General features: G+C 65.4%; 53 protein-coding genes (1 of these 53 only partly in view). 35 read left to right on the top strand and 18 right to left on the bottom strand.

Annotation, left to right across the window (positions count from 1 at the left end):
- The 4 genes from ATO3_RS18315 to bglB form a co-directional block, all read right to left on the bottom strand.
- Positions 1-871, bottom strand: an 871-nt coding sequence (locus ATO3_RS18315; protein WP_233152214.1) for a carbohydrate ABC transporter permease, incomplete at its 3' end; no start/stop codon positions are given.
- Positions 864-1,757, bottom strand: a complete 894-nt coding sequence (locus ATO3_RS18320) for a carbohydrate ABC transporter permease (RefSeq protein WP_088651350.1) — start codon at positions 1,755-1,757, stop codon at positions 864-866. The genes ATO3_RS18315 and ATO3_RS18320, both read right to left, overlap by 8 nt.
- A gap of 65 nt (positions 1,758-1,822) precedes the next feature.
- Positions 1,823-3,106 (bottom strand): ABC transporter substrate-binding protein, encoded by a 1,284-nt coding sequence (locus tag ATO3_RS18325; protein ID WP_088651351.1) that lies wholly within the window; start codon positions 3,104-3,106, stop codon positions 1,823-1,825.
- Between the two features lie 108 nt (positions 3,107-3,214).
- Positions 3,215-4,333: a beta-galactosidase BglB gene (gene bglB / locus ATO3_RS18330; protein WP_088651352.1), complete on the bottom strand. Its 1,119-nt coding sequence runs from the start codon at positions 4,331-4,333 to the stop codon at positions 3,215-3,217.
- Between the two features lie 222 nt (positions 4,334-4,555).
- Here bglB and kdgR point away from each other — a divergent pair, with 222 nt between their 5' ends.
- Both kdgR and ATO3_RS18340 read left to right on the top strand, forming a co-directional pair.
- Positions 4,556-5,374, top strand: coding sequence for a DNA-binding transcriptional regulator KdgR (gene kdgR, locus ATO3_RS18335; RefSeq protein ID WP_088651353.1), 819 nt, complete (start codon positions 4,556-4,558; stop codon positions 5,372-5,374).
- Between the two features lies 1 nt (position 5,375).
- Positions 5,376-6,032: an SGNH/GDSL hydrolase family protein gene (locus ATO3_RS18340; protein ID WP_233152215.1), complete on the top strand. Its 657-nt coding sequence runs from the start codon at positions 5,376-5,378 to the stop codon at positions 6,030-6,032.
- A 235-nt stretch (positions 6,033-6,267) separates the two neighbouring features.
- On the opposite strand, the gene ATO3_RS18345 is transcribed toward ATO3_RS18340, so the two are convergent.
- On the bottom strand, positions 6,268-6,945 hold the full coding sequence (locus ATO3_RS18345; RefSeq protein ID WP_088651354.1) for a winged helix-turn-helix transcriptional regulator: 678 nt from the start codon (positions 6,943-6,945) through the stop codon (positions 6,268-6,270).
- A gap of 67 nt (positions 6,946-7,012) precedes the next feature.
- Between ATO3_RS18345 and ATO3_RS18350 the strand changes: the two genes are divergently transcribed.
- Genes ATO3_RS18350 through ATO3_RS18365 form a run of 4 tightly spaced genes read left to right on the top strand, consistent with a single transcriptional unit; the run spans position 7,013 to position 9,176 of the window.
- Positions 7,013-7,447 carry a VOC family protein gene (locus ATO3_RS18350; RefSeq protein WP_088651355.1) on the top strand — a complete coding sequence of 145 codons (435 nt, stop codon included), beginning with the start codon at positions 7,013-7,015 and terminating at the stop codon, positions 7,445-7,447.
- The gene (locus tag ATO3_RS18355) at positions 7,437-8,156 is read left to right on the top strand and encodes a glutathione S-transferase family protein (RefSeq protein ID WP_088651356.1); all 720 of its coding nucleotides are present in this window, start codon (positions 7,437-7,439) and stop codon (positions 8,154-8,156) included. Before ATO3_RS18350 ends, ATO3_RS18355 begins: the two co-directional genes overlap by 11 nt.
- Positions 8,153-8,506, top strand: a complete 354-nt coding sequence (locus ATO3_RS18360; RefSeq protein WP_088651357.1) for a DUF1428 domain-containing protein — start codon at positions 8,153-8,155, stop codon at positions 8,504-8,506. Before ATO3_RS18355 ends, ATO3_RS18360 begins: the two co-directional genes overlap by 4 nt.
- 4 nt (positions 8,507-8,510) lie before the next feature.
- Entirely contained in the window at positions 8,511-9,176 is a 666-nt protein-coding gene (locus ATO3_RS18365; RefSeq protein WP_088651358.1) for a glutathione S-transferase family protein, read from the top strand.
- A gap of 291 nt (positions 9,177-9,467) precedes the next feature.
- On the opposite strand, the gene ATO3_RS18370 is transcribed toward ATO3_RS18365, so the two are convergent.
- Positions 9,468-10,145: an acetyltransferase gene (locus ATO3_RS18370; protein ID WP_088651359.1), complete on the bottom strand. Its 678-nt coding sequence runs from the start codon at positions 10,143-10,145 to the stop codon at positions 9,468-9,470.
- A gap of 395 nt (positions 10,146-10,540) precedes the next feature.
- Between ATO3_RS18370 and ATO3_RS18375 the strand changes: the two genes are divergently transcribed.
- Positions 10,541-11,890 (top strand): glycosyltransferase family 61 protein, encoded by a 1,350-nt coding sequence (locus tag ATO3_RS18375; protein WP_158217997.1) that lies wholly within the window; start codon positions 10,541-10,543, stop codon positions 11,888-11,890.
- A gap of 51 nt (positions 11,891-11,941) precedes the next feature.
- Here the strand turns inward: ATO3_RS18375 and ATO3_RS18380 are convergent, their stop codons facing one another.
- The 5 genes from ATO3_RS18380 to ATO3_RS18400 form a co-directional block, all read right to left on the bottom strand.
- Positions 11,942-12,271: a PIN domain-containing protein gene (locus tag ATO3_RS18380; RefSeq protein WP_332888708.1), complete on the bottom strand. Its 330-nt coding sequence runs from the start codon at positions 12,269-12,271 to the stop codon at positions 11,942-11,944.
- A 75-nt stretch (positions 12,272-12,346) separates the two neighbouring features.
- Complete coding sequence (locus ATO3_RS18385; RefSeq protein ID WP_088651361.1) at positions 12,347-12,589, bottom strand: type II toxin-antitoxin system Phd/YefM family antitoxin; 243 nt, start codon at positions 12,587-12,589, stop codon at positions 12,347-12,349.
- Between the two features lie 89 nt (positions 12,590-12,678).
- Complete coding sequence (locus ATO3_RS18390; protein WP_158217998.1) at positions 12,679-16,332, bottom strand: Ig-like domain-containing protein; 3,654 nt, start codon at positions 16,330-16,332, stop codon at positions 12,679-12,681.
- Between the two features lie 574 nt (positions 16,333-16,906).
- Positions 16,907-17,626, bottom strand: a complete 720-nt coding sequence (locus tag ATO3_RS18395) for a fumarylacetoacetate hydrolase family protein (RefSeq protein ID WP_088651363.1) — start codon at positions 17,624-17,626, stop codon at positions 16,907-16,909.
- 136 nt (positions 17,627-17,762) lie between these two features.
- Positions 17,763-18,683, bottom strand: coding sequence for a LysR family transcriptional regulator (locus ATO3_RS18400; RefSeq protein ID WP_158217999.1), 921 nt, complete (start codon positions 18,681-18,683; stop codon positions 17,763-17,765).
- Positions 18,684-18,820: 137 nt separating this feature from the next.
- Here ATO3_RS18400 and ATO3_RS18405 point away from each other — a divergent pair, with 137 nt between their 5' ends.
- From ATO3_RS18405 to ATO3_RS18420, 4 genes are read left to right on the top strand one after another with little or no spacing between them, the layout of a single operon-like run.
- Positions 18,821-20,404, top strand: a complete 1,584-nt coding sequence (locus ATO3_RS18405) for a sulfatase (RefSeq protein WP_088651365.1) — start codon at positions 18,821-18,823, stop codon at positions 20,402-20,404.
- A 40-nt stretch (positions 20,405-20,444) separates the two neighbouring features.
- Complete coding sequence (locus ATO3_RS18410; protein ID WP_088651366.1) at positions 20,445-21,440, top strand: Bug family tripartite tricarboxylate transporter substrate binding protein; 996 nt, start codon at positions 20,445-20,447, stop codon at positions 21,438-21,440.
- Between the two features lie 23 nt (positions 21,441-21,463).
- A complete protein-coding gene (locus ATO3_RS18415) occupies positions 21,464-22,006 on the top strand; it encodes a tripartite tricarboxylate transporter TctB family protein (protein ID WP_233152222.1) in 543 nt (180 codons plus the stop codon).
- Positions 22,007-22,016: 10 nt separating this feature from the next.
- Positions 22,017-23,528, top strand: a complete 1,512-nt coding sequence (locus ATO3_RS18420) for a tripartite tricarboxylate transporter permease (RefSeq protein ID WP_088651368.1) — start codon at positions 22,017-22,019, stop codon at positions 23,526-23,528.
- Positions 23,529-23,889: 361 nt separating this feature from the next.
- Here ATO3_RS18420 and ATO3_RS18425 read toward each other — a convergent pair whose 3' ends face one another.
- Positions 23,890-25,158 (bottom strand): MFS transporter, encoded by a 1,269-nt coding sequence (locus ATO3_RS18425; protein WP_143747304.1) that lies wholly within the window; start codon positions 25,156-25,158, stop codon positions 23,890-23,892.
- A 206-nt stretch (positions 25,159-25,364) separates the two neighbouring features.
- Here ATO3_RS18425 and cyoA point away from each other — a divergent pair, with 206 nt between their 5' ends.
- From cyoA to ATO3_RS18480, 11 genes are all read left to right on the top strand, one after another.
- A complete protein-coding gene (gene cyoA, locus ATO3_RS18430; protein WP_088651370.1) occupies positions 25,365-26,483 on the top strand; it encodes a ubiquinol oxidase subunit II in 1,119 nt (372 codons plus the stop codon).
- 4 nt (positions 26,484-26,487) lie between these two features.
- Positions 26,488-28,518 carry a cytochrome o ubiquinol oxidase subunit I gene (cyoB, locus tag ATO3_RS18435; RefSeq protein ID WP_088651371.1) on the top strand — a complete coding sequence of 677 codons (2,031 nt, stop codon included), beginning with the start codon at positions 26,488-26,490 and terminating at the stop codon, positions 28,516-28,518.
- Positions 28,515-29,156: a cytochrome o ubiquinol oxidase subunit III gene (gene cyoC, locus ATO3_RS18440; RefSeq protein WP_088651372.1), complete on the top strand. Its 642-nt coding sequence runs from the start codon at positions 28,515-28,517 to the stop codon at positions 29,154-29,156. Before cyoB ends, cyoC begins: the two co-directional genes overlap by 4 nt.
- Positions 29,153-29,518: a cytochrome o ubiquinol oxidase subunit IV gene (gene cyoD, locus ATO3_RS18445; RefSeq protein ID WP_088651373.1), complete on the top strand. Its 366-nt coding sequence runs from the start codon at positions 29,153-29,155 to the stop codon at positions 29,516-29,518. Before cyoC ends, cyoD begins: the two co-directional genes overlap by 4 nt.
- Positions 29,515-30,225, top strand: coding sequence for an SURF1 family protein (locus ATO3_RS18450; RefSeq protein ID WP_088651374.1), 711 nt, complete (start codon positions 29,515-29,517; stop codon positions 30,223-30,225). Before cyoD ends, ATO3_RS18450 begins: the two co-directional genes overlap by 4 nt.
- Before the next feature lie 256 nt (positions 30,226-30,481).
- Entirely contained in the window at positions 30,482-31,654 is a 1,173-nt protein-coding gene (locus ATO3_RS18455) for a substrate-binding domain-containing protein (RefSeq protein ID WP_088651375.1), read from the top strand.
- A 65-nt stretch (positions 31,655-31,719) separates the two neighbouring features.
- Positions 31,720-32,484, top strand: a complete 765-nt coding sequence (locus ATO3_RS18460; RefSeq protein ID WP_088651376.1) for an ABC transporter ATP-binding protein — start codon at positions 31,720-31,722, stop codon at positions 32,482-32,484.
- Positions 32,477-33,199 (top strand): ABC transporter ATP-binding protein, encoded by a 723-nt coding sequence (locus ATO3_RS18465; RefSeq protein ID WP_088651377.1) that lies wholly within the window; start codon positions 32,477-32,479, stop codon positions 33,197-33,199. The genes ATO3_RS18460 and ATO3_RS18465 overlap by 8 nt, the downstream gene beginning before the upstream one ends.
- Positions 33,199-34,230 (top strand): branched-chain amino acid ABC transporter permease, encoded by a 1,032-nt coding sequence (locus ATO3_RS18470; protein ID WP_088651378.1) that lies wholly within the window; start codon positions 33,199-33,201, stop codon positions 34,228-34,230. The genes ATO3_RS18465 and ATO3_RS18470 overlap by 1 nt, the downstream gene beginning before the upstream one ends.
- Position 34,231: 1 nt before the next feature.
- Positions 34,232-35,290 carry a branched-chain amino acid ABC transporter permease gene (locus ATO3_RS18475; RefSeq protein ID WP_088651379.1) on the top strand — a complete coding sequence of 353 codons (1,059 nt, stop codon included), beginning with the start codon at positions 34,232-34,234 and terminating at the stop codon, positions 35,288-35,290.
- A complete protein-coding gene (locus ATO3_RS18480) occupies positions 35,287-36,024 on the top strand; it encodes an alpha/beta fold hydrolase (RefSeq protein ID WP_143747305.1) in 738 nt (245 codons plus the stop codon). The genes ATO3_RS18475 and ATO3_RS18480 overlap by 4 nt, the downstream gene beginning before the upstream one ends.
- On the opposite strand, the gene ATO3_RS18485 is transcribed toward ATO3_RS18480, so the two are convergent.
- The 3 genes from ATO3_RS18485 to ATO3_RS18495 are packed head-to-tail and all read right to left on the bottom strand — an operon-like array spanning position 36,008 to position 38,266.
- The gene (locus ATO3_RS18485) at positions 36,008-36,427 is read right to left on the bottom strand and encodes a hotdog family protein (RefSeq protein WP_088651381.1); all 420 of its coding nucleotides are present in this window, start codon (positions 36,425-36,427) and stop codon (positions 36,008-36,010) included. The two genes, ATO3_RS18480 and ATO3_RS18485, sit on opposite strands and share 17 nt — an antisense overlap.
- Positions 36,427-36,780, bottom strand: a complete 354-nt coding sequence (locus ATO3_RS18490) for a MaoC family dehydratase (RefSeq protein WP_088651382.1) — start codon at positions 36,778-36,780, stop codon at positions 36,427-36,429. Before ATO3_RS18490 ends, ATO3_RS18485 begins: the two co-directional genes overlap by 1 nt.
- Complete coding sequence (locus tag ATO3_RS18495) at positions 36,773-38,266, bottom strand: class I adenylate-forming enzyme family protein (RefSeq protein WP_088651383.1); 1,494 nt, start codon at positions 38,264-38,266, stop codon at positions 36,773-36,775. The genes ATO3_RS18490 and ATO3_RS18495 overlap by 8 nt, the downstream gene beginning before the upstream one ends.
- Positions 38,267-38,416: 150 nt before the next feature.
- Between ATO3_RS18495 and ATO3_RS18500 the strand changes: the two genes are divergently transcribed.
- Entirely contained in the window at positions 38,417-39,019 is a 603-nt protein-coding gene (locus ATO3_RS18500; protein WP_088651384.1) for a TetR/AcrR family transcriptional regulator, read from the top strand.
- 151 nt (positions 39,020-39,170) lie between these two features.
- On the opposite strand, the gene ATO3_RS18505 is transcribed toward ATO3_RS18500, so the two are convergent.
- A complete protein-coding gene (locus tag ATO3_RS18505) occupies positions 39,171-40,160 on the bottom strand; it encodes a ParB/RepB/Spo0J family partition protein (RefSeq protein ID WP_088651385.1) in 990 nt (329 codons plus the stop codon).
- A complete protein-coding gene (locus ATO3_RS18510) occupies positions 40,157-41,359 on the bottom strand; it encodes an AAA family ATPase (RefSeq protein ID WP_088651386.1) in 1,203 nt (400 codons plus the stop codon). The genes ATO3_RS18505 and ATO3_RS18510 overlap by 4 nt, the downstream gene beginning before the upstream one ends.
- 619 nt (positions 41,360-41,978) lie before the next feature.
- Here ATO3_RS18510 and ATO3_RS18515 point away from each other — a divergent pair.
- The 5 genes from ATO3_RS18515 to ATO3_RS18535 all read left to right on the top strand — a co-directional run bounded on the left by ATO3_RS18515 (position 41,979) and on the right by ATO3_RS18535 (position 48,126).
- Entirely contained in the window at positions 41,979-43,025 is a 1,047-nt protein-coding gene (locus ATO3_RS18515) for a replication initiation protein (protein ID WP_088651387.1), read from the top strand.
- 275 nt (positions 43,026-43,300) lie between these two features.
- Positions 43,301-44,731, top strand: coding sequence for a xylulokinase (locus ATO3_RS18520; RefSeq protein ID WP_088651388.1), 1,431 nt, complete (start codon positions 43,301-43,303; stop codon positions 44,729-44,731).
- The gene (locus ATO3_RS18525) at positions 44,728-45,660 is read left to right on the top strand and encodes a substrate-binding domain-containing protein (RefSeq protein ID WP_233152216.1); all 933 of its coding nucleotides are present in this window, start codon (positions 44,728-44,730) and stop codon (positions 45,658-45,660) included. The genes ATO3_RS18520 and ATO3_RS18525 overlap by 4 nt, the downstream gene beginning before the upstream one ends.
- A gap of 25 nt (positions 45,661-45,685) precedes the next feature.
- Positions 45,686-47,170, top strand: a complete 1,485-nt coding sequence (locus tag ATO3_RS18530) for a sugar ABC transporter ATP-binding protein (RefSeq protein ID WP_158218000.1) — start codon at positions 45,686-45,688, stop codon at positions 47,168-47,170.
- Positions 47,167-48,126, top strand: coding sequence for an ABC transporter permease (locus ATO3_RS18535; protein WP_088651391.1), 960 nt, complete (start codon positions 47,167-47,169; stop codon positions 48,124-48,126). Before ATO3_RS18530 ends, ATO3_RS18535 begins: the two co-directional genes overlap by 4 nt.
- A 115-nt stretch (positions 48,127-48,241) precedes the next feature.
- Here ATO3_RS18535 and ATO3_RS18540 read toward each other — a convergent pair whose 3' ends face one another.
- On the bottom strand, positions 48,242-48,922 hold the full coding sequence (locus tag ATO3_RS18540) for a GntR family transcriptional regulator (RefSeq protein ID WP_088651392.1): 681 nt from the start codon (positions 48,920-48,922) through the stop codon (positions 48,242-48,244).
- A 183-nt stretch (positions 48,923-49,105) separates the two neighbouring features.
- Here ATO3_RS18540 and ATO3_RS18545 point away from each other — a divergent pair, with 183 nt between their 5' ends.
- The 7 genes from ATO3_RS18545 to ATO3_RS18575 form a co-directional block, all read left to right on the top strand.
- Positions 49,106-50,395 carry a M20 family metallopeptidase gene (locus ATO3_RS18545; protein ID WP_158218001.1) on the top strand — a complete coding sequence of 430 codons (1,290 nt, stop codon included), beginning with the start codon at positions 49,106-49,108 and terminating at the stop codon, positions 50,393-50,395.
- A 69-nt stretch (positions 50,396-50,464) separates the two neighbouring features.
- Positions 50,465-51,313 carry an ABC transporter substrate-binding protein gene (locus ATO3_RS18550; RefSeq protein ID WP_088651394.1) on the top strand — a complete coding sequence of 283 codons (849 nt, stop codon included), beginning with the start codon at positions 50,465-50,467 and terminating at the stop codon, positions 51,311-51,313.
- Positions 51,314-51,383: 70 nt separating this feature from the next.
- Positions 51,384-52,115, top strand: a complete 732-nt coding sequence (locus ATO3_RS18555; protein ID WP_088651395.1) for an amino acid ABC transporter permease — start codon at positions 51,384-51,386, stop codon at positions 52,113-52,115.
- A gap of 25 nt (positions 52,116-52,140) precedes the next feature.
- Positions 52,141-52,953, top strand: a complete 813-nt coding sequence (locus ATO3_RS18560; protein ID WP_269845420.1) for an amino acid ABC transporter ATP-binding protein — start codon at positions 52,141-52,143, stop codon at positions 52,951-52,953.
- A 12-nt stretch (positions 52,954-52,965) separates the two neighbouring features.
- The gene (locus ATO3_RS18565) at positions 52,966-53,988 is read left to right on the top strand and encodes a phosphotriesterase family protein (protein WP_088651396.1); all 1,023 of its coding nucleotides are present in this window, start codon (positions 52,966-52,968) and stop codon (positions 53,986-53,988) included.
- Positions 53,985-54,878, top strand: a complete 894-nt coding sequence (locus ATO3_RS18570; RefSeq protein WP_088651397.1) for a dihydrodipicolinate synthase family protein — start codon at positions 53,985-53,987, stop codon at positions 54,876-54,878. Before ATO3_RS18565 ends, ATO3_RS18570 begins: the two co-directional genes overlap by 4 nt.
- 4 nt (positions 54,879-54,882) lie before the next feature.
- On the top strand, positions 54,883-57,099 hold the 5' portion of the coding sequence (locus ATO3_RS18575; RefSeq protein WP_088651398.1) for an FAD-dependent oxidoreductase. 606 nt of this gene lie beyond the right edge of the window; the window shows 2,217 of its 2,823 coding nt (coding positions 1-2,217); it begins with the start codon at positions 54,883-54,885; its stop codon lies beyond the right edge, outside the window.

The raw sequence follows: 57,099 nt of genomic DNA on the forward strand, positions 1-57,099 counted from the left end.
TCTGGAACGCCATGAAGGCGATCAGCACGGGCACCAGGGACAGGACGGACATCGCGAACATCTGGCCGAAGGCCGATGTGCCCTCGCGGTCGACGAAAAGGCGCAGCGCGAGCGGCACGGTGTAGCTCTGGATGTCGTTTAGATAGATCAGCGGGGCGAGGAAATCCTCCCAGACCCAGATCATCGAGAAGATGGCCGCCGTGGCCATGGCCGGCAGCGACAGGGGCAGGATGACGGCCCAGTAGATCTTGAACGGGCCGCAGCCGTCGATCATCGCCGCCTCGTCCAGCTCGCGCGGGATGCCGCGGAAGAACTGGATCATCAGGAAGATGAAGAACCCGTCGGCAGCCAGGAAGCGCGGCACGATCAGCGGCAGGTAGGTATCGACCCAGCCGAGCTTCAGAAACAGCACGTATTGCGGGATCAGGACGACGTGATACGGCAGCATCATCGTCATCATCATCAGCCCGAAAAAGAAGGTGCGCCCGTTGAACTCCAGCCGGGCAAAGGCATAGGCCGCGAAGGAACAGCTGAGCAGGTTGCCGATGACCGACAGGATCGTGACGATGGCCGAATTCTTGTAGAACACGGTGAAGCTGACCGGTAGCGCGTTCCAGCCCTCGGTGTAATTCGACCACTGGAAGCTTGACGGCCAGAGCCCCAGCGAGCCGAAGATCTCGTTCTCCGGCTTCAGCGAGGAGGCCGTCAGCCAGAACAGCGGGTAGAGCATCACGAAGCTGAGCAGGATCAGAAACGCGTGTTTCAGCAGCTTTGCGCGCTTTTCCCGCTGTTTCTGGCGCAGGCGCATTTCATGGGCGATCCGGGCGTCGTGGTCGCCTGCCGCGCTCATGGCGGCCGCGCCGTCAATCACGTTCGTTTTCATAATGCACCCAGTATTTGGACGTCGCGAAGGCCAGCGCAGTGAAGGCGGCGATGATGATCAGCAGCACCCAGGCCAGCGCCGAGGCATAGCCCATCCGGAAGAACTTGAACGCCTCGTTGAACAGGTAAACGGTGTAGAACAGCAGGCTGTCGGCCGGCGCGCCGGTACCGTTCGAGATGATGAAGGCCGATGTGAAGGTCTTGAAGGCCTCGATGGTCTGCAGCACCAGGTTGAAGAAGATCACCGGCGCCAGCATCGGCAGGGTGATCCGGGTGAACCGCCGCCAGGGGGGCGTGCCGTCGATCTCGGCGGCCTCGTAGAGATCGCGCGGGATGCCGCGCAGCCCGGCAAGAAAGATCAGCATCGGCGAGCCGAACTGCCACATGGCAAGGATGACGATCGTGTAGATCGAGGTGTCGGGGCTGGTGATCCAGCCGATGCCCTCGATCCCGAACAGCGCCAGCACGCCGTTGACCACGCCGTTCAGCCCGAACATCTCGCGCCAGAGCAGCGCGATTGCGATCGACGCGCCCAGAAGCGAGGGCAGGTAGAAGATGGCGCGGTACAGGCCGATGGTCCGCAGCCCCTTGTCCAGCAGCATCGCCACGCCAAGCGCCATCGCCAGCCGCAGCGGCACCGATAGCGCCACGAACAGGAACGTCACCTGCAACGCCTTGTAGAACCGCCGGTCGTACTGGAACATGTACTGGTAATTGCCCAGCCCGTCCCAGACCGGTGCCGTCACCATGTCGTAGCGCGTGAAGCTGAGATAGAGCGAGGCCAGGATCGGCCCCAGCGCCAGAAAGAAGAACCCGATCAGCCAGGGCGACAGGAACAGGTATCCGGCGGCATTTCGGCGAAGGAAACGGTGCATCTGTGATCATCCGGTAAGGCGGCCCCCGCCATGGGAGGGTACGGGGGCCGTAGTGGAGCCAGCCGTCAGCGGTTGGCCCGGAACAGGATCGCCTCGGCGTCGCCTGTGAATTGCGCGGCGGCATCCTCGGGTGACATGTTGCCCAGCACCACTTCGGTACCGATCCGCATGAAGGCGTCGCGCACCTCGCCCGCGCCTTTCGGCTTGGCCGTGGGCCGCGGGCCGATCTTGGGCTGGATCGCGCCAAAATACTCGACAACGGCGGTTTCGGTCTCGTTCAGGCTGGGGGCCAGCGCCTCGCGGCCGGTCTGGCTGGGCGGGATACCCCGGTCGAGGCCAAGCGCCACGATGCTTTCCGGGTCGTTGATCCAGTCGTTGATGTAAAGCGCCGCGGCATCCAGATCGCCGACGTCGCGGGTGATCGACAGGAACATCGACGGCAGCACGAAATGTCCGTAGCCCATGCCGGGCCGCTGCGGCACCATGGCCACGCCGACGGGGTCGACCATCAGGGCCTGCACCGCGCCGACCTGGTTGGCATAGCGGAACGTGGCCGCCGTGTTGCCCTTGACGATGCCCAGCTCGGCCATGCCCTTGTCGAGGATCACGGTCTGATCCTTGCCCTCGATCACGCCGGCATCGCGCAGCTCTTTCCAGAAGGCCCAGTAGCTTGCCACGTCCTCGGGCGTGCAGCCGATCTTGCCGTCCTCGGTGTACATCTCGTTGCCGGCGGCCCGCACCCAGACCTCGAAGTTCTCGATGTAAAGCGACAGGTCCTCGGATCCGGTCACCTCTCCGCCGGTCGACTCGGTGATCTTGGCGCAGGCGTCGGCGAATTCGTCCGTTGTCCAGCTCAGCGGGTCGAATTCGACGCCGGCGGCCTCGAAGACCTTCTTGTTGTAGGGGATCGCCTGGCTGGTGGCGCCGATCGAGATGCCGTAAAGCGACCCGTCGATCGTGCCCACGGCATTGGCGCCCTCGTCGTAATGCGACACGTCGATCTTGTCGCCGACCAGGTCATCCATCGACCGCAGCGCCCCGCGCGAGACGTATTCGTTGATGAAACCGTGATCCATCTGCACGACGTCGGCCATGTTGCCACCGGCGGTCTGGGTCGCCATCTTGGTCCAGTAGTCGCCCCAGCCGATGGTCTCGCCGGAGACCGTGATCTCGGGATGGTTGCCCTGGAAAATCTCGATCACGGCAAAGGTGTTCTTGTCCCGGGTGGGGTTGCCCCACCAGAAATGCCGGATGCTGCGCTCTTGCGCCAGGGCGGGCAGCCCGGGCAGGGCCGTTGCTGCGGTTGCGGCACCGATGGTGCCAAGCAGTCGTCTGCGGGTCAGCGTCATCTGGGGGGTCCTCCTCTCATGTCGCCTTTTCAGGTCATTCTCTGTCCGGCCCCGGGCGCGCATTCCTCCTTTGCGCCCGTGGACCGGGGTCATGTCATCTGCCAGCCATCACACGTAGCTCAGCAGGAATTCGGACAGGCAAAGCATCGCCATGGCCTGGCCATAGGGCATCGAGGTCAGCTTGATCTGCCGGTAGAAATCCAGATCGCTGCCCATCGCGGTGCCGAAGGAAACGTTCAGCAATTCGCCCTCGGGCGAGATATTGTCGATCACGCCCTTCACCGCGCGGGTGGCGACGGGGCGATACTCTTCGGGCAGATAGCGTTTGCGCACGCCCTTCAGCAGCCCATAGGCGAAGCCGGCGGTGGCCGACGCCTCGAGATAGCTGTCCGGATCATCGATCAGCGTGTGCCAGAGGCCGCTTTCATCCTGCGTCTCCTTCAGTGCCCTCGCCTGCCGGTTCAGCAGCGACAGCAGGTGCCGGCGCAACGGATCCGACGGCGGCAGATCGAGCAGGTCGATGAATTCGGGGATCGCGATGGTGATCCAGGAATTGCCGCGTGCCCAAAGCGCGCGGGCGAAATTGTGGTCGCCGTCAAATGTCCAGCCGTGGAACCACAGGCCCGAGGACGTATCAGCAAGATACTGGGAATGCACGAGGAACTGGTACTTGGCCTCCTCGACATACTCCGGCCGATCCAGCACCAGCCCGATCTTCGCCAGCGGCATGACCGACATCATCAGCGTGTCGTCCCACATCTGCTGGTCGTTGACCGAGTTGTAGACGATATGCTGCAGCCCGCCCTCGCGGGTGCGCGGCATTTCATGCATCACCCACTCTGCCCAGCGGTCCAGATAGGTACGCCACACGGGATTGGGATCACGTTCGTAAAGGCAGGCCAGCGTCAGAAAGGGCGCGACGGTGTTGATGTTCTTCGTCGGCGTCCCCTCGGCCAGCCGCGCTTCGAACCAGTCGGTGATGACCTGCATCGCCGCCGGATTGCCGGTGGTCTGCCAGTACTTGAACAGCCCATACAGCCCGATCCCATGAGTCCATTCCCAGCCGGCCCAGCCCTTGGTGTCGATCACGCGGCCATCTTCCAGCCGCAGCAGGAACTCGCCGGTCGTGTCCTCGATATTGATCAGATTGTCCGTCAGCCGGTCGATCAGGGCACAGACGTCGTCCCGTGGCAACAGGCGCTCGGGCTGGCTGAGAAGGGGATGCATCACCGGGTTTGGCCTTCGTAGAACGTTGTGTTGACTTTTTCGGAACCAAGTTCCATTTTTAAGGAAACCATAATCCACCTATCATTGCAACAGCGATTTCGGATCAGGAGGGGAGCATGAAAATGTCGCAAAAACAGCCTCTTGAGGGACCACGCTCCGCTCGCTTGACAGGGTGCGCCGAAAAAAACAGAATGCAATTCCAGAATTTGCGAAACGATCGAGATGTCTGATTCCTCCCCAAAGACCGAAAATGCGGCTGCCGTTCTCAAGGTCTTCGCGGTGTTCGAAACACTGGCCGAGGAAAAGCGCGCGAGCCTGTCCGAGATCGCGCAGCGGGCGATGACCTCAAAGACCACGGCGCACCGGCTGCTGCATACGCTGGTTGACCTGGGCTATGCCGAACAGGATCCGGACACCGAGAAATACGCGCTGACGCTCAAGCTGTTCAGCCTTGCGGCCCGGTCGCTCACGGGGCGGTCGGATCTGCTGCGGATCGCCGATCAGGTGATGGGGAAACTGTCGCGGGCGACGGGCGAATCCATCAACCTGGGCGTGATGGACGAGCGCGAGCAGAAGGTAACCTACATCCACAAGTACGACAGCTTCTACAATCTTTCGATGCAATCCACGCTGGGGCTGCGCAACCCGCTGTATTCCACGTCCCTGGGCAAGGCGCTGCTGGCGTGGCGCGATACCGAAGAGATCGAGGACCGCATCGCCGCGATGGAGATGGAGCCGCTGGCCCCCAACACGATCACCGACCCCGACGCCCTGCGCCAACAGCTGCGCGAAACCCGCGCGCGCGGCTATTCGGAGGAGATCGAGGAAAGCGAGGCCGGCGTGCGCTGCCTGGCCACGCCGGTCCTCGATCACATGGGCAAGCCCGTCGCCGCGATCAGCATCTCGTTTCCGCTGTTCCGTTTCGACGAGGCGCGCAAGCCGGAATACGTGGCACTTCTGCGCGCGGCGGGCGAGGATGCCTCGGCCGCGCTTGGCTACGAGGGCACGCTGATCGACGCCCCTTACGGATCGGCCGTCTGAGATGGATCAGATCCGGACCGTCCTGTGTTTCGGGGATTCCAATACCTACGGGTCCTCCCCCATGACCGCGCGCGGCGACTCCTTTCGCTACAGGCCCGAAATCCGCTGGCCGATGCGGATGGCCGCCGCCCTCGGTCCCGGCTGGCATGTGATCGAAGAGGGCCTGCCCGGCCGGACGACCTGTCACGACAACCCGTTTGAAGGGCCGCACAAGAACGGGCTGCGGATGCTGCCCGCGATTCTCGAGAGCCACGCGCCGATCGACGTCATCGTGATGATGCTGGGGACAAACGACCTGAAGGGCTACCTTGGCCTGACGGCGTTCGACATCGCCAAGGGGTTGCGAACCTTGTTGCTAAGGATCCGCCAGAGCGCGGCGGGCCCGGGCGGAGGCGCCCCGGCCGTTGTCCTGGTGTCCCCCGTCCCGATCGAGGAATGCGGCCCCACCGCCGAAGGCCTGGCCGGCGGGGCAGAGAAATCCCGTCGCCTGACCGGGTTCTGCAAGGACCTGGCCGACGAGTTCGACGCCGCGTTCCTGGATGCGGGGTCCGTTGCAACGGTCTCTGAGCAGGACGGGGTGCATCTGGACCCTCAGGCCCATGTCGCGCTTGGCGCCGCGGTGGCGGAGAAGGTGGCCTGCCTCTTCGCGCGGGCGTAGACCTAGCGCGCCCCTGCCCCGGGCCCGGCAAGACACCGCAGCCTTGATCCTACGCCCATGGCCCATCCCGCCGATGGCGCCCGGTGACCCTGCTCCTCACCGGACCGGCCGGCTCAGTCAAAAGCCGGATCGCCCGCGCAAGGAAGCCTTCCAAGACAACGAGACCTCCGTCACCGCGCCCCCCCCGGAGTGTTCGAGAGGCCCGGACGTGCAGGCGGCGGCACATCAAGCCTGCCTAGCTGTTCGGAAGATTGAAAAGCGCAAGGTAAGCCTCGCTCAGTGAAGAAGACCCCGTCACGTTCACGCCGACGGCCTCGGGCGCCACATCCCCGTAAAAGACAGCCGCGAGGGGCGGTGCGCCCTCGGCCTCAAAGCGCAGGTCGGGCATGTCGGCCGCGCCCCGTTCCACCGGCATCTCGCCGTCGGACAGCCGCGCAGTGAATTGCGCTGTCCCGATCGCAAAAACCGCGACCAGGGACATGCCGCGCGCGGCCTCCCTGTCCAGCATCGTGCGCAGCGACAGCATGAAGGAGACCGGGGACAGCGGCAGTGTCGGGTCGTGCAGCGGAGAGGCGGCGGCCCAGCGACCGATCGCCTGGAGGATCGGCTCGGCGGAATAGCCCCATTCTGTCAGCCCATAAAGCTGCGCCGGCGCCGGCTCCGGCGCCTCGGACCGGACGACGACACCATTTACCTCAAGCCCCGCGAGTCGCTCGGTGAGGACCTTGGCGCTGATACCCGGCAGGTTTGCGCGAATGTCGCTGAACCGGCGTGGCCCGAACATAAGCTCGCGGACGATCAGCATCGCCCAGCGTTCCCCCAGAAGCTCCAGCCCGAAGGCGGTGCCGCAGGCATCGCCATACCAGCGCCCATGGGGGGAATCCGCCGACTTAGTTACTTTTTGTTTCTTCATGGTTGCTTTTTGTAACCCCATGCGCCTAACCTGTCCATGATTACGAGGCGACAAGGGAGGAAAGGCAATGCCCCAGATGATTTTCGTGAATCTACCGGTGGCGGATCTTCAGCGTTCAACCGCCTTCTACGCGGCCCTGGGTTTCACCAGGGACGCGAGATGCAGCAATGAGCAGGCGGCCTGCATGGTCCTGTCCGACACCATTAGCGTGATGCTGCTGACGCATGATTTCTGGGCGACCTTCACGGATCGTCGCCGCGTCGATCCGGCGCGCGAGGCGCAGGTGCTTCTTTGCGTCAGCCGCCCGGACAGGGCGGCCGTGGATGCCATCACCGAGGCCGCGGTTGCCGCCGGCGGCACGGCCGATCCCTGCCCGGCGCAGGATCACGGCTTCATGTACGGGCGCAGCTTTGCCGATCCCGATGGTCATATCTGGGAACCCGTCTGGATGAGCGCCGAAGCCATCGAGAAAGGACCGGCGGAGATGTCCCATGCCGGTTGATCCTGACGCCGACATCACCATCACCGCGTTCGACTGGGTGCCCGACTTCGCCCGGGGGCAGGTCCGTGACCTGCGGGTCCGTTGGGCGCTGGAGGAAACGGGGCAGGCCTATGCCGTCCGCTATCTCTCGCAAGGTCAGCAAAAGGAGGCCGCGCACCGCGCGCTGCAGCCGTTCGGCCAGGTCCCGACCTACGAGGAGGGCGACCTGACGCTCTTCGAAAGCGGCACGATCGTCTGGCATATCGCCGAACGGTTTCCCGGATTGGTGCCGGAGGGATCCAGGGGCCGGGCAGAAGCGCTGGAATGGCTGTTTGCCGCGCTCAACACCATGGAGCCGCCGATTATGGACCGGGCGCAGATGACGATCTTCGAAGCGATGGAGCCCTGGGCCGGGCCGCGCCTTCCGGGCATCGACGAGCGCATTGCCGAACGCCTGCAGGAGGCCTCCGATCGCCTCGGCACGGCGACGTGGTTCGGTGGCAGCTTCTCTGCCGGCGACCTGATGATGGTCAGCGTGCTGCGGATCATCGAAGGCGCGGGCCTGATCGAAGCCTTCCCCAACCTTGCCGATTACATCGCACGGGCCACTGAGCGGCCCGCCTTTCGGCAGGCGATCACCGATCACCTGGCCGGTTTCACCGGCCATCCGCCGCCGGGGTTCGACGAATGGATGGCGGAACTTCGCACCAAGCAAGGAGAGTTTACATGACCTACATCGCAGGCTTCCTCACCCCCGTCCCGAACGGGAACAAACAGGCCTACATCGAAAGCGCGCGCAAGGCCTGGCCGCTGTTCAAGGAATACGGCGCCCTTGAGACCGTGGAAGCCTGGGGCGACCAGATCCCCGAAGGCAAGCACACCGATTTCAAGCGCGCCGTGGCGCTGGAAGAGGGAGAGACCGTCTGTTTCTCCTGGATAATCTGGCCGGACAAGGAAAGCCACGACCGCTGTGGCGCCAGCATGCAGACCGATCCGCGCTGGCAGGAGATGGACATGCCCTTCGACGGCAAGCGCATGATGTGGGGCAGCTTCACCCCGATCTTCGAAGAAAAGGCCTGAGGACATGTCCGCGCAGGCATCGGATGATCTGACGATCTGGACCTTCGACTGGGTGCCGGAGGGGCCACGCGGCTACGTGCGTGACCTGCGCCTCCGCTGGGCCTGTGAAGAGGCGGGGCTGAGCTACCGGACAGGCTCCGTCCCCTTCGATGATCGCGGGGCGGAGCATCATGCCCATCAACCCTTCGGGCAGGTGCCCTACCTGACCGAAGGTGATCTCGGCCTGTTCGAAAGCGGCGCCTGCCTGCTTTACCTTGCCGAGAAGAGCGAGGCGCTGATGCCGCGGGACCCCCGGCGTCGCGCGGACACCACATCCTGGATCATCTCGGCCCTGAACTCGGTCGAGATGGTCAGCGTGCCCTGGTGGTTCGTGGGGCTGTCCAGCCCGCCCGAGAACCCCTTGGACGGCTGGCTGAAGGCACGTCTGGATGTTCTGGAAGGCGTGCTGAACACGCGTGACTGGCTGGTGGGGGATCGCTTCACTGCGGCTGATCTGATCATGGCCGATGTCCTGCGCCTGCCCTGGATCCGCAAGATCGGCCGATACCCCGCGACCGATGCCTACGTCAGGCGCATCTGCGCGCGCCCGGCCTTTGCCAAGGCGCATGCCGACCAGATCGCACACTTCGCAGCGGCGGACGAGCAGCGTGACGCGCGAGGAGACTCTTAGGCCCTGCCCTGGTGGCGGGCCTGTTCGGCTTGGCCGGCCATGTCACGCCGTCGTGTTCGCGATACCGGGCCGCTGCGTCGCGGACCGAAGAGAGGAAGGCGTCGACAACCGCCTATGCCGCCGCCAGGGCCGCCCCTTCGACCTACAGCATAGCCTGTCCAAGGGCGTCCGCGCGGCCACCGGCTGGATCGAAACCGAAGCCTCTGCCCGAAACGTCGGCCAGATCCCGGCGTCGGCGATCACGACGTCGCCAAGGCCCCCTGCCCCGCGTCCGGCCCAGGCGGCGACAGGTCAGAGCATGTGCATGATCCGAGATGAATCGTATGACTTCGGCGTGATGCTCGGCCCGACCATCACGCTGCCGTCGGGCAGATCGTCCTTGACCACCGCCGCGTTCATGATCGCGCAGCGCGCTCCGACGCGGCGCTTGTGCGCGATGCCGACCTGGCCGGCCAGGTAACATTCCTCACCGATCTCGGTCGACCCCGCGATCCCCACCTGGGACGACAGGAAACTGTGGTCGCCGATCACGCAGTGATGCGCGACGACGCTCGCGCTCCAGATCACGACGTTGTTGCCGACACGGGTGAAGGGCTGGATCGTGCAGGTGTCCAGGATGATGACGTGATCGCCGATGTCTTCGGTCATCACCACACTGTTGGGATGGATGAAAGAGGCAAAGCCATAGCCCATCGCCTTGCCCTGCAGGTACCGGTCCCGGCGGAAGGTGTTCAGCCGCGCGAAGGTGGGCGGCCCGATCAGCCGGACCTGATCGGCAGGATACTCCGCCTCGATGTCCTCCCACGGCACCACAGGCCGGCCCAGAACATCTCCTTCGGGCATGTAGGCGCGGTCAACCGCGAAACCCACGACATTAAGATCGCTGAATCGTTCGAGATAGGCGACGATCACCTCGGCGGCGACCCCGGTGCTGATCATCACGACATCGCGCGTGTCCGAGACCGTCATGACATGACTCCGACCACCGGCCAGCCGACAGGTCTCCCGCAATCAGGCGTCCGGTTGCGGGCGACGGACCGGGAAACGCGGTCTTGGACTGGCATCATGTGTTCGAATTCCTCTGTGTCGTCTGCACGGCACACCGCGACGTCCCCATGTGGAACGCCCGGAAAACCGCCGTTCCGTACATTACGCAGAATTTCGGAAACGAGAAGACATGATGCGGTTTTTGAACAGCTTTCATGGGAAAACCGGCTCCCCTCCCGGACCAAGCCAGGCGCATTAACGCATTGGCCCCGGTCGCAACCTGCTGTAGGCTGGCCGTTCCCCATGACCGTGCAGACGACCGGTGCCGTTGAGTGCGGCGGTGGACGCCACGCCACGGACGACCGGAGCCAATGAAAATGACTCAACTCGACGACGCATTGACGCCAGCCGAGAAAAAGATGCTGAGCAATGCACGATCGGGGCAAGGCTACAATTGCCGCCCGATGTTCAGCCTGCGCCGGTCGCTTGTGACCCGGCTTGGCCCCGAAGAGGGCTTTGGCACGTTTCGCAGGCTGGTTCCGCCCGAACATCTGCCGCCCGGCGACAGCCTGCGCCTGCTGGCCCTGACCGAAATGGCGCAGGCCGCCCGCGATACCGGAGCGGTTCGGGTCATCGCCCCCGCCGGGCGCCCGATCGAGGCCGCCCCGCCAAGGGTCATCGGCGAGGGCAACCACCGGACGCTGCGCAAGACCGGGCGCGAGATCTTCGCCGGAACGCTTGAAGACGTACAGCTGCAGGGCGCATCCGGCGCGATGATCGCGGGCGACCGGCTGATCTGGGATTACGAGGGCACGGAAATCGCCGATACCCTGGATGCCATAGACTTCGATCCGGCCATCGTGGCCTTCGACCCTGCCACGGGCCGCGTCCAGACCCCCGCGATCGACCCCGGCGCGATGCCCGAGGTTGAAACCGCCTTCAACATGCTGGGCTGGAGCAGCGGGCATTTCGGCCACTGGATGATGGAATTCCTGCCGAAGTTCATGCTGGCGCTGCTGCATGACGGGCTTGCCGAAGGCTCGGTCGTTCTTGTCGACGAGGCCATGCCATCCAGCCATTTCGAGGCGATCTCGCTGCTGCTGCCCGAAGGCGCCAGCCTGCAGCGGGTGCCGCGCTTCACCCCGGTCCGGGCCCGGCGCCTGCAGGTCGTTTCGTCCCTGAACTACCCGGTCCTGGCGCCCCAGAGCGACGCGATCGCATTGGACCAGGCGGCCGTCGATCCCGATCTCTTCAGCACCGCAGCCCGCGCCATGGGCGAGCGGCTCGAGACCGCCGTGCCCTCCGGCGATGGGCCCGACAAGGTCTTCCTGTCGCGCCGTGGCATCGCCCGGCGGTCTCTTGTCAACACGGACGAGATCGAAGAGATCGCCCGCGCCGCCGGTTTCGCCATCGTCCAGCCCGAGACGATGGGCTTTGCCGACCAGTTCCGCCTGCTGCGCGATGCGAAGGTGGTCGCGGGACCCGAAGGGTCGGCCATGATGCTGGGTATGTTCTGCCGCCCCGGCACCCGCGGCCTGGTGCTGAACCATCAGCACACCGAGTATCTGGCGACCCTTTCGGCTGCGCTGGAACGGGGCGGGGTGGATATCACGGTCCTGACCGGCCCGCGCGAGGAAGCCCACGGCAAGTTCGCCCACAACGCCAGTTACCGGATTGATCCCGCTCGGGCGCGCAGATTGCTGAACGAGGCGTCGATTTCGGCCTGATCGCTGCGTCTGGGCGCGGGCGGCGTGCCCCCGCCCCTGGCCCGTGCGGGCTCAGGCCGTCGGATCCAGCAGCCGCACGCCTGCGGGGCTGAAATCCGACCCGTTCGCCGTGACCACCACCGCGTCCCGCGTCAGCGCCTGCGCGGCGATCATCAGGTCGGCGCCCGAATGCCCGATCCGTGCCGAGAGCTCGCCCCAGCGCACCGCATCCTCGGCCGTGAACTCGATCAGACGGTCCGAGAACACGCGCAGGGTCCGTTCCAGCCAGATCCGCAGATCGCGCGCGAAATCGGGATTCTTCGGTTCCTGCAGCATGATCCCGCGCTCGATCTCGCCCAGGGTGATGACGCTGAGATACAGGTCTGCCTCGGTCCTGCACATCAAGCCAGGCGGCGATCTTCGGGGCCCGGTTCGGGCGGCGGGCGCCCGAGATCACGTTGGTGTCGAGGATGTGGATCAAAACTCCACATCCCGTGGCCGCGCGTCGGCCCGGGGGATGTCATCGGCCGGGAAGTCCATCAGGTGATCCTGGAACCGCCCGCGCTGTGCCTGCGCGGCCTGCACGAGCCGTTCGTATTCCTCGGCCGCCAGAACCACCACGGCCGGCTTGCCGCGCCGCGACACCTGTTGCGGATGCCCGGCCAGCGCCGCCTCGACCACGGCGCTGAAGCGGTTCTTGGCCTCTTGCAGGGATAACATCATGACGCTCCTGTCCAGCTAGTTGGACAGATAAGGCCATGCGGGGCGTCGATCAAGCTCCACTTGACGGGGGCACAGTCCAGGCCGCGTCAGAACAGCTCCTGCACACCGGACAGCGCCGAAAGATAGAGGGTCCCGTCCTCGGTCCCGTCGCTGGCGTCATAGTCCGACAGGCCCGGCCCGCCGAAGATAACATAGGCCTTGCCGGCATTCTCGGCGCCGTCCACCTCCAGGCGGTAGTCGCCGATCACCAGATCGTCGAACCCGTCGCCGTTGATGTCTCCGGCGCCCTCGGCTCTCCCTCCGGACAGAAAATCACTGTCCTGCCATTCGCCAATGATCCGGTACCCGTCACTGCCGTCCAGTTCTTTCAGTTCGATGTCTGCATTGAACCCCTCATCCGTACCGAAAAGAAGAAAGGACACCCTGTTGAAATGATAAGTTTTGTGGAGATCATCGACTGTAGCTGTATACCCATCTGCGTAGACGCCACTGACGATGAGGTCTTCAATACCGTCTCCGTTGACATCACCGGCATTGGAAGCCGACAGCGTTCCTGTTTCGTCGTGCCAATAGTTCCTGAGCGTGAAGCCATCACTGCCATCAAGATCAAGCAGGTCCAGGGTCGTGCCAAATCCGGAGTCTCGTCCGTAGACAACATAGACGTCCGACGGGAAGTCATACACGTACCCAAGGACGTCGAGATACAGCGAGTTGTCCCGGGCAACGATATCGTTGAGCCCATCCCCGTTGATGTCGATGCGCGTTTTCGAGACTTCGAAGGACTCCGGCCCCGTCAGCAGAACGCTGTCGCCGTCCGTCCAGTCCCTGAAGCCCGATGTGGCGTCCCACCACCCCTGTGCGTCGCCAAAGACCAGGTAGGTTCCGCCCTCGGCTTCGCTTTCGATGACCAGGTCGTCGAATCCGTCACCGTTCACGTCGCCCATGTTGAAGAAGGTCTCGGCCGCGAAAACGGTGCCTTCGTCCGGGGCCAGAGCCGCGACATCGACACTTGCTCCGAACCCGGTGGAGCGGCCGAAGACGACCGAATAGGTCCCGTTGTCCGGACCTTGTATCAGGATGTCGTTCAGCCCGTCACCGTCCAGATCCTCGGCGAGGATCTCGCCGACCTGGCCGTCGATCCGGTGTCGCAACGCAAAGCCATCGCTTCCGTCAAGCGCGGACAGATCGGTCTGCAGATCGAAGGGTTGTCCATCTCGTCCGAACAGGACGAACAAGGTATCCTTGGCCCGGCTTCCGATTAGGATGTCGTCGATCCCGTCTCCGTTCACGTCACCAAGCGGCGCGACGGCGGAGCCCAGGAAATCCTGATCCTGTCCCGGGTAAAGGTCCGTCGCACCAGTGCTGGAAACCGCGCTCACCCGGCTCGGAAAGAACTCTCCAGCTGACTGATCCCGCCCGAAGAGGACAAAGGCATCCGGAGACGTGGTGGACGGCTGCCCGGACCCCTGGGAGGGCACATAGTTTCCCTGCGCGACATAGAGATCATCGATGCCGTCGTTGTCGAGATCGCCGACATTCTGGAGGGTGTAGGCCAGTCGGCTGTTCTCGACTCCCCCCACAATCTGGAATCCGAACCCCGACGGGCGCCCAACCGGGTCGGGCTGACCCACGACCTGGATCTCGATCGTCTTCCACCCGGTGGAAAACTCCTGATCTTCTGCCCGCACGCTGAAGTAACGGCTGCGCGTTTGGCCCGGCTCAAGATCCTGATAGAGCCGGCCGGGATCGAAGGTCAGGAAACCACCGCTGTTGTAGTCAGTGTCCACCTCGGGACGGTTGTTGCCGTTGACACCGTAGACAAGCGTTTCACCTTCGGGATCCATGAACACGTCGCGGTAATCGATGATGGCAAGATCATCCGCGGACACGGTGAAAACCCTGTTCTCCGGCAGGAACACCGGCGCGTCATTCTCGCCCTCGACCCGGAAGCCAACGAAACCTTCCGTACTGCCGCCATTGGCATCGGTGATCCGGATTTTCGCGTCGAACCGGCCCACCTGCCCCTCTTTCAGGAAATCGGACTCGTCCATCGCGTCGTAATACAGGGTGTTTCCCTCGACCCAGGCCCGCCCAACATTCGGCTGCTCGATGATCTCGTAGACGAAGGGCTTGCTGCGGTCGCTTTTGTCGATGTCGTCGGTGTAACGTCGAAGGTTGACCTCGCCGGTCTTGGTCTCCGGATCGGTGTCAAATCTGTAACTACGGAAGGTCGGGTTGTCGTTGCGACCCCTGACCTCGACCGTGACATTGAAGGTCGTCGGGCTGCCGCCGTTTTCAAAGGCGGTGACGGGCACGAACACCTTGCGCACCTCGCCCATGGCCATCGTCTGGAAACCGTCACCCGGATCGTAGATCAGGGTCGAACCGTTGATCCGCGCCGTCCCGGCCTTGATATCCCCGGCGATGACATAGCTGATCGGGCCCGAGCTGTCCGGATCGTCGTAGATCCGGTTCAGGTTCAACTGCACCGGATCGCCGTCTTCGCGCGCCCTCAGCACCGCGGGCCGCAGAACCGGCCCGTCATCGGCGCCTGTGACCGAGGCGGTGATCACCTGCACGCTGCGTTCGCCGGTGGAATCGGTGGCCGTCACCTCGATCTGGACGTTGCGGCGCTGACCTTCGTCCAGGAACTGGAAATCCTGCCCCGGGTTGAACCGCAGCGTCGAGCCCCTCAGCGTGGCCTTGCCCAGCTCCGGCGCGCCGGTGATCTCATAGGTCACGGCGTCGCCTTCGGGATCGGTGGTGATCGTGTCCAGGTCCAGCCGCGCCACCGGGCCGTCCTCGGTCGTTTGCAGGCGCACGGCCTCGATCTCGGGCGCGTCGGTGCGGCCCAGCACGCGCACGGTCACCACCTCCCGGCTGGACACGCCCTGCGGGTCCGTGGCCAGCACCGCGACCTCGACATCGCGATGCTCTCCGGGGGCGAGATCCTGGAAGTCGTCCCCTGCCCGGAACCGCAGCGTCGACCCCCGGATCGAGGCGATCCCCTCGTCCGGCTGCCCCACGATCGCGTAGCTCAGCGCCCCGCCCTCGGGATCGGAGGCGATCGTGTCCAGGTCCAGCCGCCGCACCGGCCCGTCCTCGGCCGCGACCATCCACCCCGCCACCATGTCGGGCGCGTCATTGGTGCCGATCACCCGGACGGTGACCTCCTCCGTGGTGCTTTGCCCATACGGATCGGTCGCCGTCACCTCGATCTTGACGGCGCGGGTCTGGCCTTCTTTCAGGTCCTGGAAGTCATTCAGCGGATTGAACCGCAGCATCGACCCGTTCAGCGAGGCCTTGCCCAGCCCCGGCGCGCCGGTGATCTCATAGCTGAGCCGGTCGCCGTCGGGATCCGTGGCGATCGCGCCGAGGTTCAGCCGCACCACCGGCCCGTCCTCGCTTGTGGTGATGACCGAGGCCTCGATCTCGGGCGCGTCGTTGGCGCCGCGGACCGAAAGCGTGACCCGGCTGGACAGCTCTTCGCCGTCGGGCCCGGTCGCGGTGATCTCCATCTGCAGGCGGCGTATCTCGCCCTCGGACAGGTCCTGGAAATCCGGTCCGGGATTGAACCGCAATACGTGGCCCCGGACCGACGCGATGCCCTCGAGCGGCGGCCGGGTGATCGTGTAGGTGAACGCGGTCCCGTCGCCGCCGCCGATCAGCGCGGCCAGGTCGAGCCGTTTGACCGGCCCGTCTTCGCGCGCCGCGATCCTGCCATTGTCCATACTGGTCATGCGTGGTCGCTCCATATCATGCTGCGGTGCAGGGCCGCCGTCCGGCCGATCTTGCACGCCATCCAGGCCGCGCAATGCATCCGACGTTGGATCTGCATGGGCCGGTCATTTGAAAGGGATTGCGGATATGAGAAATATTTCAACATAAGGAAATCCGAAAAAAGGGTTAACAAAATCCGACAGTTAACGTTTCAAAAACCATCTCTCAGTCAATGTTGCGCGATACATCCGACCGATCAACCCCTTTTCCAAAGCGCCCGGCCGCCGCCGCCCCAAACCCCTTGTTTCCTTGCCCCAAGTCCTGTTTCGCCCCGCCGCAGGGGATGCGCGACAATAGCACCACGCCCGCCGGCACGCTTTATCGCACCGGTCGTAAAGCTTTTCGTTTCAGCCAAATTAACTTTCGGATTCTTCCGGTAAGGCGCAGTCCACCGCTTTCCCCTGGGGCGGGGTTTCCGAATCCCGCCCACAGAATCGCAGTCGCATTCGGGCGCCTGAAACCGGCACGCCCGAGAGGCATGGTGTCCCGAAGATCGGCCCGCCGGACCCGCCCCAGGTTTCGCCTCAGATGGCCTCAGACAACCCGGACCGTCAGCTCGCCTACCCCGTCGACATGGGCCAGCATCGTGTCGCCCCGCGAAATCGCGCCCACGCCCGAGGGCGTTCCCGAAAAGATCAGATCGCCCGGGGCCAGTTCGAAGAAGTCCGACAGGTACGAGATCATCTCGGGCGTCTTCCAGATCATCTGGTTCAGGTCTCCGGACTGCCGCAGCTCGCCGTTCACCTTGACCCAGACCTCGCCCTCGGTCGGATGGCCGATCTCGGTCGCGGGGACGATGGCGCTGCAGGGGGCCGAGGCCTCGAACGCCTTGGCGATTTCCCAGGGGCGGCGCATTTCCTTGGCCACCGACTGCAGATCGCGGCGCGTCATGTCGAGCCCGACGCCGTAGCCATAGATGTGATCGGTCGCGTCCTCGACCCGGATGCCACGGCCGCCCTTCGACAGGGCCACCACCATCTCGACCTCGAAATGCACATCGGAGGTCTGGGGCGGATAGGGAAAATCCTCGTCCGGGCCGATCAGGTTGTCGGGGTTCTTCTGGAAGAAAAACGGCGGCTCGCGATCCGGGTCATGACCCATCTCGATGGCATGCGCGGCATAGTTGCGACCGATGCAGTAGATGCGGCGCACCGGAAAGCGGCCGCCCCCCTTCACCGGCACACAGGCCTGCGGCGGCGCCTGAATTACGAAATCCGCGCCATCCGGTGTATTCGCCTTGGCCTGATCGTTCACGTTGCTGCCTCCAATGGGTCGACTCGTCTGCTGCGCGCCAATGTCGGGCAATAGATAATTGGGCGCAACGGGGACAACCAGTTTCACCGCGCGATCACCGTGATCGCAGCCTGGGAAACACCATCCTGACGCGTTGTCAGGCGCCACCCGCCCCGCGCTTCGGCAATGCCCCCACGCCTTCGGCCACGAGATCCAGAAGACGCGGCACGATCGGATACTGCAGCGAGGACCGGCGCGTGTAGGCGCCGGCCGGGAACTCGTCCAGCGGCTCGTCCAGCGGCAGCGCGGTCAGGCCGAGGGGCTCGAAAGTGGTGTCCAGCTCGATCGGCGCGGGCATGACGTATTTCCCGGTCGCCAGCAGGTTCAGGCCGAATTCATAAGAGGTTGTCTGAACGGTGAAGTCGGGTGGGCGAAGCCCGTGGCGGATGAAATATCCGCGCACCATCGATGTCGTCTCGGGATCATCGGAATACAGGATCCACTGGGTCCGCGCCAGGTCCTCTGCCGAAACGGGGCCGTTGCCGGACAGGATCTCGTGCCGGACAGAGGCCAGGGCGCCCAGATGCACATCCGTCATCTTGCGCACCTCGATGGTCTCGTCGGCATCGTCGCGGACCAGCGCGCCAAAGACGACATCCAGCTCGCCCTTGCGCAGCAATGGCAGGTTGCGCAGGTGCACGTCGGCGCGCAGCACCAGCCGGGTTTCGGGGAATTCGGTGCGCAGCTTCTCGAAGGCGCCGGCCAGATAAGCGCGGCGGAACAGCGGCCCGGCGCCGACGCGCAGCACGTCCAGCCGGCGCGACTTGGTCGCCTCGATGGTCTCGCGGGCCTGCAGGTAGGCGTGCTCGATCCCGGTGGCGTGTTCGAACAGGTGGCGCCCGGCGGCCGTCAGCGTCATGCCCCGCGGCTGGCGCTCGAACAGAGGGGCCTGGTATTCATCCTCGAGCAGCTTCAGCCGCTTGGTCAGCGTGGGCTGGGCCAGCCGCAGCACGTCCGCCGCGGCGGTGAGCGTTCCGCAGCGCGCGATGGCCAGGAAGGCCGCGAGGTTCCTATCCATTCCCATTGGTAATCTCACCTTACCATATTTTCTATTTTATTCTATCCCATCGACCCGATACCTCTCCGCGAAACGCAATCGGGCCGACCGGTGCCATAGCATGTGCACCACCGGAACCGAGGGGGAGGGGAAAGTCCATGCGCACAATCTTCGTCATGTTCGACTCGCTCAATCGTTCGGCTCTGGGCGCCTATGGCGGCACTGCGATCGACACGCCCAATTTCGACCGGTTCGCCAATCGCGCCGTCACCTTCGATCGCCACTACGTCGGCTCCCTGCCCTGCATGCCCGCACGCCGCGACATGCACACCGGGCGGCTGAACTTCCTGCACCGGCCCTGGGGCCCGCTGGAACCTTTCGACAATTCCTATGCCAAGCTGCTCGGCACCGCCGGGGTCTACACGCATCTCGTGTCCGACCATCTGCACTACTTCGAGGACGGCGGCGCAGGCTATGTCACGACCTTCGACAGCTGGGATTTCATCCACGGCCAGGAATACGACCCGGTCAAGGCGCTGGTGGAACCCCCCGTGGCCCGCTTCCGCGAGATGTTCGATCCGCGTCACTATCCGCTGGAGCGCCTGAACGAGACCGGCCCGGTGACCCGCGAAGCCAGCGACCTGCTGGCCTGGCGCCGCGTGCGGCACGCGACCAACACGCTCTTCGTCCGCGAGGAAGAGGAATTCCCGACCGCGCGCTGCTTTGCCAGCGCCTTCGACTTCCTCGAGCTGAACAAGGAGTCCGACAACTTCTTCCTGCAGCTGGAATGCTTCGACCCGCACGAGCCCTTCTGCGCGCCCGAGCGGTTCATGCAGGCCTATGACACCGGCCGCAAGGGGCCGATCCTCGACTGGCCGGTCTACGAGAAGGTCACGAACTCCGCCGAGGAAATCGCCGATCTGCGCGGCAACTACGCCGCGCTGGCCGCCATGTGCGACGAATACTTCGGCAAGCTGCTGGACTGGATGGACGAGAACGACGCCTGGAAGGACACCTGCCTGATCCTGACCACCGATCATGGCTTCCTGCTGGGCGAACACGAATGGTGGGGCAAGAACAAGATGCCCTACTACGAGGAGATCTCGCACATCCCGCTGATGATCTGGCATCCCGAGGCCGCCGACCAGGCCGGCACGCGCCGCGAGGCGCTAACCCAGACGACCGACCTGATGCCCACCTTCCTTGACCTCTACGGCATCGACGTGCCTGCGGAAGCGACCGCGCAGTCGCTGCTGCCGCTGGTCCGGGGAGAAGGGCAAGGCGCCGACAGCGTGATCTACGGAATGTTCGCCGGCCCCATCGGCATTACGGACGGAACCTATTCCTACTATCATTACCCCTGCTCCACCGATGGCGAGGGGTTCAGTCTCTATACCGTGATGCCGGCGCATATGGACAAGCCCTTCGACGTGGCCGAGATCCGCGCGGCCTCGTTGTCGCAGCCCTTCGATTTCACCAAGGGCGCGCCGCTTCTGCGCGTGCCGATGTCGCCGCAGAACGGCGAGGCCGGGCTGGACGCCGTACGCAACCGGCCCGATGCGCTGCAACTATTCGACCTGGCCCGCGATCCCGGGCAGGAAAACCCGATCGAGAACCCGGCGCTGGTCGCCCGGTTCCGCCGCGAGATCGCGGCACATATGGCCCGCCACGATGCCCCTGCCGAGATGTACGATCTCTACGGGCTCGACCGCGAACAACAGGACCGGATGGCCGCGACCTGAGCGGGCCGCCGGCAATCAGTAGAACCGAGGAGGAGACACCATGACCATCAAGTTGACCGCAGTTTCTCTGGCCGGGGCAGCAGCCCTCGCCCTCAGCGCCGGGACGGCATTCGCCGAATTCCCCGAGCGCAACATCGAGAACATCTTTCCCTGGGGCCCCGGCTCGGCCATGGCCGCGACCCAGATCATCTCGGAAGCCATGGGCGAAGAGCTGGACACCAATATCTCGGTTGTCTCGACGCCCGGCGGCGCCGGGGTGAAGGCCTTTGAAACCGCGTTGAGGAAGCCCGCCGACGGCTACACGATCATCGACGGATGGGTCGCGCCGCTGGTGCTGCAGCCGCAGGTCGGCAATGCCGACTGGTCGCATGACGATTTCATCCCGCTGTGGTCCGCGACCTCGGTGCCCTTCGCACTGGTGACCCGCAAGGACGAAGACCGCTGGACCGATTTCCCAAGCTTCATCCAGTACATGAAGGACAACCCGGGCGAGCTGCGCTATTCCTCCGGGTCCATCGGGAACATCCCGCACATGGTGCTGGCCAAGGTCATGCAGGCCAACGGCGTCTATGCGCGCAACATCCCCTATCCGCAGGACGGCGACGCCTTCAAGGATCTGCGCGGCGGGCTGCTGGATTTCAGCTTCAACAACCCCACCACCTATGACGCCAACAGCGACGCGTTCCAGGCCCTGGCCGTGCTCAGCGACCGCGAAGACATCCGCCCGCTGTTCGACGACGCGCCGCTGGTGAACTCCTTCGGGGCCGATATGGGGCTGTCGGGGCTCGCTCCGGGTGGCTGGCACTGGTACCTGGTCAAGGAAGGCACACCTGACGATGTGGTGGAAACGCTGCGGACGGCGATGAAGGCGGCGCTGGACCGGCCCGAAGTGCAGGAAAAGCTGATCTCGATCGGGTTCTTCCCGACGATGTATTCGCCCGACCAGTATGACGAGATCGTCGGCACCGTGGGCGAACAGCTGCAATCGGCGCAGGACGCCATCGCCTGGGAAGCCGAAAAGAACGCCGGAAACTAAGCCGGGCTGCGGAGGTACTCTTGATGGAACAGGGCGGACAGCGACGGACAGCGGAATGGCTGGTACTTGCGGCGTTTCTCGCCGTCGTCGCCCTGGTCTTTCAGCAGATCGCAACCTCGCTGACCGCCCAGGGCGCGGCCAGCGGGGATCCGTTGTCCAACTCGGCGATGTTCCCGCGGCTGGTGGCCTGGGTGATGCTCGGGCTATCCGCCCTGATCGCCGTGATGATGCTCATTGGGCGGATGCCCCGCCCTGGCGAGATCCACGCCGTCGACACCACCCCTGACATTCCCCCAGAGCCGGAAGCCCTGCGCAAAGGCATGCTGATCGGCATGATCGGGGCGGTTGTGCTCTATCTCCTGCTGCTCCAGCCGCTCGGCTTCCAACTGGCGACCCTTGCGCTCATGACCGGGCTCTTCGCGCTCTTCGGCGTCCGGCCCTGGTGGCGCGCGGTGGTCGCCGGCGCCGGCATCACGCTGCTGGTCTCATTCGTCTTCGAGGGCATCCTGAAGGTCGTCCTGCCCACGGGCGTCTTCGGGATCTCGCTCCCGCTCGGCCTGTTCTGAGGATTCGTCCATGTTCGACATGCTCCTGTCCGGAATGGACCTGCTCGCATCGCCGCAGGTGATCCTGCTGGTGGCCTTCGGCTGCATCGGCGGTCTGCGGGTCGGCGCTCTGCCCGGGCTTGGCCCGCTGATGGGCATCATCCTCATGCTGCCGCTGGCCTATTACCTGCCCCCGGTGGCCGGCATGGGGATGCTGATCGCGATCTATGTCGGCGGCTCCTGCGGCGGCGCGGTCGCGGCGATCCTGCTAAGGATACCCGGCACACCCCTGGCCGCCGCCACCCTGCTTGACGGCTATCCCATGGCAAAGAACGGCCGGGCCGGTGACGCCATCGGCGTGGCGATCTCGGCCTCGGCCATCGGCGGGATCTTCGGCGGCATCGTCCTGGTCTTCTTCGCGCCGCTGCTGGCGCAGGTCGCGGTCAATTTCGGTCCGCCCGAGTATTTCGCCCTGGCCATCACGGGGCTGCTCTCGATTGCCGTGGTGTCGTCGGAATCCACGCTCAAGGGCCTGCTGACGGGCTGCCTCGGCCTGCTTATCGCCATGGTCGGCACCGACCCGATGAACAACGCCTACCGCTTCGACTTCGGCATGTCCGACCTGCTTGGCGGCGTCCACATCGTCGCCGTCGTCGTCGGGCTTTTCGCGCTGTCCGAAGCCGCGTTCCAGATTCGCGAGGGGCACATGGATGCCCGTCCCGACGTGCAGAATGTCCGCGTCTCGTTCCGGTCGCTGTTCCTGATGCTGGAGCACAAGTGGAACCTGCTGCGCTCCAGCGTGATCGGCACCTTCTTCGGCGCCCTGCCCGGCGCCAGCGGCATCATCGCCTCGTTCACCGCCTATGCCATCGCCCGCGCCGGAAACCGCGGCGGCGAAACATATGGCGAGGGCGCGGTGGGCGGTGTCGTCGCGACCGAATCCTCCAACAACGCCTGCTGCGGCGGCGCGCTGATACCGACGCTTGCGCTGGCCATCCCCGGCGATGCCGCCTGCGCCGTGCTGATGGGCGCGCTGCTTCTGCTGGGCCTGCAGCCCGGGCCGCAGCTTTTCACGCTGAGCGGCGACATCGTCGGCGGCGTGTTCCTGGCCTACCTGCTTGCCAATGTCTTTCTCTTCGTGCTGGGCATCCTGCTGACGCCGGTCTTCGTTTCGGTTCTGAAACTGAAGAAGAAGTTCCTCGTGCCCTCGGTTCTGCTGCTGTCGCTGGTGGGGGTATACGCTCTGCAATCCTCGGTCTTCGACCTGTGGATGGCCTTCCTCTTCGGGGCGGTGGGCTACGTGCTGCGCCGGTTCGACTACCCGCTGGCGCCCATTGTCATCGGTATCGTGCTGGGCCCCATTGCCGAGGGCAACTATCGCCGCTCGCTGCTGTTGTCGCGCGACGGGTTCGAGATCTTTCTCGACCGGCCGATCTGCGCCACCATCCTGGCAATCAACGTGCTGGTGATCCTCTGGGTCGTCACGCCCGCCAGGTTCAAATCCCGCCTGACGCAGCGCCTTCACCTGGCGGGGCCGCGATGACCCGCAGGGTCAGGGCAATGATCGACCAGCTGCGGACGCGCTTCGCCTATCGGCCCGAGCGCCACTACATGCGCGGCCCGGGTCCTGCATCCTCTGCCGGCGGGCCTGCCGCCGGGGCAGATCGCGCCCCCCGAACGCATCAGGACGGGCGGCACGGCGATGCGCAGGAGACGCAGTCCTCTTCCACGCAGTCCGGGCAGGCATCCGATCGGATGGCACGCTCGCAGGCGTCAGGCGGCTGAGCCGGGTCAATCTTACCGGTCACACCGAAGGGGGGTCCGGAAAGGACAAAAAGGGGAGCCGGAGATGAGCCGGCTCCCCTTTTTAATGTCACGTGCGCCAGGTCGGTGGCGCGCGACGGTCAGGCCAGTTGCCGGCGTGTCCAGCGCTGGAACAGGTACAGCGTGACAGAGGTCACGATCACCCCCGACAGCAGGTAGAGCGCCGCCGCCCAGAGCCCGAAGGCATTGGTCAGCACCAGACCCGCCAGCGGCGCGAAGGCCGCGCCGAACAGCCACGACAGGTTGGTCGCGACCGCCGTGCCGGAATAGCGGAACTCGGCCGGGAAACGGTTGGGCACGATGGCGCTGGCCTGGCCATAGGCGAAGCCCAGCAGCAGGAAGCCCAGCAGAATGAAGACCCAGGGCGCGGACTCCAGCGTGCCGATGCTCAGGCACAGGAGCACGATCAGCGAGGTGCTGATCCAGAGCACGGTCTGCCGCCCGATCCGGTCCGCCAGGATCCCCGACATGATCACGCCGAAGACCCCGAGGATCGCGCCCATCAGCTGGTAAAGCAGGATGTTCGAGATCGGCTGGTCGGTATACAGAAGCGCGTATGCCAGCGGGAAGACCGTGACCATGTGGAACAGCGCGTAGCTTGCCAGCGGCAGGAAGGTCGAAACCACGATCGGCCGCCACTGGGTGTCCAGAAGCTCGCGGAACGGGGCGGATTGCAGCGGCGCCCGATCGCCGCCGAAATCCGCTTCAAGCAAACGGATCCGTGCAAACAGCGCCACGACGTTTACCGCGAAAACGGCGAAGAAGGCAAAGCGCCAGCCGAACTGCATGAACTCGGCGTCCGTCAGGAAACCGGTGAGCACGAAGTAGAGAGACGCCGCAACGACGAAGCCCAGCGGGCCGCCCAGTTGCGGGATCATCGCGTAGAAACCGTTCCTGTTCTTCGGTGCGGCATTTTGCAACTGCAGCGTCAAACCGTCCCAGGCACCGCCCAGGCCGATGCCCTGAAGAAAGCGCATCACGGCCAGCAGCAGCGGCGCGGCGACGCCGGCCTTCTCGTAGCCGGGCAGCAGCCCGATCGCGACGGTCGAGGTGCCAAGGATCATCAGTGCGGCCACCACTTTCCATTGCCGGCCAAGCCGCCGCTGCACCCGCCTACCGAGAAGTCCGGCCACGGGGCGGGCGATAAATGCCAGAGAAAACAGAAGGAAAGACAGCATTGTGCCGGTGACGGGATCAAAATTCGGAAAAAACAGCTGCGGGAAGACGATGGCCGAGGCGATCGCGTAGACAAAAAATCCGAAGAAATCCGTCACGCGCGCCATGATCACCGTGGTGACGATTTCGTCCATGGTCACGTGCCGGGAAGCGTGGTTATCTATGGTTGTCACGGGAGGTTCTCCGATAGAGGGGCGGCCGCCTGAAGCGGGGTGCGCGCTTGTGCCTTATCAAATCAGTGGGAATTTCATCAAGAAGCCATTGCGTTTTTCTGCAACTGCGAGATATCCCGCCCTCGCCGGATGTTGCTGCCAGCCATTGGCCGACCTGCCATGACCCAGACCTGCCATGTCCGGAAAAATCGAGACGGAGACAGACCATGAGCACCCGGCGCTCCCGCATCCTATCGGTATCGGCTCTCGTGATATCGGCGTCCCTCCTGTCGGGATGCGACCTTTTGCTGCTGAACCCATCCGGCGACGTGGCGGCCCAGCAGGGCGAACTTATCATATATTCCACGATTCTCATGCTGATCGTGATCCTGCCGGTCCTGGCGCTGACGGTGTTCTTCGCGTGGAAGTACCGCGAATCGAACCGCGAGGCGCGCTACGAGCCGGACTGGGATCACTCCATCAGCCTCGAAATCGTCGTCTGGTCGCTGCCGCTTGCGATCATCATCTGCCTCGGCGGGCTGACCTGGGTCGCGACGCACCGGCTGAACCCCTATGACGAGGTCAGGCGCATCGCGCCGGGCGTCCCGGTGGACGAAACCGTCAAGCCGCTGACCATCCAGGTCGTCGCGCTCGACTGGAAATGGCTGTTCATCTACCCCGAACAGAACATCGCCATGGTCAACGAGGTCGCCGCGATCACCGACCGCCCGGTCGAGTTCAAGCTGACCTCCTCCACGGTGATGAACTCCTTCTACATCCCGTCGCTGGCCGGCATGATCTACACCATGCCCGGCATGGAGACCGAGATGAACGCCGTCATGAACGAGGATGGCGTCTACGAGGGCTTTGCCTCCAACTACTCGGGCCTCGGCTACAACTGGATGCGGTTCACCTTCCATTCCACGGACGAGGCCGGGTTCGACGAATGGGTCGAAAAGGTCCGCTCCGAAGGCGCAACGCTGGACCGCGACGCCTTTGTCGCGCTGGACCAGCCCTCGATGAAACATCCGGTCACGCCCTACGGCACAGTCGAGGACGGGCTCTGGACCCGGATCCTAAACCAATGCGTCGACGACCAGTCGCTGTGCCTGAACGACATGATGATGGTCGATGCGCTTGGCGGCGGCGGGCTGGAAGGGATCTATAACCGCGAGATCTACCGCGGGCTGTGCACCGCGGAAAATCCGCATGCCCTGATCGAGATCCTGCGCCCGCAGGACGCCCATCGCGAAGCCGCGCTGCTGTCGGCCATCGGGGGCACCCCCCCGATGCCGCCGGTATCGACGGCCAAACCGCAGACCTCCACAGGACCCGAAGGGCAGTAAGACCATGGCCACCGACCTGACGCACCTTCCCGCCGTCCACACCGACGTGCACCCGATTTTCGGCAAGCTCACCTGGCAGTCGATCCCGATCCACGAGCCCGTGCTCGTCGGCACCTTCATCGGCGTGGCGATCATCGCCTCCGTCGTTCTCTACCTGCTCACCAAGTACAAATGGTGGGGCTATCTGTGGTCCGAATGGTTCACCTCGATCGACCACAAGAAGATCGGCATCATGTACATGGTGCTGGGCTTCATCATGTTCGTGCGCGGCTTTGCCGACGCGCTGCTGATGCGGTCACAGCAGGCGCTGGCCTCGATGGGCTACGAAGGCTACCTGATCCCGCACCATTACGATCAGATCTTCTCGGCCCATGGCGTGATCATGATCTTCTTCGCCGCGATGCCCTTTGTCACCGGCTTCATGAACTACGTGATGCCCCTGCAGATCGGCGCACGCGACGTGGCCTTCCCGTTCCTCAACAACCTCAGCTTCTGGCTGACGGTGTCGGGCGCGGTGCTGGTGATGATCTCGCTTTTCGTCGGCGAATTCTCCACCAACGGCTGGCTGGCCTATCCGCCGCTCTCGGGGCTGGAATATTCGCCCTCCGTGGGCATGGATTACTACCTCTGGGCGCTGAACATCGCCGGGATCGGCACGACATTGTCGGGGATCAACCTGGTGGTCACCATCGTCAAGATGCGCTGCCCGGGCATGACCTGGATGCGGATGCCGATCTTCACCTGGACGACGCTGTGCACCAACATCCTGATCGTCGCCTCCTTCCCGGTGCTGGCGGCCACGCTCGCCCTGATCACCGCCGACCGCTACATCGGCACCCAGTTCTTCAACACCGAACTGGGCGGCAACCCGATGATGTACGTCAACCTCATCTGGATCTGGGGCCACCCGGAGGTCTACATCCTGATCCTGCCGATCTTCGGCATCTTCTCCGAGGTGGTGTCGACCTATTCGGGCAAGCGGCTCTTCGGCTATACCTCGATGGTCTATGCCACCTGCGTGATCATGGTTCTGTCCTACCTGGTCTGGCTGCACCACTTCTTCACCATGGGCGCGGGCGCGAGCGTGAACTCGTTCTTCGGGATCACCACGATGATCATCTCGATCCCGACGGGCGCGAAGCTCTTCAACTGGCTGTTCACCATGTACAAGGGGCGCATCCGGTTCGAGCTGCCGATGATGTGGACCATCGCCTTCATGCTGACCTTCACCATCGGTGGCATGACCGGGGTCCTGCTGGCCGTTCCGCCGGCGGATTACGTGCTGCACAACTCGCTGTTCCTGGTCGCGCATTTCCACAACGTGATCATCGGCGGCGTGGTCTTCGGCGTCTTCGCCGGGGTGACGCACTGGTTCCCCAAGGCTTTCGGCTTCAAGCTTGATCCCTACTGGGGCCACCTCAGCTTCTGGGGCTGGATCATCGGCTTCTACCTTGCCTTCATGCCGCTTTACCTGCTGGGGCTGATGGGCGTGACCCGCCGCCTGAGCCAGTTCGAGGACACGATCTACGCGGCCTACTTCATCACCGCCGCGATCGGTGCGCTGTTCATCGCCGGGGGCATCGCCTCGTTCTTCATCCAGCTCTACGTCTCGATCCGCGATCGCGACAGCGAGCGGCTGCGCGACGACACGGGCGATCCATGGGACGGGCGGACGCTGGAATGGTCGACCTCTTCGCCGCCGCCCTATTACAACTTTGCCTTTACCCCGCGCGTGCATGGCATCGACACCTATGCCGAGATGAAGCGCCATGGCTACCAGCGCCCGACCGATGGGTTCGCGCCGATCCACATGCCGCGCTACACGGCATCGGGCGTGGTGATCGCCGGCCTGCTGACGGTGATGGGCTTCGGGCTGATCTGGCACATCTGGTGGATGGCCGCCTTCGGCTTTGTCACGGCGATCCTCTGGGCCATTGGCCACACCTTCAACTACAACCGTGACTATTATGTCCCGGCCGAAGAGGTCCGCGCGATCGAAACGGCCCGTGGCCCGCGCATGGAGCCCGCAGAATGAGCACCGCAACGCCTTCCGCAACGGACATGCCCGAGTATCACGTGATCGAGACGCCGCATCACGACGGCGAAGAGCATCCCCACGAAACCGGCACCATGCTGGGCTTCTGGATCTACCTGATGAGCGATTGCCTCATCTTCGGGGTGCTCTTTGCCGTCTACGCGGTGGTCGGCCAGAACTACGCGGCGGGCCCCTCGCCCGCGGATCTGTTCGAGATCGACATGATCCTCCTGTCCACCTTCATGCTGCTGTTCTCGTCGATCACCTACGGCTTTGCCGTGATCAACATGCAGCAGCGCAACACCGCGATGTTCTACCTCTGGATGGTGGTGACCCTTGGCTTCGGCCTCGCCTTCCTGGGGCTGGAGGTCAAGGAATTCACCCATCTGTGGCACATCGGCGCGACCCCCTCGACCAGCGCCTTCCTGTCGGCCTTCTTCACCCTCGTCGGCACCCACGGGCTGCACGTCACGTTCGGGTCGATCTGGCTGGTGGTGCTGCTGATCCAGGTCGGCCTGCATGGGCTGACCGCCGAAAACCAGCGCCGCGTCATGTGCCTCAGCCTGTTCTGGCACTTCCTCGACCTGATCTGGATCGGGGTGTTTTCCTTCGTCTATCTCGCGGGAGTCCTGCAATGAGCGCCCCAACCCATCAAGACGACGCCGCACACGGGTCCTACAAATCCTACCTCACCGGCTTTGCCCTGTCGGTCGTGCTGACGGTGATCCCCTTCTGGCTGGTGATGAGCGAGGCCGACATCGGCCTGGGCTGGGCGCTGGCGGTGATCTTCGGGCTGGGCGCGGTGCAGATCATCGTGCATGTGCATTACTTCCTGCATGTCACCGGCACCGCCGAACACGGCTGGCAGGCCATGTCGATGATCTTCACCGCGATCCTGCTGGTGATCGTGCTGTCGGGCTCGATCTGGGTGATGTTCCACCTGGAGGAAAACATGATGCCCGCGCATGAGCAGATCGAGCGGGTCCGCAACCTTCCATGAGCGAAGGCCGCGGGCCGCGCCGCCCGCTCTGGCTGGACCTGACGATCCTGGGCCTGGCCGGGGTGATCTTTGTCACGCTGGTCGGGCTTGGCACCTGGCAGGTCCGGCGGCTGCACTGGAAGCTGGACCTGATCGAAGCGGTCGAGACCCGTGCCCATGGCACACCCGTCGCCGCGCCGACGGGGCCGGTGAGCGATGACGATGATGTCTATCGCCGCGTGGTGGCCGAGGGACGGTTCCGCCACGACGCCTCGCACCTCGTGAAGGCCGTGACGGAGCTTGGTCCCGGCTACTGGGTCATGACCCCGCTGGAGACCTCCGCCAGCACCATCTGGATCAACCGCGGCTTCGTGCCCAACGGCCTGCCGCGCGACGACTGGTCGAGGCCCGTAGGTCCTGTCCGCGTCGAGGGGCTGCTGCGCATCACCGAGCCGGAGGGCACCCTGCTGGAAAGCAACGATCCGGCGGCGGACCGCTGGGTTTCGCGCGATGTTGCGGCGCTATCGGAGGTGTCGGGCATCGCCGATCCCGCGCCCTATTTCATCGACGCCGATCAAATGGGCCCGCCGGCCGACTGGCCCCGCGGCGGGCTGACGATGATCCGCTTCCGCAATTCGCACCTGTCCTACGCGCTGACATGGTACGCCATGGCGGTGCTGTTCCTGGTCGGCATGGGCATCGTGATGCGGGACAGGCTGCGCGGCTGATCCCCCTGCCCCGGGCACCCCGCCGTGGCACAGCCCGCGCAATCCCCCGCCCGCGCGCAACACGCGTGACACATTTCGCCACCATGAAAGACGCGACCGCCTCGCGGTCTGCCCCCTCCCCGATGAGCCGTCCTCTCGTGACCCGCGTGGGACCGAACGCCGCCCCATATCTGCTGCCTGACCCCTCGCCATTATTGACCTGAATAGTGATTCATGTTTCATCATGTGCAGGAGTGGTAATCGGGAGGATTTTCACATGAACCGCACACTCGCCCTGGGCGTGGCCGCGCTGCTGGCCGCAACGCCCCTGGCCGCCGAAATCCGCATAGCCCATGTCTACGGCAAGACCGGCGCGCTCGAAGCCTATGCCGCGCAGTCGCATATCGGCCTGATGCTGGGCCTCGAATATGCCACCGACGGCACCATGGAGATCGACGGAGAGCCGATCACCGTCATCGAAAAGGACACCCAGCTGAAGCCCGACATTGGCAAGGCCATGCTGGCCGAAGCTTATGGCGACGACGACGCGCAGATCGCCGTCGGCCCGGTGTCGTCGGGCGTGGCGCTGGCCATGCTGCCGGTCGCCGAGGAATACGAACGCCTCCTGATCGTGGAACCGGCGGTGGCCGACTCGATCACCGGCGAGAACCGCAACCGGTTCATCTTCCGCACCGGGCGCAATTCGTCCCAGGATGCCATCGCCAATGCCGTGGCCCTGGGGGGCGAAGGCGTGACGATCGCGACGCTGGCACAGGATTACGCCTTTGGCCGCGATGGCGTGGCGGCGTTCAAGGAGGCGCTGGAAGCCACCGGCGCGACGCTGGCGCATGAGGAATACGTGCCCACCGACACCACCGATTTCACCGCCGCGGCCGAACGGATCTTTCAGGCCATGGGCGATATCGAGGGCGAGAAGAAGCTCTTCATCATCTGGGCCGGCGGCGGCAACCCGATGGGCAAGATCAACGCCATGGATCCCTCGCGCTTCGGGATCGAGATCGCCACGGGCGGCAACATCCTGGCGGCCCTGACCGCCTACAAGGAACTGCCGGGCATGGAAGGGGCCACGTATTACTACTACGAGATCCCCGACAACGAGGTGAACGACTGGCTGGTCGAACAGCATATGGACCGCTACGGCACCCCGCCCGATTTCTTCACCGCCGGCGGCATGGCGGCGGGCATCGCCGTGGTCGAGGCCATCAGGAAGGCCGGCGGCGCCGATGACGCCGAGGCGCTGATAGAGGCGATGGAAGGCATGGAGTTCCCGTCGCCCAAGGGCACGATGATCTTCCGCGCCGAGGATCACCAGGCGCTGCAGCCGATGTACCACTTCGTCACCGAAATCCAGGACGGCAAGGATTACGGCGTGCCCGTCCTCGTCCGCGAGATCGGCATCGACGACATGGACATCCCGGTCCGCGACTGATCGCAATCAGGTCGCGCGCGCCACGCTGCGCGCGCGACCTGCAGTTCGACCAGAAAGGCTTTCCCTTGACCCAGACGCTTCTGGAAACTGACGGTCTGACCGTGCGTTTCGGAGGGCACGTGGCCGTGGATGCCGTGTCCTGCGCCTTTCGCGCCGGCGAGCTGACCGCCATCGTGGGCCCGAACGGGGCCGGCAAGACCACCTATTTCAACCTGATCTCCGGCCAGATCCCGTCCAGCGCGGGCAGCGTCCGGCTGATGGGCGAGGACATCACCCGCCAGGGCGTGGCCGAGCGCTGCCGCAAGGGCCTGGGCCGGGCGTTCCAGCTGACCAACCTGTTTCCCGACCTCAGCGTTCTGGAAAACGTGCGCCTGGTGATCCAGGCGCATCAACACAAGGGCTTTTCCCTGTTCTCCATGGCGTCGAGCCATACCGAACTGACCACCGCCGCCATGGCGGTGCTGGACCGGGTGAAGCTGGACCGCCTCAAGGACCAGAAGGTCAGCGAGTTGAGCCACGGCAACCAGCGCAAGCTGGAGGTCGCGCTGCTGATCGCGCTCGACCCGAAGGTCTACATGTTCGACGAACCCACAGCGGGCATGAGCGCCGACGAAGCGCCCGTCGTCCTCGACCTGATCGCCGAGCTGAAGCACGACACGGACCGCACGATCCTGCTGGTCGAACACAAGATGGACGTGATCCGCACGCTCGCCGACCGGATCATCGTGCTGCACAACGGCGCGCTGGCCGCCGATGGCCCCCCGGCCGAGGTCATGGCCTCGGACATCGTGCAGGAGGCCTATATGGGCAAGGAGCTGGACGATGTCTGACCCGATCCTGACGCTGTCGGGTGTGCATACCGACATCGCGCAATACCACATCCTCGAAGGTGTCGACCTTCAGGTGCCGCGCGGCGGCGTGACCATGCTGCTGGGCCGCAACGGCGTGGGCAAGACCACGACGCTGCGCACGATCATCGGCCACTGGAAGGCGAAATCCGGCACCATCTCCTTCGACGGCAGCGACATCACCGCCCTGCCCGTCCCGGCCCGCGCCCGGGCCGGCATCGGGTTCGTTCCGGAAGACATGGGCATCTTCGGCGACCTTTCCGTCGAGGAGAACATGGTGCTGGCCGCCGTCTCCGGCCCCCTGGATCCGGCCCGGCTGGACTGGCTCTTCACCGTCTTCCCGCCGCTGAAAACCTTCTGGAAATCCCCCGCCGGCACGCTGTCGGGCGGGCAGAAGCAGATGCTGTCCATCGCCCGCGCCATGGCCGAGGACCGCAGGCTTTACCTGATCGACGAACCCACCAAGGGTCTGGCCCCCGCGATCATCTCGACCATGGCCGGCGCCCTGCGCGAGCTGAAACGCCAGGGCGCGTCGATCCTGCTGGTGGAACAGAACTTCTCGGTCGCCAAGGCGCTTGGCGACACCGTCGCCGTCATGGAAAACGGCCGCATCATCTGGACCGGAGAGATGGCCCAGCTGGCCACCGACGCCGCCCTTCAGGAACGCCTGATGGGCCTCAGCATGGAGGCGCATTGATGTCCGCCGCCCCCGACCATACCCCCACCTTCGCCGCACTCAGCCTGTCGGACCGGCTGGAAAAGGCGGCGCCCTTCCTGCTGGTGCCCGTCCTCGTCGTGCTGGGCTTTTTCGCCATCGGCACGACATCGTCCTGGCTGACACTGACCGTGTCCGGGCTGGCCATGGGGATGATGATCTTCATCATGGCCTCGGGCCTCACCCTCGTCTTCGGGCTGATGGACGTGATCAACTTCGGCCACGGCGCCTTCATCTCGGTCGGGGCCTATGTCGGCATCTCGGTGCTGCTGGCGCTGTCGGGCTGGACCGGGGCGCCGTCGCTGGTTCTGAACATCCTGGCCGTGCTGCTGGCCGTCTTCGCCGCCATCGCGGTGACCGGCGCGCTTGGCTGGGGGTTCGAACGTGTCATCGTCCGGCCCGTCTATGGCGCGCATCTGAAACAGATCCTCGTCACCGTCGGCGGCCTCATCGTCATCGAACAGCTGATCCAGATGGTCTGGGGCCCCGAAGAGATCTTTCTCACCCGGCCCGAGATGCTGAAGGGCGCCGTCACCTTCGCCGGTGCGGCGGTCGAGAAATACCGGCTGCTGGCCGTGGTCATCGGCCTGATCCTGTTCGTCGCCATGCGGATGGTCCTGCTGCGCACCAAGATCGGCCTGATCGTCCGCGCGGGCGTCGCCAATGGCGAGATGGTCGAGGCGCTTGGCTATCGCCTGCGGATCGTCTTCATCGGCGTCTTCATCGCCGGCTCGGCGCTGGCAGGGCTGGGCGGCGTCATGTGGGGCCTCTACCAGGAGGTCATCACCGCCGGCATGGGCGAAGAGATGATGATCCTGGTGTTCATCGTCGTGATCATCGGCGGGCTGGGCTCGGTCGAGGGCGCCTTCATCGGCGCGCTGCTGGTGGGGCTCTTGCAGAACTACCTGGCCTTCCTCGAACCCAAGCTGGCCCTGATTTCCAATATCGCGCTGATGGCCGCGATCCTGATGTGGCGGCCGCAGGGAATGCTGCCCGTGGTGAAGGCAAAGTAACATGCTGGTCAAACTGCTCTCCGGCGACAAGCCGAACTCGGTCGTGCTGACGATCATTCTGCTGATCATCCTCGTCTGCCTGGCGCTCGCCCCGTTCCTGTTTCCAGGCGTGCGGTCTCTGGAAACCGCCGCAAGGATCTGCATCTTCATCGTGCTGGTGGCCAGCTACGACCTGCTGCTGGGCTACACGGGCATCGTCAGCTTCGCCCACACGATGTTCTTCGGGCTGGGCGCCTACGGCGTGGCGCTGGCCTCCGATCATCTCGGGCGCGGCTTCGGCCCGCTGCTTCTGGGCACCACGCTGGGCGCCCTCGCCGCCGGGGTGCTGGCCGTGCTGATCGGGCTTTTCAGCCTGCGCGTGCGCGCGATCTTCTTTGCCATGATCACGCTGGCCGTGGCCTCGGCCGTCGCCGTTCTGGTCTCGCAATTCTCGACCATCACCGGGGGCGAGGACGGGCTGAACTATTCGATCCCGCGCGCGCTGACCCCCGCCTTCCGGCTGGGCGAGATCGCCGGGGTCAAGATCAACGGCAAGATCCTGAACTATTACCTGATCTTCTTCTGCTCGGGCGCGCTGTTCCTGCTGCTGCTGCGGATCGTGAATTCGCCCTTTGGCCGCGTGCTCGAGGCGATCCGCGAGAACGAGTTCCGCGCCGAGGCCATCGGCTACAAGGTCGTCTGGTACCGTACCGCCGCCACCTGCCTGTCGGCCGCCGTCGCCGCCCTGGCCGGCAGCCTCTTCGCGATCTGGCTGCGCTATGTCGGGCCCGACACCACGCTTTCGTTCGAGATCATGCTGGATATCCTGCTGATGGTCGTGATCGGCGGCATGGGCACGATGTACGGCGCGGTGATCGGGGCGACGATCTTCGTGCTGGCCCAGAACTACCTGCAGAACCTCATGGGCGTGGCCGAGGAGGCCACCGCGAACCTGCCTCTGCTGCCGCATTTCCTCGATCCCGATCGCTGGCTGATGTGGCTTGGCGTGCTCTTCATCCTCAGCGTCTACTTCTTCCCGACCGGCATCGTCGGGCGGCTGAGGGCCGGGCGGCAGGGGTGAGCCGGCCTCTCGTGCTCCTGCACGGCTGGACGATGACGGGGGCGGTCTTCGACGACTTGGCGGGCCGGTTGTCGGATCATGCCTGCATCGCCCCGGACCTGCCCGGCCACGGCCGCGCCCGGCACGTGGCGCCCACGGCCGATGCCCTGGCCGAGAGCATCGCGCAGACCCTTGCCCCGCTCCGCGCGCCTGTGGTGGTGGGCTGGTCGATGGGGGCCGCCGCGCTCTGGCGCTACGTGGCGTGTCACGGAACCGGCGAAATCGCCGGGCTGATCACCGTCGACATGAGCCCCCGGATGCGACCCGCCCCGGACTGGCCGCACGGGCTCGCGGACCAGGACGACGGCTCGATCGCGGCCATTGCCCGACGCTTCCGGCGGGATTGGGACGGCGCGAGCCACGGCATCGCCGCCTCGATGTTCGCCTCCGACGACGCGGCCCGGCGCGCCGAGGCCCGGTCGGCGATCCTGTCGCAGGACCCGGACACCATGCGCCGGGCCTGGGACATGCTGGTGGATCTCGACGCCCGCGCCATCGTGCCACGGATCGACATTCCCTGGCTGATCTGTTCCGGCGCGCACAGCCGGGTCTATCCCGCAGCGGCCTCGGACTGGATCGCGGCGCAGGCACCGCAGGGACGGCGTCACGTGTTCCGCAGGTCGGGTCATTCGCCGCATCTGGAGGAACCGGACGCCTTCGCACAGGCCGTGCGGGCCTTTACCCGGACGCTTTGACCGGCGGCCCGGACAGGCCCGTGGCCCGGTCGGCGGCCCCCTCCCCTGCCCCTTCAGCGGCCTTGACCAGAGCCCTGCCCTCGCAGACCAGCGTGCCGTCCGGCAGCACGCAGCGCGCCCAGAGATCGACCAGCCGCCTGTCGGGACGCAGGCGCGTGATCTCGACCGTGGCGGTCAGAGGCGTGCCCACGGGCGCGGGCGCGTGAAAGGTCATGTCCTGCTTGAGGTAATTCGTCCCCTGCCCCGGCAATCTGACGCCCAGCAGATAGGAAAACAGCGCCCCGATCAGCGGCTCGGGCACGTGCCCCCCTGCACCTGCCCCTGCGCCCGCCACCGCGGCAAAGCCCGCCATGTCCCCGGCGGTGAAGCACCGTGTCACCGATGCGCTGTCACCCACCCGCATCAGGCGATCCCCGCCTGTCCGACCAGAACCTCGGCGCCGTCCGCCACCCGGACGGCGCGCAGCGTCAGCACCCCGGGCGCCGTTTCGGTGATCGTCAGCTCCAGCGGATCCCCGGCAAAGGCCGGGTTCGGGAACATCATCGACTGGCGCAGCTGCCGCACCCCGGGCCGGGCCTGCACCAGCAGCGCCCAGAGCCGGGCATAGATCAGCATCCCGTGGCTGACCGTCCGCCCGAAGCCCGTGCGCGCGGAATAGCCCGGGTCCACATGGATCGCGTTGTCATCGCCCGAGACCCCGGCAAAGGCGTCGAACTCCGCCTGGGCGGGCGTCCAGGTCGCGCGCAGGTCAAGCATAGCTGAGCGCCTTGCGCAGCTCGGGCTTGCGGATCTTGCCGGCGGCGGTGCGCGGGAACTCCTCGACCACCCTTATCCGGGCCGGCACCTTGTAGCCGGCCAGCCGCTCGCGGCACCAGTGGCGCAGCGCTTCGGGATCGTCCACCGCAGCCCCCGGACGCAGCATCACGAAGCCGGCGCCGACCTCGCCCCAGCGGTCGTCGGGCACGCCGACGACGGCGGCCTCCAGCACGGCGGGATGGGTGGTCAGGATGCGCTCGACCTCGGCCGGGTACACGTTCTCTCCGCCCGAGATGTACATGTCCTTGATGCGGTCCACGATCCAGTAATAGCCCTCGGCATCGCGCCGCGCGATATCGCCCGTCGCCAGCCAGCCATCCTCGGTGAAGGCCCGCGCGGTCGCCTTGGCGTCGCCATAATAGCCCGGCGTGATGCCCGGCCCGCGCAGCTGGACCTCGCCCTGCCCGGGCAGGCCATCGGGCAAGCCGTCCAGCCGCACCTCGGTCAGGATCTGGGCCTTGCCGACCGACCCGACCTTCCGCCCGGCCCCGGCCTCATCCATCAGGAACACCGTCGGCCCGGTCTCGGTCAGCCCGCAACCGTTGAGCACATGCGCCCCGCGCGCGGCGAAGGACTCGATCAGCGGTTCGGGCAAGGGCGCCCCGCCGCAGCCGCAGCTGATCCCCGACCAGTCGACGCGATCCACATCCGGGCTTAACGAGAACGCCTGGTAAATGGCGGGCACGCCGAAGAAATGGGTCACCTCTCCCCGGGCCAGCAGGTCCAGCACCTCCTGCGCATCGAAGCGCGGCAGGATCGTTGAGACCCCGCCATTCAGAAAGACCGGCAGCGTGTGCAGGTTGATCCCGGCAGTGTGAAAGAGCGGCAGGTAATTGACCGATCTCGCCGCCGCCGTCAGCCCTACGGCCTGACCCATGTTGACCGCGTTGGCCCAGGCCATGCGCGCGGTCTGGATCACCGCCCTGGGCTGGCCCGTGGTGCCGGAGGTGAACAGCAGGTACCAGGGCCGCTCGGCCGGGATCCGGTCGCGGCGCGGCCGCCCCTGCCCCGCGATCCAGCCGGCAACCCGGTCCTCGATCCCCAGGCATATCGCGCCCGTGCGCGCGGCCACCCCGGCGGCCAGCGCGGCATGGGCATCATCGTGCAGCAGGGCCCGGGGCCGGATCGGCGCCAGCATGGCGGCCAGCTGCCCGGCCGGTTCGCGCCAGTTCACAGGACACAGAATGATGCCGGTCTTCTGACACGCCAGCAGCACAAGAAAGAATTCGGCCCGGTTGAAACACAGGATGCCCAGCCGGTCGCCCACGGCCAGCCCCTCGGCCTCCAGCCCCTCGGCTATGGCATCCGCCGCGGCGTTGACTTCGGCAAAGGTCCAGTCGCGCCCCTGCCCGGCGTCGCGAAAGGCGATCCGCCCGGGCGTGAGTTCTGCGCGTTTCTGCGCCATGTCAGGCACGGCATCAAACATGACCCTGCTTGGCCTCCTCGACGGCATATGGGGCTGCGATCATGCCCATGTTCGCCTGTCCGGCCGGAAATCGGAAGTCAAACGTCACGGCGCCTGTCGCGGCGCGGAAACCTCTTGAACTTCAAACATGAACCGGTGTTCATGTAACCCATGGCGAAAGCAACAGCACCAAAGACCAGGCGCGGCATCGAGCGGCGGGCCAAGATCCTGGCCGCGGCAGAAACCGTCATGGGCGAACAGGGCTTCCCGGCGGCGTCGATCGCCGACATCACGCGCGAGGCCGGAACCGCCCTTGGCACCTTCTACATCTACTTCTCGAACAAGGAGGAGATCTTTCGCGAGCTGGTCCTCGAGATGGGCAAGGTCACGCGGAAGATGGTCGCCGAGGCGATTGCCGACGCCCCCGACCGACTCGCCGCGGAACGCGCCGGGCTGGCGGCCTTCCTGAATTTCGTGGCCAAACGCCCCGCGCTCTACCGCATCGTCGAAGAGGCGCGTTTTGTCGATCCCGAGGCCTACCAGCGCTACTTCACCAGTTTCGGCGATGCCTACGCGGCCCAGCTTCGGGCGGCCGAGGCAAAGGGAGAGATCTCGCCGGGCGATGCCGATATCCGGGCCTGGGCGCTGATGGGCATGGCCAAGGCCCTGGGCGACCGCTACGTGATCTGGGACGATGTGCCCGATATCGATCGGGTCGTGAACGAAGCTCACCGCCTGATCTGCCGGGGTCTGGTTCCCGACGCGGCGGGCTAAGCCGCCGACCGGCGGTCGCCCGCGCGACGCATCCGTGGCGCGGGGTCGCGGCGAAACCTCAGGCGGTACCGTCCATGACATCTTGAACCCCGCCCGTCAGTATCCCCATGATTTCAAATCATTTTCCGGAATATTGCCAATTGGCAATTTCTCAGACCTTGCCGGCCTTTCGCGCCTTCAGGAACTGCTCCAGCGCGGCGCGCAAGGCGTCATCGTCCAGACCGCTTTCGAATTCCAGCTGCACGCGGCTGCCCTTCTTGCGCATCTGAACGCCTTTCTCATCGGGATGCCTGCGGAACGTGTGATCGGCGACGTTGCGCGTCTTGCGGGGCTGGGCGGCGGCCTTGAGGCGCGACATCACGCGGGCCACGGGCACCCCCTGCCCTTTCTGCTCCGCTGCCAGCACATCCGCTTCTTCCAGCACGGCAGCGGCCCCGGCATCGGTGGCCATCAGCGGCTTCAGCTGGCGGGCATGCAGCTCTTTCACGTCCCGCAGGCTGGGAAAGGCCGCAACGATCCGCGCGTCAAGGCGGGCCAGCTGCAGATACCGCGACAGCCAGGCCGGCGAGACCTGCAACCGTTCCGCCATCAGCTTCTGCTTGCCGCCGTAATAGGCCTCCACCGCCCTGGCGTAATCCCGCGCCCGCTCGAAATCCGAAATATCCTCGCGGTCGCGGTTCTCGATATCGGCGAGGCGGAAGGCTTCCTCATCCGTCAGCACGCGTTCTTCGATCAGGTACTTGAACTGGGGATAGTTGTTGGCCCGCAGCCACGATATCGCGAAATGGCGTCGCGCCCCGCAGATCACCTCGAACTCGGGCCCCTCGCCTTCGTGGGCCGGACGGAGCCGGCGCACGATGGCGGGAAATTCCTGCTGGCCCTGCGACAGGATCCCGTCGATCAGGTCCCTCGTGTTGGCCTCTGTCAGCAGGTCATAGGCGCGGTTGTGACGCGCCCACATCACGCAGGTCGACGGATCGACCAGGCGCAGGGTCTTTTCCTGCCGCCCGCCCGACGCCTGTTCGGCCATGGTGTTCGATCGTTTGAGAAAGCGCGCGCCCGAGCGGTCGCGGGCCGGCTTCGCCTCCTCCCCGAGGCCCGCCAGGACATCGTCGAAAACGGCGTCGTGTTTCTTGCTCACAGGATCCCCTCCTTCCTAAGGGCCGCATGATGGCTGGGCCATGTCTTGCGGATCATCGTCTCGACCTCGCGGCCGACCGCGTCCAGGTAGACGCGGCACCGTTTGTGCGTCTCGGTGCGGGTCGCGGCGCCGGTCATCTCGTAGACGCTCATCAGGTTGGCGGTGGCGTTGTCGATCTCGGCGGAATCCTTCAGCACGGCCGTCATCATGTCATGCGGAAACACCGCCTCCATCACCCGTTTGATCGCCTGATGCGCGCTCTTCTGATCATTCATCTTCGTCGCGAGAATCTTTACGAAGTTATAACCGCGCGCACCGCCATGTTCGGCCAGCTCGTTCAGCGTCGCGCCCATCATCTTGAGGAAATGCGCGGTCGAGCCGAAGTCGATGTTGTTGGGCGGCGCGGGAATGATCAGCGCATTGGCCGCGCGCAGCACCGACAGCGAGATCATCCCAAGCGCTGGCGGCGGATCCAGCAGGATCACGTCGAACTGGCTGGAAATCGTCTGGATCCCCGTGCGCAGGCGGTCGAGAACAAAGGTCTGCTCCTGCAGCATCCGCGCGGCAAACTCGTATTCCGCATCATAGAGCCCGAGGTTCGCCGGGATCAGCGCAACGTTGGGCCAATAGGTGGCCTGCAACGCATAGTGAAGCGACTCCGGCCCGGCGTGCTGGAAGAACGGATAAAGCGTGTCCTCGTCCTCATCCACGTCCACATCGGGGTTCAGCCCAAAGACCGAGGTCGTCGAGGCCTGGCTGTCGCAATCGATGACGCAGACGCGATAGCCCTTCAGCGCCAGGTACTGTGCCAGGTGCACCACGACCGTCGACTTGCCGACCCCGCCCTTGAAGTTCTGGACCGCCAGAACCGTCGCGGGATCCTCCGGCGCCCGATGCGGCAGGGTGCCGAAGACCTCGCGCATACGATTGACGGCTTCGAGGCTATAGCCGGTGCGGCGCCCGGTGTCCGGGTCCTTTTCGGGTTCCGGCAGGCGGCCGTCGGCCTCGGCATCGCGGATCGCCTTTTCGGTGCGCCCGACCATCTCGGCGGCGGTGCGCACGTTGAAGGTCAGCTCAAGGCTCTTTTGACTGCCCGGTGCGAACACCCGCTCGCGCAGCCGCTGGATCACCGTGTCCGCGCGGAGCGCAAGGCCATCGATTTCGTCTAGGGTGACAGGGTAGTCCTGCGGATCGGTCATCGCTGCCTCGTGAGGTGTTTTGAGCCGAGCATGCCTTTTGCGGGCTTGCGTCTCAAGTGCGAAGTTTCGGACGCATCCCTGAAAAAACCGAACCTGAGCTTTCGGGGTCGCCATCACCGATAGATGCGCTGGCATCATCAGGGGTGCGGAAGTTTCAGCGCTGTGACCCCTGCCCTCACCCAGAACGTAGCATTTCGGGCGATCCTGCGGCAAAGGGCCCCCAAAACTCCAAAAACCAGAAAAAACATCCCCTTTGATTCTGGATTCTAGGATTCAACTGTTCAGGCCCCCGGAGCCCCTTGGTTCTATGGCGATCCTGCGTCCAGGCCATACATTTGGGGATCGTTTCCCTTACGGATCGGATGGGCTGTGCTTACGGATCGGGTGGTGTCGCGCTACATCACGGGTGGGCTTTAAACTACTTTTCGGGATGGCGGATCTGTCGGGAATCACCCCCCTCGAAAAGCCCTTGAAAAGAAGGGGTATGCGATTCGCTCCCGAGTCCCCGCCTCGCCTGAAAGCTTACGTTTCGGGTGCAGCCCTTCGGAACCTTTCTCTTTACCGCTTACGTGGGCCGCGATACAAATGTAAGAAAACCATGTAATGGGGCCGAGCAGAAATGGCCAAACCAACGACACGATACAGAACCGTCGATGCCCGGCCAAGCCGCGAGTCGCTGGTCAAGCCGGGCGAGCTGGTGGACCTGATCGAGGTCACGCCGCTGACGCTGACCGACCGGCGCATCTACAACCAGCTGCTGGAAAACGCCTGGGAGGCGATCGACAAGCCGGTGCTGCATGTCATCGCAAAGGCCGATCTGCGCGGGTCGCACAATTCCAACGACCGGATCGGCGAAAGCATCGAGCGGTTGATGTCCGCCATCGTCAAGATCGAGGCGGTCTGGGACGGCAAGCCCGCGATCGAGCGGGTTCAGCTTCTGGGCGGCAACCTCGAGATGGCGCGCGCCGACGGGCTGTTCGAATACGAAATCCCGCCCCGTCTGCGCAAGATCATCTCGAACTCCACGATCTTTGCGCGGCTGCAGCGCGAGGTGATGTTCGCCCTGTCGTCGAAATACGCGCTGACCCTCTACGAGATGGTGCAGAAGCGCGGAAACCTGCGCTGGCGCTCGTCCGAGAAATTCGCAGTCGAGGCGTTTCGCGGTGTGCTGGGCGTGCCCAAGGGCAAGCTGACCACCTGGTCCAACCTGCGCATGCGCGCGATCGACCCGGCGGTGCAGGAGGTGTCGGCCCTGTCGGATTACATGGTCGAGGTCAAACCGATCAAGACCGGCCGCAGCGTGACCCATGTGGAACTGCGCTGGTGGCGCAAGGATGGCGAGGCGACGGGCAAAGCCGAGCGCGCGTTGCAATTCGCCTCGCCGGGGCGCCGGGCCCGGGCCGAAGGCCGCGCGGAAGAACATGCCGAACCGCCGGCCGAAGAGCAGGCCCCGCCCGGCCGCGCGCGCCCCGCCTGGCTGGATCGCCAGAGCGAAGCGCTGCGCACCCAGACCTATGAAACCGCGCGGCTGCGCTTTCCCGGCTACGACATCTACTATGTCGAGGGCGAATGGCGCGCCTGGCTTGCCGGCAAGGAGGCGCCGAAAGACCCTGACCGGGCCTTCCTTGCCTTTTTCCGCACCTACGTGGAAAAGAACCCGATCTGACGTTTCCAGTTTAGGTAAGCCTCTGTGGTTGAAAGAGAATTCTGTTTATTGCCAATTGGCAATTTTGCCTGTCAGGGCGCGAGAGCTGGCGAACGCCCTGCCCTTTCAGCGGCCGGGCCTTCGTCGGTGCTCTCTGCAAGACGGGTCCGCACGGCCGGTCGGTCCGGTGTGCATTGTGTCCTTGCGCTCGGGGCCGATATTCGGTCCGATCCCGCCGGGACAGACGGGGTGCGAATGCGGGGGTCGGCGCGGTGACGGCAGAACGGATTTTGGGCGTGGACGTGGGCACGACCTCGGTGAAGGCCGGGATGATGGACCTGCGCGGCAATGCGCTTGGCCGCTTTGCATCCGGCTATCCCACGCAGCGTCCGGGCGGGCCGCGGGCCGAACAGGATGCCGGCGACTGGATCCGCCTGGTCGAACAGGCCATCGCGACGCTGGCCGACGGCGCCCCGGTGCAGGCCGTGGGCCTGACCAGCCAGGTGAACACGCATCTCTTCGTGGGCGCGGACGGCGCGCCGCTGATGCCGGCGATCGTCTGGCAGGACACCCGCGCCAGCGCCGAAGCGGCCGAGCTGGACGCAAGTGTCAGCGACGCGCAGAAGATCGCATGGTGGGGCGCGCCGATGCCCATCGACGCCAGTAACGTGCTGTCGCGGATGCTTTGGGTGGCGCGGCACCGGCCCGATGTCTGGGCCGCGACCCGCTGGGTGATGCTGCCCAAGGATTTCATCATCTACCGGCTGACCGGCGAGGTCACGACCGATCCGGTGTCCAATATCGGGCTGGTGGGGCCGGACATGACCTATGTCGATGCGGTCTTCGACCTTGTGCCCGGGGCGCGGGACAAGGCGCCCGCGCTGGTGCCCGTGACCGAAGTGACGGGCCGCGTGCGCGCCGGGCCGCTGGCGGGCGTGCCGGTGATCTCGGGCACGATGGACGCCTGGACCGGCCTGGTCGGCTGTGGCGGGGCGCGCGACCGGTCGACTGTTTACCTCAGCGGCACATCCGAGGTGATGGGGATTTCCTCGCGCGAGGGGGCGGGCACCCCGGGGGTGATCGTGTTTCCCCAGGTCGAAGGCATCCGCGTGCATGCGGCGCCGACCCAATCGGGCGGCGATGCGCTGGCCTGGTACACACAGATGTCGGGCCGCAGCCATGACGAGGTGTCCGCGCTGGCCGCCGGGCCGCGCCGCGCGGGGACGCCTCTGTTCCTGCCGCAGCTTGAAGGCGAACGCGCGCCGCTATGGGATGCGGGCCTGCGGGGCGCGTTCCTGGGCCTGACGCGGCGCACGGGCGATGCCGAAATGGCGCGGGCGGTTCTGGAAGGCGTTGCGCTGTCGGCCCGCCATGCGCTGGAGGCGGCGCGCGCCTCGGCGGCGATAGGGCCGGGGCCGATCACCTGCGGGGGCGGCGGATTCCGCTCGGCCCCCTGGGCGCAGATCCGGGCGGATGTGCTGGGGTGCGAGCTGAGCACGCTGGCGGAAAAGGATCCGGGCATCCTGGGCGCGGCGATGCTGGCGGCGGTCGGGGCAGGGGTCTTTGACGCGATCGGCACCGCCTGGGACGAACTTGCGCGGTTCGACGCGACCTATGCGCCGGACCCGGGGCTGAGCGGCCTCTACGACGACCTCTTCGGCCTTTATTGCGAGGCCGTGACGACCCATGGCGCCCTTGGCCAAAGGCTGGCCGGGATGTCGGAATGAACGGACAACAGATGGAGATGACGATGAAAAAGTGGATGATGGCGGCGGCGTTGGCCGGGGCAGGGACCGTGGCCCAGGCCGAGACTGTGGCGGTGATCACGCCCTACCTCGCGCAGCCGGGCACACAGATGTACGTCGAGGGCTTCGAGGCCGCGGCGGAGGAAAAGGGCTGGGACGTGAACGTGGTCGATACCGCCGGTGACGTGGCCGCTGCCATCAGCCGGATCGAGGATGCGGTCACGCAGAACGTCGATGCCATCGTGATCAACGTCGACCCGGCGCAGGTGGCGGCGGGGCTGATCGCGGCGGAACAGGCCGGCATCCCGGTGGTCGGCATGGACGCGGGCAGCGACCCGCTGCTGGCGGCCAACATCACCTCGAACGGCTATGCCATGGCGGCCGAAACCGCCGTCTACGTGGCCAACCGCCTGAACGGCGAAGGCACGGTGGTGCAGTTCGTCTTTGACGCCTTTCCGCCGGTGCAGATCCGGGGCGTGATCGCCGACGCGGTTTTCGGTAACTACCCGGACATCGAGGTGCTGGACCGGATCACGCCGGATGTCTCTGACGGGGGCATCGCCGACAGCCGGGCGCAGATGGAGGCGATCCTGGCGGCCAATCCCGACCCCGGTTCGATCGGCGCGGTCTGGGCCGCCTGGGACCAGCCGGCGCTTGGCGCGCTGCAGGCGATCCAGGACGCGGGACGGGGCGACGAGGGCATCGTCATCGTCGGCATGGACGCCAACCCGCAGGCCCGCGCGGCCATTGCCGAGGGCGGCAACTTCGAGGCCTCCATGGCGCAGGACTTCGAAGGGATCGGCCGGACGACGGCGGACACGGTGGGCCGTCTGCTGGCGGGCGAAGAGCTTCGGGCGAGCGTGATCTATGTGCCGACCCAGCTGATCACCGCGGCCAACGCCGGGGAATGATCCGATGGAAATGAGATTTTCCTGCATGCGGAAAGCCTATGCAGGGGTGCCGGCGCTTGACGGGGTGGACCTGACGCTGCACGGCGGCACGATCCATGCCCTGATGGGCGAGAACGGAGCGGGAAAATCTACCTTGATCAAGCTGTTGGCCGGCGTTGTGCCGGCCGACGACATGGTGGTGGAGCGGGACGGACGGGCCGTGTCCCTGACGGGGCCAACCGACGCCCATGACCATGGATTTCGCTTTATACATCAAGAACTTAACATCGTTCCTTCACTCAGTGTGGCCGAAAACATCCTGCTGTCGCATCCGTTTCCGCGCCGCTTTGGCCTGACGGTGCATTGGAAGCGTCTGCGCGCGGGGGCGCGGGACGCGCTGGGGTTTCTCGGGGCCGATCACATCGACCCGGCAGCCATGGCGGGCAGTCTTGGGCCCGGCGACCGGATGCTGATCAAGATTGCCGCCGCGCTGGTCACCGAGGACGACGGGCAGGCGCCCTGCCTTTACGTTCTGGACGAGCCGACGGCGGCTCTGAGCGGGCAGGAGAGCGAGATGCTGTTTGCCGTGCTCGCGCGGCTGAAAGGGCAGGGGGCGGCGATCCTTTATGTGTCGCATCGCATGGACGAGGTCATGCGGATCTGCGACGAGGTCACGGTGCTGCGGGACGGAAAGCGGGTCGCCCACCGCGCGGTCCGGGACACCACGAAGCGGACCATCATCCGTGACATGACGGGGCGCGACGTGTCGGATGCCTATCCGCCGCGCACCACACCGATCCGGGACACCGTGGTGGCGCGGGTGGCGGACCTGCACTCGCCCCATCTGAGCGGCATCGGCTTCGAACTGCGCGCGGGCGAGATCCTGGGCGTCACCGGGCTTGCCGAAGCGGGGCAGTCTGCGCTGCTGGGCCTGTTCACCGGCCGGGAAAAGCGCCGCTCCGGCACGCTGGAGGCGCTGGGACAGGCCGCGCCGAAAAGCCCGGCGCAGGCGTGGGAGGCGGGGATTGCCAGCATCCCGCGTGAACGGCGCGGCGACGGGCTCATGCTGGAGATGGCGATCCGGTCGAACGTGGCGGTGTCGCATCTGAACGCCTATGGCTTCTGGGCCAGCAGGACCCGCGAAGCCAGCGATACCACCGAAATGGGCGCCAAGGTCCGCCTGAAGAGCAGCGGGCCGGAGCAGCCTGTGGGCCAGCTGTCGGGGGGGAACCAGCAGAAGGTGGTCTTTGCCCGCGCGCTGCTGGTGCAGCCGAACCTGCTGTTGCTGGACGAGCCGACGCGGGGTGTCGACGTGGGCGCGAAATTCGATATCTACACGCTGGTCCGCGAGCTGAGTGCCAGCGGCTGCGCCGTGATCCTGACGTCGACCGACCTGCCCGAGGTGCTGGGCATGTGCGACCGGATCCTGGTGCTGAACGAGGGCCGTCAGACCCACCTTTTGCCGCGCGGCACCATGGGGCAGGCCGAGCTGCTCGACACATTCTATGCGAAAGAGGCCGAAACGACATGATGAATACACTGCGCCAGTCGGGCACGCTGCTTGGCTTTCTGGCGATCGTGGTCTTTTTCGCGGTGCAGCTGCCCGACACCTTTCTGACGGCGCGCAACCTGATCAATATTACCCAGCAACTTTCGATGCTTATCGTCGTGGCCTCGGCGATGACCATCGTCATGGTGATGGGCGATTTCGACCTGTCGGTGGGCTCTGTCGCCAGCCTTGCCGGGGTGGTCGCGGCGGTGATGTTCGCCCATGACTACCCGGTCTGGCAGGGGGTTCTGGCGGCGCTTGGCATGGGGCTGCTGGCGGGGCTTGGTAACGGGGTGCTGGTGTCTTACGTGGGCATCCTGCCCTTTGTCGCCACGCTGGGGACGCTGACGGTGTTCAGCGGCATGGCCTTTGTCGTGTCCGACGGCAAGACGATCTATGGCAAGGACATCCCGGCGGAGTTTTCCGGTTTCGCGCGGGGGGGATGGGCCGCGGAGTGGCTGGGGCAGGGGATGAAGATCCCGAACCTGACCATCGCGGCCCTGCTGGTTTTGATCCTGGTCTGGGTGATCCTGGAACAGACGACATTCGGCCGGCGCCTTTATGCGATCGGCGGCAACCGCGAGGCTGCGCTGCTGGCGGGCCTGCGTGTCAAGCGGCTGAGATTGCTGGCCTTTGGCCTGACCGGCCTGGGCGCCGCGGGCGCCGGGCTGATGTATGCCGCGCGGGTGGCCAGCGCCAATCCCACACAAGGCTCGGGCCTGATGCTGGACGCCATCGCGGCGGTCTTCCTTGGCATGACGATGAGCCGTCATGGCGAGCCGCGGGTGCTGTTCACGCTGGTCGGCGTGCTGATGCTGGGGATCCTCGACAACGGGCTGACGCAGATGAAAGTCGACAGCTATATCCGCGAAATCCTGGTGGGCGTGATCGTGATCCTGTCGGTGGGCGTGGCGGTTCTGACCAAGCGCCAGAGGTAGGCGGCGCATGGGCAGAGGGGCAGGTCGGCCACGGCCCCACGTTTGAGCAGGACCGGGTATCACGCGGCAATCCATCCCTTTGGTGGCGGCGGCCCCGTGACCGGCCGGATGCGGCTCAGCTAACCGTGTCGATGGCGAACTGGAACAGCGACTGGATGTGATCGGCCACCGCCTTGCGCGCGGCTTTTGCATCGCGGGCCTCCAGTGAATCGAGGATCGCCTCGTGCTGGCGTGAATCGGGTTCCAGCCGTTCCGAAAGGCGGTCGATCTCGAACATCTTGGTGCTGGAGCGCAGGGCGTGCATCAGGTCGGTCATGACCTTGTTGCCGCAATTCTCGATAAAGAGCCCGTGCACCTCGTCGTCCGAGCGCCAGTGCGCGCGCATGTCGTAGGGGACCTGTGCCTTGACCGCATGCAGGGTGGCGCGCGCCGCCTGGATGGCCCTGGCGTCTATCCGGTCCACGCAAAGCGCGGCGGCCTCGCTTTCCAGCAATTGCCGGACCTTCAGGCTTTGCAGGTATTCGCGCAGCTCGACCTTGCGCACGTGGTAGGACCGGCTGGCGTCCTTCACCAGGAGGCCCTCGGCCTCCAGCTTCTGCAGGGCCTGGCGCAAGGGGGTCCTGGACACGCCAAGCTCGTTGGCCAGGTGCTGTTCCACCACAGCCTGCCCGGAGACCAGCCTGCGCTGTTCGATCATGGTCGAGAGCGCCGCGTAGGCCTGTTCCGAAAGTGTACCGGTCCTGCCGGACGGAGGGCTATCGGGGTCTGGCGCGAGGGTATGGGTCAGCTTCGTCATGATCGGTGTCTTTCGTCCCCGTTCCGGCAAACATGGTCACGCATAAAAAACGGGCACTGGCACGGGCCCAGGGCGGTTTCGGGCCGCCCTCTCATGTATCCCGAAAGGAATCTATTGCGTTCTGTCGGTATACGATGGTGAATGAGTTGTATACCGTTGGTGCGCAACGAAAGGACCCGACTGATGAATGACGCAACCTCCCCTCAGGGCAGAACCGAAAGTGCCATCGCCTTTCTGCGCGAGCTGATCGCGGCCCAGGTGGACGGAGAAGCCGCGGTACAGGCCGCGATCGGCGCGCGGCTGGCCCAGGCGGGATGTGACGTCAGTCATCATGACTACGACCCGGCCAAGGTGCCGGTGAAAGGCGAAATCGACGCGGCCAATGGGGCGACCGGTCTGCGCGGTGCGGTCGTGGGCGAGCTTGCCGGGCAGACGGATCTGCCCAGCCTGCTGATCTTTGCCCATCCCGACGGCGAACCGGTGACCGACGCGGACCAATGGACACATGATGCCTTTGCCGGCGAGATTGACAATGGCCGGTTGCATGGCTGGGGTGTCGCAGACGACCTTGCCGGCTGCGCCGCGGCGGTCCTGGCGGTCGAGGCCGCGGCGGCCAGTGGTCAGCCGATGGGGCGGGTGGTTTTCGCCTCGACCCCATCGAAGCGCTATGCGCGCGGGGTTGCGGCGCTGTTGCACGACGGGCTGCGGGCGGATGCGGCGCTTTACCTTCACCCGGCGGAATCCGGTGTCGGCATGCGCGAGATCAAGGCGCTGGCCTCGGGCCACGTGGAATTCACCATCACCGTCAAGGGCCAGGCGCCCGACACGACCGAGCCGGGGCATACCGCCTTTTCGCATTTGTCGGCCAACCCGGTGAACAAGGCCTTCCTGGTCTACACCGCTCTCATGCAATTGGCAGACGACCGCGCCGCGCGCGTGCGGCAGCCGCAAATGGAGGCGCGGGTCGGCCGGGCGACCAACCTGCACATCTCGCGGATGCAGTGCGGCGACATGCGCAAGTTTGGCCGCATCCACGACGAATGCATCATGGGCGGCGCGCTGTCCTTTCCGCCCGGCGAAACGCTGGCCGAGATATGTGCCGAGGTCGAGGGCGCCGTTGCCAGGGCGGCACAGGCCGACGACTGGCTGCGCGACAATCCTCCGGTGGTCAAATGGCTGACCGGTGTGACCGGCGCCCATGTCCCCGAGGACCATCCGCTTTACCAGGTCACCGCCCGCGCTGTCGGCGCGGTCACCGGCGAGGCGCCTTACGTCAACGTGATGCACACCTCTTCCGATATCCGCAATCCGCCCGTCGAGGCGGGCATTCCCTGCGTCGCCTTCGGCTGCCTGTGTGGCGACCTCAGCCAGAACGAGAAGCGCGACGAATGGGTCGATGTGGATGACTTCCTGCGCATGGTCGATGTCACCACCCGGGTGGTCACCGACTGGTGCAGCGGACGGCAAGACTGAGTTCACCCAAACAGAGGGCCGGTCAAGCGGCCCCGCCCCCTCCCGAATGTTCCATCAGAGGAAAAAAATATGAAATACAATATACTAACCGGAACGGCGCTGGCCACCGTGATCACCCTGGCTGCCGGCGTCGCCGCACAGGCACAGGACTGCCCGGCCGATCTTCCGCTTGTCGAGGACGGCAAGCTGACCATGTCGATCAACGCGACCATTCCGCCGAAGCAGTATATCGATGCCGACGGCAACCTTGCCGGTCTGCACAAGGACATGGGCGACGAGATCGCCAAGCGTCTGTGCCTTGAGCCGGTCTATCAGAACGTCGATTTCGCCGTGCAGATCCCCGGCCTTGATGCCGACCGCTGGGACATGATCAACACCGGCCTGTATTTCACCGACGAACGCGCGGGCTTCATGCAGCTGGTGCCCTATTCGGTCAACGCGCTGGCCCTGATCGCGGCGGCGGACAACCCCGAAGGCTTCGCCGGGCCCAAGGATCTTGCCGGACATCCGGTGGGTGTCGAGATCGCCGGGTTCGAAGAGAAGAAGCTGAACGAAATCAACGATGCCCAGGTGGCCGAAGGGCTGGAGGCGATGGATATCCGCGCCTTCAACACCTACGGCGAAGTCTTCCTTGCGCTTGGCGGCGGTCAGATCTCGGCGGTGTTCGCGGGCGATGCGATCGGCTCCTACTACCAGGAAAAGGGCCAGTTCTCGAAGGCCGCGACCGGTCTTTATCCCGGCACGCCCGGCGCCTTTGCCTTTGATGAACCGGCGCTGGCCCAGGCCGTGGCGGATGCGCTGAACGCGATGAAGGCCGACGGAACCTATGACGAGATGATGGATGCATATGGCACCACCAAGATCGACGTCTGGGACCGCTGGCCGGGTGAATTCACCTATTTCTACACCGGCGACTGAGGCTTTCCGGAACGCTTGACGAAAAGACGGGGGGGCCACGCCGGCCACCCCGCACCGGGAAGGAGAGAGAATGTCCTGGAGTTGGGATCATTTCATGCAGTTCCTGTTCAGCCCCTACATGCTGAACGGGGTCTGGACGACGATCTGGCTGTCGATCGTCGCGATGCTGATCGGCTGTTCGCTGGGGGCCATGCTGGCCTTCATGAAGATGTCGAAAACCTGGATCCTGCGGCAGATCGCGAACACCTACATCTGGATCTGGCGCGGCACGCCGCTGCTGGTGCAGATGGTCATCATCTATACCGTGCTGCCCAAGGCCGGCATAAAGCTGGGCGTGATCGAAAGCGCCATCATCGCGCTGTCGCTCCACGAGGCCGCCTATTTCGCCGAGATCGTCCGCTCTGGCATCACCTCGGTGAACAAGGGGCAGGAAGACGCCAGCCTTGCGCTTGGCATGACCTGGCCGCAGCGTATGCGCTATGTCATCGTTCCCCAGGCGACGCGCGTCATCATCCCGCCGCTGGGCAACCAGTTCAACCTGATGATCAAGACCACCTCGCTGGCTTCTGTCATTTCGATGGAGGAACTGTTCCGCCGGACACAGCAGATGGCCCAGCTCGAGTTCAAGGTGCTCGAGGCCTACATGTGCGCGGCCTGCTGGTACCTTGTGATGACCACGCTCTGGGGTCTGATCCAGAAACGGCTCGAGGCTCATTACGACCGGCCCTTCGGTCCCGCCGCGGACACGGACGAGCGGAAGAAGCCCGACCCGGTCCTGTCCGGCCAGGCCGCCCAGGTGTGAGATGGAGGACAAGGATATGAGCAACATGGAAAACGAAGTTCGTCCCGTGGCCAGGGCCGGGATGCGCGATCTTGGCCCGCCCATCGTCGAGATCCGGAACGTCGAAAAACGCTTTGGCAACGTGACGGTGCTGAAGGACGTCAGCCTGACGGTCCGCACGGGCGAGGTCGTCGTGATCGCCGGGCGTTCGGGGTCGGGCAAGTCGACCCTGCTGCGCTGCATCGACCATCTCGAAACCATCGAGGGCGGCAGCATCCATGCCTGCGGCGAGAACATGGGCTATCGCCAGGACAGCGGCGGCAAGCGTACTCTGCTGGGCGACCGCAGGACCGCCCGGCAGCGGCGCAACATGGGCATGGTGTTCCAGTCCTTCAACCTGTTTCCGCATCTGAACGTGCTGAGGAACATCACCCTGTCCCCGATCCGGATCATGGGCGAGGACCGGAAGACCGCCGAGGCCCATGCGCACGAGCTTCTGGCGAAGGTGGGGTTGCCCGAAAAGGCCGACGCCTATCCCAGCCAGCTTTCGGGCGGTCAGCAGCAGAGGGTGGCGATTGCCCGGGCGCTGGCGATGCGGCCGCAGGTGATGCTGTTCGACGAGCCGACCTCGGCGCTGGATCCGGAAATGATTTCCGAGGTGCTGGACGTGATGATCGACCTCAGCCGGCAGGGCATGACGATGATCGTGGTCACGCACGAGATGGGCTTTGCCCGGGCCGCGGCCGACCGCGTGCTGATGATGGCCGATGGCATGATCGTCGAGGAAGCGCCGCCCGAGGAATTCTTTACCAACCCGCAGAGCGAGCATACCAAGCTCTTCCTGTCGAAGATCCTCTGAGGGGGAGATCGCGTGATCAGAACCGTTCTGGGCGACGTATCTTCGGATGCGGTCGGGCCGATCCTGCTGCACGAGCACCTGCTGTTCGATATCGTCCCGCCCGGCACGACGGGCGACCGTCAGGCGCAGATCCGTGCCGAAGACCGCTGGCAGATCGATTACCGCGCCAACGAATGCGCCGCGAACGCGCTGCAAACCGATGTCGGCATCGCCGCGGCCGAACTGGACCATTACGCGGCGGACGGCGGCAGCCTGCTGGTGGATCAGTCGATCTTCGGTCTGGCCCGCGACCCGGAAGGGCAGGCCAGGGCGTCACGGCAAAGCGGCGTTCACGTCGTCGCGGCGGCGGGCACCTATGTCGAGGCCTATGTGCCCGACGATATCAGGGCCCTGTCGTCCGGGGCGCTGGCCGACCGGTTCACCGCCGAGGTGACGGAGGGCATGGATGGCACCGACATCCGCGCAGGGCTGATCGGCGAAATGGGATGTTCCTGGCCGATGACGGCGTTCGAGCGCCGCGCGCTTGAGGCCGCCGCCGAAGCGCAGCAGCGCACCGGCGCCTCGATCAGCGTTCATCCCGGCCGACACGAAACCGCCTGCGCGCAGGTGCTCGACATTCTTGAAGGCGCGGGGGCCGACCTGGGCCGGGTCGTGCTGTGCCACATGGACCGGACGCATCCCGACGGCAGCGGCATCCCCGCGCTGCTGGAACGCGGTGCGGTGGTCGAGTGGGATTTCTTCGGCGTCGAATCCTCGCATTACTGGATGACCGACGAGGTCGAGCTGCCCACCGACCTTGGCCGGCTGCGCCTGATCCGCGACCTGGCGGACCAGGGCTTTGGCGATCAGATCGCACTATCACACGACATTTGCACCAAGACCCGCCTGCGCCACTGGGGCGGGCACGGCTATGGCCACATCCTGCGCAATGTCACCACTCTCATGGAGCGGCTGGAGTTTGCTCCGCCGCTCGTCGCCGCGCTTCTGCGCGATACCCCCCTGCGATTGCTGAATTTGAAGGAGACCCCGCAATGACCCGTTTTCGCGGCACTTTTTCCGTGATGGTCACGGCCTATGATGATGCGGGCAATTTCGATCCCGCCCGCATGGCGCGTTACACCGACTGGCAGGTGACCGAAGGCATTCACGGGCTGATCCCGCTTGGGTCGACCGGCGAATTCCTGTCGCTGGACAAGGCAGAGCGCGAAGCCGTGGCGCGCTGTGTCGTCGACACCGTGGCGGGCCGGGTGCCGGTGCTGCTGGGCGCGGGGGCCGAACGCACGGAAGACGTGATCGAGAACTGCCGCATGGCCGAGGCCGTGGGCGCCGACGGGGTGATGATCATCCCGCCCTTCTACTCGACCCCCACCGAGGACGAGCTTTACCGCCATTACGCGCGGATCAGCGAAGCGACCGACCTGCCGATCATGCTGTACAACAACCCGGCGACGGCCAACGTGGACCTGACCCCGCCCATCGTGGCGCGCCTGTCGACGCTGAAGGGTGTGGACTACATCAAGGAAAGCACGATGGACGTGACCCGGGTGCGCGACATCATCGACCTGTGCGGCGACCGGATGACCGTCTTTGGCGGGATCATGGGCTTTGAAAGCTTCGTCAACGGGGCGCAGGGCTGGGTTGCCGTCGGATCGAACATCCTTCCGAAGGATTGCGCCCGGCTCTTTACCCTGACCGCGGATGCGCAGGATTACGACGAAGCCCGCGCGCTCTACAGGAAGATGCTGCCGGTGATCCGGCTGGTGGGCGGGCATCGCTATGTCTCGGCCACCAAGAAGGCGCTGGAGCTGATGGACCTGCCGACCGGCGATCCGCGCAGCCCGCGCCTGCCCTTGCCGGAGGCGGATATGCCCGAGCTTCTGGCGGCGCTTGAAGCGGTGGGGTTGGTGCATCTGGCAGAGGCCTGAGCCAATGCAGTTCCACTGGAACGGCGCCTCGATCGACGCGCGGCCCGGCGACAGCATCGCCGCCGCCCTGACGGCGGCGGGCGTGCGCAAGCTGGGTGCCGGTTGCACTGGCCAGGACAGGGCGATGTTCTGCGGCATGGGCGTGTGCCAGGACTGCGCGGTCCAGGTCGACGGACAGGTGGGGCAACTGGCCTGCATGACCAAGGTCAGGCCGGGCATGGATGTGCGCGCCCAGGATGACCTGACAACCGCGCCCGCGCATTGGGACGGCAACGCTGCCCTGCCGCGCGCGGTGAAGGTGGACGTGGCCGTGATCGGTGCGGGCCCCGCCGGTTTGCGGGCCGCCCTGCTTCTGGTCGGGTCCGGGGCGCGTGTTCTGGTCCTGGATGAGCGTGATGCCACGGGCGGGCAGTATTTCAAACCGCGCAGCGATGGCTTTCGGCATGGAACCCCGAAAGACGCCCAGCACCGCGCGGGCGATGCGCTGCGCGCTTCGGTCACGGCTGCGGGGGTCGAGGTCGTCCACGGCCAGACGGTTTGGCATGCGCGCGGGGGCAGGGGCTTCACCTTGCGGTCGCATGGCGCGGATGGCGATCTGTCGATCACCGCGCGCGCCGTTCTGCTGGCCACCGGCGGCTACGAGATACCCGCGGTGGTGCCGGGCTGGACCGGGTCCAACGTTCTCAGCATCGGTGGCGCGCAGACCCTTGTGCGGCGCTACGGTGTCCTGCCGCCGGGGCCGGTTCTGGTGGCAGGGCAGGGGCCGCTTGGCTGGCAGCTGGCCGATGAGATCCTGCGATTGGGCGGACAGGTCGCCGCCGTGGTGGAACGCGCGGCCCTGCGCCGGCCCGGCGCGGTTCTGAGCGCGGCCATGCAATCGCCCGGGCTGATCGCGGCGGGGCTGGGTCAAAGACTGCGTTTCGCGCGGGCCGGTGTTCCGGTGTTGACCGGCTGGGAGCTGGCCGGGATTTCCGAGGATGGAGCAATCGTGCAGCCCGTTGCCGGCGGCGCCACCCGGACGATCCGGGCGCGCACGGTGTGCATCGGGGCCGGTTTCGCGCCACAGATGGAACTGGCGCGGCTGATGGGGGCCGAGCTGGTCGCGGGCAAGGGCCATGGCTGGCCGGTGCCGCGACGCGACGAGGATGGCACCACCTCGGTTCCGGGGCTTTGGATTGCCGGTGACGCTGGCGGCATGGGCGGGGCGCCCGCCGCCGAGGCGCAGGGCGCGCTGGCGGGCGCGGCGATCGCGCGGTTTCTGGGTCTTAGGCCGCCCGCGGTTTCGGCCGCGCCTCTTCACCGTGCGCAACGGTTCCAATCCGCGCTTTGGGCCTTGTTCGATGCACCGCCGCCAAAGCCGCCCGCCGACAGCGCCATGGTCTGCCGGTGCGAGGCGGTCACGGCAGGCGCGCTGCGCCGCTGCATTGCCGAAGGGGCCCGTGATCCCGGCGCCCTCAAACGCGAAACCCGCATGGGCATGGGGCGGTGCCAGGGGCGATATTGCCTGCCCGTGGCGCTTCGGCTGCTGGCGGATGCAGAGCAGCCGCAATCGCCCGAACGGCTGTTTGCACCGCAACTCCCTGCCAAGCCGGTCTCGGTCTCGGCGCTGGGGATCGAAAAGCCGGAATGGGGCGGCCACCGCGAAAGCGCACCGGCGGCCCGGCCCGGATCGCCGCCCGACACACCGCTGCATCAAGACAGCGCCGATCTTGTTGTCATTGGCGGCGGCATCACCGGCATTTCCGCCGCGCTTTTTGCCGGAAGGCAGGGCGCAAACGTCACCGTGCTGGAGCGTGGCTGGCTCAATGCCGAGGCCTCGGGCGGCAACGCGGGGAGCCTGCACCTGCAACTGCTGTCCTGGGACTTTGGACAAAAGGCGGTGGGCGGCGGCGACCTGCAACTGCGGACACTGCCGCTTCAGCAGGAATCCATCGCGCTCTGGGCCGAGCTGGAGCATCAGCTTGGCGCGGATTTCGAGATGACCACCTCCGGCGGCCTGATGGTGGCGGAAACCGAGGCGCAGATTCCCTTCCTTGAACAGAAGGCGCAGTCCGAAGCCCGGTTCGGCATCACGACCGAGATCATCGGCCCCGACCGTCTGCGCCAGATCGCGCCAGGGATTTCGCCGCGCATGGTGGCCGCGGCCTGGTGCCCGGGCGAGGGCAAGATCAATCCGCTTGCGGCCTCGCGGGCCCTGGTGGCCGAGGCACGCGCGCAGGGC

The organism is Marinibacterium profundimaris (assembly GCF_002210095.1).
In the GTDB taxonomy this organism is placed as follows: domain Bacteria; phylum Pseudomonadota; class Alphaproteobacteria; order Rhodobacterales; family Rhodobacteraceae; genus Marinibacterium; species Marinibacterium profundimaris.

Excerpts from the sequence above, each read along its gene's own strand:
- ATO3_RS18320 (WP_088651350.1), bottom strand. The coding sequence starts at position 1,757 with ATGCACCGTTTCCTTCGCCGAAATGCCGCCGGATACCTGTTCCTGTCG.
- ATO3_RS18325 (WP_088651351.1), bottom strand. The coding sequence starts at position 3,106 with ATGACGCTGACCCGCAGACGACTGCTTGGCACCATCGGTGCCGCAACC.
- bglB (WP_088651352.1), bottom strand. The coding sequence starts at position 4,333 with ATGCATCCCCTTCTCAGCCAGCCCGAGCGCCTGTTGCCACGGGACGAC.
- kdgR (WP_088651353.1), top strand. The coding sequence starts at position 4,556 with ATGTCTGATTCCTCCCCAAAGACCGAAAATGCGGCTGCCGTTCTCAAG.
- ATO3_RS18340 (WP_233152215.1), top strand. The coding sequence starts at position 5,376 with ATGGATCAGATCCGGACCGTCCTGTGTTTCGGGGATTCCAATACCTAC.
- ATO3_RS18345 (WP_088651354.1), bottom strand. The coding sequence starts at position 6,945 with ATGAAGAAACAAAAAGTAACTAAGTCGGCGGATTCCCCCCATGGGCGC.
- ATO3_RS18350 (WP_088651355.1), top strand. The coding sequence starts at position 7,013 with ATGCCCCAGATGATTTTCGTGAATCTACCGGTGGCGGATCTTCAGCGT.
- ATO3_RS18355 (WP_088651356.1), top strand. The coding sequence starts at position 7,437 with ATGCCGGTTGATCCTGACGCCGACATCACCATCACCGCGTTCGACTGG.
- ATO3_RS18360 (WP_088651357.1), top strand. The coding sequence starts at position 8,153 with ATGACCTACATCGCAGGCTTCCTCACCCCCGTCCCGAACGGGAACAAA.
- ATO3_RS18365 (WP_088651358.1), top strand. The coding sequence starts at position 8,511 with ATGTCCGCGCAGGCATCGGATGATCTGACGATCTGGACCTTCGACTGG.
- ATO3_RS18370 (WP_088651359.1), bottom strand. The coding sequence starts at position 10,145 with ATGACGGTCTCGGACACGCGCGATGTCGTGATGATCAGCACCGGGGTC.
- ATO3_RS18375 (WP_158217997.1), top strand. The coding sequence starts at position 10,541 with ATGACTCAACTCGACGACGCATTGACGCCAGCCGAGAAAAAGATGCTG.
- ATO3_RS18380 (WP_332888708.1), bottom strand. The coding sequence starts at position 12,271 with ATGTGCAGGACCGAGGCAGACCTGTATCTCAGCGTCATCACCCTGGGC.
- ATO3_RS18385 (WP_088651361.1), bottom strand. The coding sequence starts at position 12,589 with ATGTTATCCCTGCAAGAGGCCAAGAACCGCTTCAGCGCCGTGGTCGAG.
- ATO3_RS18390 (WP_158217998.1), bottom strand. The coding sequence starts at position 16,332 with ATGACCAGTATGGACAATGGCAGGATCGCGGCGCGCGAAGACGGGCCG.
- ATO3_RS18400 (WP_158217999.1), bottom strand. The coding sequence starts at position 18,683 with ATGGATAGGAACCTCGCGGCCTTCCTGGCCATCGCGCGCTGCGGAACG.
- ATO3_RS18405 (WP_088651365.1), top strand. The coding sequence starts at position 18,821 with ATGCGCACAATCTTCGTCATGTTCGACTCGCTCAATCGTTCGGCTCTG.
- ATO3_RS18410 (WP_088651366.1), top strand. The coding sequence starts at position 20,445 with ATGACCATCAAGTTGACCGCAGTTTCTCTGGCCGGGGCAGCAGCCCTC.
- ATO3_RS18415 (WP_233152222.1), top strand. The coding sequence starts at position 21,464 with ATGGAACAGGGCGGACAGCGACGGACAGCGGAATGGCTGGTACTTGCG.
- ATO3_RS18420 (WP_088651368.1), top strand. The coding sequence starts at position 22,017 with ATGTTCGACATGCTCCTGTCCGGAATGGACCTGCTCGCATCGCCGCAG.
- cyoA (WP_088651370.1), top strand. The coding sequence starts at position 25,365 with ATGAGCACCCGGCGCTCCCGCATCCTATCGGTATCGGCTCTCGTGATA.
- cyoB (WP_088651371.1), top strand. The coding sequence starts at position 26,488 with ATGGCCACCGACCTGACGCACCTTCCCGCCGTCCACACCGACGTGCAC.
- cyoC (WP_088651372.1), top strand. The coding sequence starts at position 28,515 with ATGAGCACCGCAACGCCTTCCGCAACGGACATGCCCGAGTATCACGTG.
- cyoD (WP_088651373.1), top strand. The coding sequence starts at position 29,153 with ATGAGCGCCCCAACCCATCAAGACGACGCCGCACACGGGTCCTACAAA.
- ATO3_RS18450 (WP_088651374.1), top strand. The coding sequence starts at position 29,515 with ATGAGCGAAGGCCGCGGGCCGCGCCGCCCGCTCTGGCTGGACCTGACG.
- ATO3_RS18455 (WP_088651375.1), top strand. The coding sequence starts at position 30,482 with ATGAACCGCACACTCGCCCTGGGCGTGGCCGCGCTGCTGGCCGCAACG.
- ATO3_RS18465 (WP_088651377.1), top strand. The coding sequence starts at position 32,477 with ATGTCTGACCCGATCCTGACGCTGTCGGGTGTGCATACCGACATCGCG.
- ATO3_RS18470 (WP_088651378.1), top strand. The coding sequence starts at position 33,199 with ATGTCCGCCGCCCCCGACCATACCCCCACCTTCGCCGCACTCAGCCTG.
- ATO3_RS18475 (WP_088651379.1), top strand. The coding sequence starts at position 34,232 with ATGCTGGTCAAACTGCTCTCCGGCGACAAGCCGAACTCGGTCGTGCTG.
- ATO3_RS18485 (WP_088651381.1), bottom strand. The coding sequence starts at position 36,427 with ATGCGGGTGGGTGACAGCGCATCGGTGACACGGTGCTTCACCGCCGGG.
- ATO3_RS18490 (WP_088651382.1), bottom strand. The coding sequence starts at position 36,780 with ATGCTTGACCTGCGCGCGACCTGGACGCCCGCCCAGGCGGAGTTCGAC.
- ATO3_RS18495 (WP_088651383.1), bottom strand. The coding sequence starts at position 38,266 with ATGTTTGATGCCGTGCCTGACATGGCGCAGAAACGCGCAGAACTCACG.
- ATO3_RS18500 (WP_088651384.1), top strand. The coding sequence starts at position 38,417 with ATGGCGAAAGCAACAGCACCAAAGACCAGGCGCGGCATCGAGCGGCGG.
- ATO3_RS18510 (WP_088651386.1), bottom strand. The coding sequence starts at position 41,359 with ATGACCGATCCGCAGGACTACCCTGTCACCCTAGACGAAATCGATGGC.
- ATO3_RS18515 (WP_088651387.1), top strand. The coding sequence starts at position 41,979 with ATGGCCAAACCAACGACACGATACAGAACCGTCGATGCCCGGCCAAGC.
- ATO3_RS18525 (WP_233152216.1), top strand. The coding sequence starts at position 44,728 with ATGAACGGACAACAGATGGAGATGACGATGAAAAAGTGGATGATGGCG.
- ATO3_RS18530 (WP_158218000.1), top strand. The coding sequence starts at position 45,686 with ATGCGGAAAGCCTATGCAGGGGTGCCGGCGCTTGACGGGGTGGACCTG.
- ATO3_RS18535 (WP_088651391.1), top strand. The coding sequence starts at position 47,167 with ATGATGAATACACTGCGCCAGTCGGGCACGCTGCTTGGCTTTCTGGCG.
- ATO3_RS18540 (WP_088651392.1), bottom strand. The coding sequence starts at position 48,922 with ATGACGAAGCTGACCCATACCCTCGCGCCAGACCCCGATAGCCCTCCG.
- ATO3_RS18545 (WP_158218001.1), top strand. The coding sequence starts at position 49,106 with ATGAATGACGCAACCTCCCCTCAGGGCAGAACCGAAAGTGCCATCGCC.
- ATO3_RS18550 (WP_088651394.1), top strand. The coding sequence starts at position 50,465 with ATGAAATACAATATACTAACCGGAACGGCGCTGGCCACCGTGATCACC.
- ATO3_RS18555 (WP_088651395.1), top strand. The coding sequence starts at position 51,384 with ATGTCCTGGAGTTGGGATCATTTCATGCAGTTCCTGTTCAGCCCCTAC.
- ATO3_RS18560 (WP_269845420.1), top strand. The coding sequence starts at position 52,141 with ATGGAAAACGAAGTTCGTCCCGTGGCCAGGGCCGGGATGCGCGATCTT.
- ATO3_RS18570 (WP_088651397.1), top strand. The coding sequence starts at position 53,985 with ATGACCCGTTTTCGCGGCACTTTTTCCGTGATGGTCACGGCCTATGAT.